This is a genomic window from Janthinobacterium sp. BJB446, assembly GCF_002735655.1.
GTDB classification, from domain to species: domain Bacteria; phylum Pseudomonadota; class Gammaproteobacteria; order Burkholderiales; family Burkholderiaceae_D; genus Janthinobacterium; species Janthinobacterium lividum.
The window spans coordinates 1-57104 of sequence record NZ_PDZK01000001.1 but is presented as its reverse complement, the minus strand read 5'-3'; the positions used below and the strand labels follow the sequence as shown (position 1 = coordinate 57104).

At 63.8% G+C, this 57104-nt stretch carries 51 protein-coding genes and 1 rRNA gene (1 of these 52 running past the window's edge); 38 read left to right on the top strand and 14 right to left on the bottom strand.

What is annotated here, in order from left to right; translation table 11 throughout:
- Positions 1–90, top strand: the final stretch of a protein-coding gene (locus CSQ92_RS00260; protein WP_083299500.1) for an SAM hydrolase/SAM-dependent halogenase family protein. The gene continues 834 nt to the left of window position 1, outside the view; only the last 90 of its 924 coding nucleotides appear in the window; the start codon falls outside the window, past its left edge; its stop codon occupies positions 88–90.
- 246 nt (positions 91–336) lie between these two features.
- Positions 337–672 (top strand): hypothetical protein, encoded by a 336-nt coding sequence (locus CSQ92_RS00255; RefSeq protein WP_099392918.1) that lies wholly within the window; start codon positions 337–339, stop codon positions 670–672.
- Between the two features lie 92 nt (positions 673–764).
- Here the strand turns inward: CSQ92_RS00255 and CSQ92_RS00250 are convergent, their stop codons facing one another.
- The 3 genes from CSQ92_RS00250 to CSQ92_RS00240 form a co-directional block, all read right to left on the bottom strand.
- Positions 765–3986: an efflux RND transporter permease subunit gene (locus tag CSQ92_RS00250; RefSeq protein WP_070259737.1), complete on the bottom strand. Its 3222-nt coding sequence runs from the start codon at positions 3984–3986 to the stop codon at positions 765–767.
- 3 nt (positions 3987–3989) lie between these two features.
- Positions 3990–5162 carry an efflux RND transporter periplasmic adaptor subunit gene (locus CSQ92_RS00245; RefSeq protein WP_099392917.1) on the bottom strand — a complete coding sequence of 391 codons (1173 nt, stop codon included), beginning with the start codon at positions 5160–5162 and terminating at the stop codon, positions 3990–3992.
- Between the two features lie 240 nt (positions 5163–5402).
- Entirely contained in the window at positions 5403–5828 is a 426-nt protein-coding gene (locus tag CSQ92_RS00240; protein WP_099392916.1) for a divergent PAP2 family protein, read from the bottom strand.
- A gap of 250 nt (positions 5829–6078) precedes the next feature.
- Between CSQ92_RS00240 and CSQ92_RS00235 the strand changes: the two genes are divergently transcribed.
- The 11 genes from CSQ92_RS00235 (at position 6079) to CSQ92_RS00185 (ending at position 16740) form a co-directional block, all read left to right on the top strand.
- The gene (locus CSQ92_RS00235; protein ID WP_034785106.1) at positions 6079–7161 is read left to right on the top strand and encodes a DUF475 domain-containing protein; all 1083 of its coding nucleotides are present in this window, start codon (positions 6079–6081) and stop codon (positions 7159–7161) included.
- 100 nt (positions 7162–7261) lie between these two features.
- Positions 7262–7837, top strand: coding sequence for a TerD family protein (locus CSQ92_RS00230; protein ID WP_034785104.1), 576 nt, complete (start codon positions 7262–7264; stop codon positions 7835–7837).
- Between the two features lie 106 nt (positions 7838–7943).
- Positions 7944–8660, top strand: coding sequence for a TIGR00266 family protein (locus CSQ92_RS00225; protein WP_035826041.1), 717 nt, complete (start codon positions 7944–7946; stop codon positions 8658–8660).
- Between the two features lie 212 nt (positions 8661–8872).
- Positions 8873–9910: an ATP-grasp domain-containing protein gene (locus CSQ92_RS00220; protein ID WP_099392915.1), complete on the top strand. Its 1038-nt coding sequence runs from the start codon at positions 8873–8875 to the stop codon at positions 9908–9910.
- On the top strand, positions 9907–11064 hold the full coding sequence (locus tag CSQ92_RS00215) for a phosphoribosyltransferase domain-containing protein (RefSeq protein ID WP_070259731.1): 1158 nt from the start codon (positions 9907–9909) through the stop codon (positions 11062–11064). The genes CSQ92_RS00220 and CSQ92_RS00215 overlap by 4 nt, the downstream gene beginning before the upstream one ends.
- Positions 11042–11794, top strand: a complete 753-nt coding sequence (locus tag CSQ92_RS00210; RefSeq protein WP_099392914.1) for an HAD family hydrolase — start codon at positions 11042–11044, stop codon at positions 11792–11794. Before CSQ92_RS00215 ends, CSQ92_RS00210 begins: the two co-directional genes overlap by 23 nt.
- Positions 11791–12897 carry a cysteine protease StiP family protein gene (locus CSQ92_RS00205; protein WP_099392913.1) on the top strand — a complete coding sequence of 369 codons (1107 nt, stop codon included), beginning with the start codon at positions 11791–11793 and terminating at the stop codon, positions 12895–12897. Before CSQ92_RS00210 ends, CSQ92_RS00205 begins: the two co-directional genes overlap by 4 nt.
- Positions 12890–13885 carry an HpcH/HpaI aldolase/citrate lyase family protein gene (locus CSQ92_RS00200; RefSeq protein WP_034785095.1) on the top strand — a complete coding sequence of 332 codons (996 nt, stop codon included), beginning with the start codon at positions 12890–12892 and terminating at the stop codon, positions 13883–13885. The genes CSQ92_RS00205 and CSQ92_RS00200 overlap by 8 nt, the downstream gene beginning before the upstream one ends.
- Complete coding sequence (locus CSQ92_RS00195; protein WP_099392912.1) at positions 13882–15126, top strand: TerD family protein; 1245 nt, start codon at positions 13882–13884, stop codon at positions 15124–15126. The genes CSQ92_RS00200 and CSQ92_RS00195 overlap by 4 nt, the downstream gene beginning before the upstream one ends.
- A gap of 24 nt (positions 15127–15150) precedes the next feature.
- On the top strand, positions 15151–15525 hold the full coding sequence (locus CSQ92_RS00190; RefSeq protein WP_034785089.1) for a hypothetical protein: 375 nt from the start codon (positions 15151–15153) through the stop codon (positions 15523–15525).
- A 261-nt stretch (positions 15526–15786) separates the two neighbouring features.
- Positions 15787–16740, top strand: coding sequence for a hypothetical protein (locus tag CSQ92_RS00185; protein ID WP_257219085.1), 954 nt, complete (start codon positions 15787–15789; stop codon positions 16738–16740).
- A 164-nt stretch (positions 16741–16904) separates the two neighbouring features.
- Here CSQ92_RS00185 and CSQ92_RS00180 read toward each other — a convergent pair whose 3' ends face one another.
- Both CSQ92_RS00180 and CSQ92_RS00175 read right to left on the bottom strand, forming a co-directional pair.
- Entirely contained in the window at positions 16905–19358 is a 2454-nt protein-coding gene (locus CSQ92_RS00180) for a hypothetical protein (protein WP_099392911.1), read from the bottom strand.
- 125 nt (positions 19359–19483) lie between these two features.
- Complete coding sequence (locus CSQ92_RS00175; protein WP_099392910.1) at positions 19484–20497, bottom strand: serine/threonine protein kinase; 1014 nt, start codon at positions 20495–20497, stop codon at positions 19484–19486.
- Between the two features lie 102 nt (positions 20498–20599).
- On the opposite strand from CSQ92_RS00175, the gene CSQ92_RS00170 reads away from it, so the two are divergent.
- The 6 genes from CSQ92_RS00170 (at position 20600) to CSQ92_RS00145 (ending at position 26902) form a co-directional block, all read left to right on the top strand.
- Complete coding sequence (locus tag CSQ92_RS00170; RefSeq protein ID WP_034785080.1) at positions 20600–21298, top strand: UPF0149 family protein; 699 nt, start codon at positions 20600–20602, stop codon at positions 21296–21298.
- A 78-nt stretch (positions 21299–21376) separates the two neighbouring features.
- Positions 21377–22297 carry a LysR family transcriptional regulator gene (locus tag CSQ92_RS00165; RefSeq protein ID WP_099392909.1) on the top strand — a complete coding sequence of 307 codons (921 nt, stop codon included), beginning with the start codon at positions 21377–21379 and terminating at the stop codon, positions 22295–22297.
- Between the two features lie 116 nt (positions 22298–22413).
- The gene (locus CSQ92_RS00160; RefSeq protein WP_099392908.1) at positions 22414–23937 is read left to right on the top strand and encodes an MFS transporter; all 1524 of its coding nucleotides are present in this window, start codon (positions 22414–22416) and stop codon (positions 23935–23937) included.
- A 27-nt stretch (positions 23938–23964) separates the two neighbouring features.
- Positions 23965–25035, top strand: coding sequence for an HlyD family secretion protein (locus CSQ92_RS00155; RefSeq protein WP_034785075.1), 1071 nt, complete (start codon positions 23965–23967; stop codon positions 25033–25035).
- Entirely contained in the window at positions 25032–26471 is a 1440-nt protein-coding gene (locus CSQ92_RS00150) for an efflux transporter outer membrane subunit (protein WP_099392907.1), read from the top strand. The genes CSQ92_RS00155 and CSQ92_RS00150 overlap by 4 nt, the downstream gene beginning before the upstream one ends.
- Entirely contained in the window at positions 26468–26902 is a 435-nt protein-coding gene (locus CSQ92_RS00145; RefSeq protein ID WP_176374955.1) for a hypothetical protein, read from the top strand. Before CSQ92_RS00150 ends, CSQ92_RS00145 begins: the two co-directional genes overlap by 4 nt.
- Positions 26903–26911: 9 nt before the next feature.
- Here CSQ92_RS00145 and CSQ92_RS00140 read toward each other — a convergent pair whose 3' ends face one another.
- The 5 genes from CSQ92_RS00140 to CSQ92_RS00120 all read right to left on the bottom strand — a co-directional run bounded on the left by CSQ92_RS00140 (position 26912) and on the right by CSQ92_RS00120 (position 31860).
- On the bottom strand, positions 26912–27700 hold the full coding sequence (locus CSQ92_RS00140) for an ATP-binding cassette domain-containing protein (protein ID WP_099394528.1): 789 nt from the start codon (positions 27698–27700) through the stop codon (positions 26912–26914).
- An 8-nt stretch (positions 27701–27708) separates the two neighbouring features.
- A complete protein-coding gene (locus tag CSQ92_RS00135; RefSeq protein WP_099392906.1) occupies positions 27709–28761 on the bottom strand; it encodes a FecCD family ABC transporter permease in 1053 nt (350 codons plus the stop codon).
- The gene (locus CSQ92_RS00130; protein WP_099392905.1) at positions 28758–29684 is read right to left on the bottom strand and encodes a heme/hemin ABC transporter substrate-binding protein; all 927 of its coding nucleotides are present in this window, start codon (positions 29682–29684) and stop codon (positions 28758–28760) included. Before CSQ92_RS00130 ends, CSQ92_RS00135 begins: the two co-directional genes overlap by 4 nt.
- Positions 29672–30757, bottom strand: coding sequence for a hemin-degrading factor (locus CSQ92_RS00125; RefSeq protein ID WP_099392904.1), 1086 nt, complete (start codon positions 30755–30757; stop codon positions 29672–29674). Before CSQ92_RS00125 ends, CSQ92_RS00130 begins: the two co-directional genes overlap by 13 nt.
- Before the next feature lie 203 nt (positions 30758–30960).
- The gene (locus tag CSQ92_RS00120; RefSeq protein WP_034785067.1) at positions 30961–31860 is read right to left on the bottom strand and encodes a DMT family transporter; all 900 of its coding nucleotides are present in this window, start codon (positions 31858–31860) and stop codon (positions 30961–30963) included.
- A 231-nt stretch (positions 31861–32091) separates the two neighbouring features.
- Here CSQ92_RS00120 and gcvA point away from each other — a divergent pair, with 231 nt between their 5' ends.
- Positions 32092–33036: a transcriptional regulator GcvA gene (gene gcvA / locus CSQ92_RS00115; RefSeq protein WP_034759349.1), complete on the top strand. Its 945-nt coding sequence runs from the start codon at positions 32092–32094 to the stop codon at positions 33034–33036.
- Positions 33033–33377, top strand: coding sequence for a hypothetical protein (locus CSQ92_RS00110; RefSeq protein WP_099392903.1), 345 nt, complete (start codon positions 33033–33035; stop codon positions 33375–33377). The genes gcvA and CSQ92_RS00110 overlap by 4 nt, the downstream gene beginning before the upstream one ends.
- A gap of 138 nt (positions 33378–33515) precedes the next feature.
- Here CSQ92_RS00110 and orn read toward each other — a convergent pair whose 3' ends face one another.
- The gene (gene orn / locus CSQ92_RS00105) at positions 33516–34112 is read right to left on the bottom strand and encodes an oligoribonuclease (protein ID WP_180276900.1); all 597 of its coding nucleotides are present in this window, start codon (positions 34110–34112) and stop codon (positions 33516–33518) included.
- 56 nt (positions 34113–34168) lie between these two features.
- Between orn and CSQ92_RS00100 the strand changes: the two genes are divergently transcribed.
- The 15 genes from CSQ92_RS00100 to ppnP all read left to right on the top strand — a co-directional run bounded on the left by CSQ92_RS00100 (position 34169) and on the right by ppnP (position 52147).
- A complete protein-coding gene (locus CSQ92_RS00100) occupies positions 34169–35449 on the top strand; it encodes a M48 family metallopeptidase (protein WP_034785061.1) in 1281 nt (426 codons plus the stop codon).
- Positions 35446–35811, top strand: a complete 366-nt coding sequence (locus CSQ92_RS00095; RefSeq protein WP_052140377.1) for a 4a-hydroxytetrahydrobiopterin dehydratase — start codon at positions 35446–35448, stop codon at positions 35809–35811. Before CSQ92_RS00100 ends, CSQ92_RS00095 begins: the two co-directional genes overlap by 4 nt.
- On the top strand, positions 35808–36713 hold the full coding sequence (rsgA, locus tag CSQ92_RS00090) for a ribosome small subunit-dependent GTPase A (RefSeq protein WP_058051032.1): 906 nt from the start codon (positions 35808–35810) through the stop codon (positions 36711–36713). The genes CSQ92_RS00095 and rsgA overlap by 4 nt, the downstream gene beginning before the upstream one ends.
- 281 nt (positions 36714–36994) lie before the next feature.
- The gene (locus CSQ92_RS00085; RefSeq protein WP_070259691.1) at positions 36995–37411 is read left to right on the top strand and encodes a hypothetical protein; all 417 of its coding nucleotides are present in this window, start codon (positions 36995–36997) and stop codon (positions 37409–37411) included.
- 244 nt (positions 37412–37655) lie between these two features.
- A complete protein-coding gene (locus CSQ92_RS00080; RefSeq protein WP_099392902.1) occupies positions 37656–40511 on the top strand; it encodes an ATP-binding protein in 2856 nt (951 codons plus the stop codon).
- A gap of 285 nt (positions 40512–40796) precedes the next feature.
- Positions 40797–41717: an ornithine carbamoyltransferase gene (gene argF / locus CSQ92_RS00075; RefSeq protein ID WP_070290636.1), complete on the top strand. Its 921-nt coding sequence runs from the start codon at positions 40797–40799 to the stop codon at positions 41715–41717.
- 69 nt (positions 41718–41786) lie between these two features.
- On the top strand, positions 41787–43022 hold the full coding sequence (locus CSQ92_RS00070; protein WP_034759383.1) for an argininosuccinate synthase: 1236 nt from the start codon (positions 41787–41789) through the stop codon (positions 43020–43022).
- Between the two features lie 186 nt (positions 43023–43208).
- On the top strand, positions 43209–45020 hold the full coding sequence (locus CSQ92_RS00065) for a methyl-accepting chemotaxis protein (protein ID WP_099392901.1): 1812 nt from the start codon (positions 43209–43211) through the stop codon (positions 45018–45020).
- Positions 45021–45024: 4 nt separating this feature from the next.
- A complete protein-coding gene (locus CSQ92_RS00060; protein WP_099392900.1) occupies positions 45025–45480 on the top strand; it encodes a chemotaxis protein CheW in 456 nt (151 codons plus the stop codon).
- Positions 45477–46727 carry a CheR family methyltransferase gene (locus CSQ92_RS00055; protein WP_099392899.1) on the top strand — a complete coding sequence of 417 codons (1251 nt, stop codon included), beginning with the start codon at positions 45477–45479 and terminating at the stop codon, positions 46725–46727. The genes CSQ92_RS00060 and CSQ92_RS00055 overlap by 4 nt, the downstream gene beginning before the upstream one ends.
- A 9-nt stretch (positions 46728–46736) precedes the next feature.
- Positions 46737–47423, top strand: coding sequence for a chemotaxis protein CheW (locus CSQ92_RS00050; protein WP_099392898.1), 687 nt, complete (start codon positions 46737–46739; stop codon positions 47421–47423).
- A complete protein-coding gene (locus tag CSQ92_RS00045) occupies positions 47420–49708 on the top strand; it encodes a hybrid sensor histidine kinase/response regulator (RefSeq protein WP_070277943.1) in 2289 nt (762 codons plus the stop codon). Before CSQ92_RS00050 ends, CSQ92_RS00045 begins: the two co-directional genes overlap by 4 nt.
- A 10-nt stretch (positions 49709–49718) precedes the next feature.
- A complete protein-coding gene (gene cheB, locus CSQ92_RS00040; protein ID WP_099394527.1) occupies positions 49719–50771 on the top strand; it encodes a chemotaxis-specific protein-glutamate methyltransferase CheB in 1053 nt (350 codons plus the stop codon).
- 10 nt (positions 50772–50781) lie between these two features.
- A complete protein-coding gene (locus CSQ92_RS00035; RefSeq protein ID WP_070277941.1) occupies positions 50782–51807 on the top strand; it encodes a diguanylate cyclase in 1026 nt (341 codons plus the stop codon).
- A 25-nt stretch (positions 51808–51832) separates the two neighbouring features.
- Positions 51833–52147, top strand: a complete 315-nt coding sequence (ppnP, locus tag CSQ92_RS00030; protein WP_099392897.1) for a pyrimidine/purine nucleoside phosphorylase — start codon at positions 51833–51835, stop codon at positions 52145–52147.
- Between the two features lie 75 nt (positions 52148–52222).
- Here the strand turns inward: ppnP and murB are convergent, their stop codons facing one another.
- Entirely contained in the window at positions 52223–53251 is a 1029-nt protein-coding gene (gene murB, locus CSQ92_RS00025; protein WP_092612114.1) for a UDP-N-acetylmuramate dehydrogenase, read from the bottom strand.
- Between the two features lie 185 nt (positions 53252–53436).
- On the opposite strand from murB, the gene CSQ92_RS00020 reads away from it, so the two are divergent.
- Both CSQ92_RS00020 and CSQ92_RS00015 read left to right on the top strand, forming a co-directional pair.
- On the top strand, positions 53437–53922 hold the full coding sequence (locus tag CSQ92_RS00020) for a YajQ family cyclic di-GMP-binding protein (RefSeq protein WP_034759416.1): 486 nt from the start codon (positions 53437–53439) through the stop codon (positions 53920–53922).
- Between the two features lie 183 nt (positions 53923–54105).
- A complete protein-coding gene (locus CSQ92_RS00015) occupies positions 54106–55371 on the top strand; it encodes a nitronate monooxygenase (protein WP_099392896.1) in 1266 nt (421 codons plus the stop codon).
- Positions 55372–55425: 54 nt separating this feature from the next.
- Here the strand turns inward: CSQ92_RS00015 and CSQ92_RS00010 are convergent, their stop codons facing one another.
- Both CSQ92_RS00010 and rrf read right to left on the bottom strand, forming a co-directional pair.
- On the bottom strand, positions 55426–56724 hold the full coding sequence (locus tag CSQ92_RS00010; protein WP_099392895.1) for a leucine-rich repeat-containing protein kinase family protein: 1299 nt from the start codon (positions 56722–56724) through the stop codon (positions 55426–55428).
- 110 nt (positions 56725–56834) lie between these two features.
- Positions 56835–56947, bottom strand: a 5S ribosomal RNA gene (gene rrf / locus CSQ92_RS00005).
- Positions 56948–57104 lie beyond the last annotated feature (157 nt).

Sequence of the window (57104 nt, the reverse complement as noted above, 5' to 3'; positions counted from 1 at the left end):
ATCAGCCAGGGTGACTTTGCTGCCAAGCACCACGTCGAATCGGGTGTGGATTGGGAAGTGGAAGTGAGCAAGGCCCCTGCCGCCAAATAAACGCTCCTTACGCGGCCGGGACATCCTGTCCTGGCCCACCTCGTATCCCTTGCGGATTTGCGCTGCGTCAAACGCAGCGCTCTCCCCTGCCCCTGCCAGCACCACGCGTGTGCAAGTCCGGTGAACCTGTACCGGCCCGCCTACTCTAAACCTTGCAAGCGATGCCAGCCTTGTTCCAGATACGCAATCTGGCAAGGCATGCGTTTCCACGACAGTCTGACAGTCTTACACTGAAAAGGAACAATCATGACGGCTCCACTCCTGACCACCAGCAAGCTCGTCCTCGGCAGCGCCATCGTCTGTGCGCTGCTAGGCGGTTGCAACAAGCGCAATGACACCAGCACCACCGCCACGCCCGCCGCCACAGAACCGGCAACGCCGCCCGCCACCAGCGGCACGTCCGGCACCACGGGCACGACCAACCCGGACGCCACCACGCCAGCCACGCCTGGCATGACACCGGGCGCCACCACCAACCCCGATGGCACGACCACGTCGCCATCCACCACGCCGCCCCCCAACGGCACGACACCGGGAACAGGCACGGGCATAGGGACCACGCCGCCGCCACGCAACAGTTAGCACTCTGGCCAGACGGGCGGGCAAAAAAAAGAGCCTTCCGCGGAAGGCTCTTGAAATACCACGGCGCAGCGCAAGCTGGCCTTGGCCCGGTATTACTTTTGCAGGCTGACCGACGTCGCCTTCGGCGTGCGGCGTCCCATCAGGAACAGCACGGCCTTTTTCAGCATGCGGTAGACGAAGCGCACCAGCAGCAAGGTCAGCACGCATTCGAGCAAGGTCAATATCATGGCCACGGCTACGGGCATGCGCGCGGCGCGGCGGTGGAACTTGGCCACGGCGCCATCGCGGGCGATCTCGATGCTGTCATAGAAGGTAGGCACGACCAGCAGGGTCAAAATCGTCGAGGTGATGGTGCCGCCGATGATGGCGATCGCCAATGGACGGTAGAACTCGCCACCCTCGCCCAGGCCCAGCGCCACGGGGAACATGCCCGCGATCAGCGCGAACGTCGTCATCAGGATGGGACGCAGACGCATGCGGCCCGCATACATCAGCGCATCTTCGCGGCCATGCCCCTCTTCCTCGCGCTTGCGCGCCGCGTCCAGCAGCAGGATGGCGTTCTTGGCGACCAGGCCCATCAGCATGATGATGCCGATAAAGCTCATCAAGTTGAGGGTGTTGTTCGTGATCACCAGCGCCACCACCACGCCGATCAGACTCAGCGGCAAGGACATCATCACGGCCACCGGCGCCGTAAATGAACCAAACTGCATCACCAGGATCAAATACATCAGGCCGATACCCATCACCAGCGCGATCAGCATTTCCGTGAACAGCTCTTGCTGATCCTGGCCGGCGCCACCGAGCGCCAGGCCGTAGCCGGGCGGGAAGTCGATGGAGTTGGCCAGTTTCATGGCGTCGCTCGTCACTTCGCCGTTCGAGCGGCCTTGCGCATTGGCCGACACGGTTATCGTGCGCTTGCCATTCTTGTGCTCGATGCCGGACGGGCCCTTGCCCATGGTAATGGTGGCGATCTGGTCGAGCGGCACCATTTGCGACGTGCCCGTCACGCTGATCGGCAGGCGCTCGATGTTTTCCGATGCCACGCGGTCATCGGGATGCAGGCGCACGGCCACGTCGCGCGTTTCGCCCGTCGGATCGACCCAGTCGCCCACTTCCACGCCGGCGAAGGCCACGCGCAACGATTGCGCCGCGTCATTGACGGAAATGCCCATCGAGTTGGCCAGGCCGCGATTGAGCTCGATCTGCAGCTCGTTCTTCGGATCTTGCTCGGACAGGCCCACGTCGACGGCGCCAGGAATGGCGCGCAGCTTGTCCATATAGGCGTTCGTGATCTCCATGAGTTTGCGCGAATCCGGACCCGTGAATTCCACCTGGATCGGCTTTTGCGAACCATTGCTCAAGTCATCCTGCACCACGTATTCGGCGCCCACCAGGCGCGACATCTTCTCGCGCAGCTCGACGGCGATTTCCTTGGCCGAACGCTTTCGGGTGTTGCGCTTGCCGATGTCGACATATACCCGTCCGCCGCCGGCATTGATGGAGCTGTTGGTATCCTTGGTTTCAGGCAAGGTACGCGCCAGCACGGCCGCCGCTTCCAGCTTCAAGCGCGAATACTCGATGCTGCTCGACGATGGCGTGCGCACATTGATCATCAGATTGCCTGAATCGGATGCCGGCAAGAAACTCGTGCCGCCATGCGTGGAGTGCAGGACGATGGCGCCCACCAGGCTGCCGAAGGCGATGACGGCCATCCAGCGGCGGTGATGCAGTGCCCAGGCGATCACGCGACCATAGCGGTCGGCCTGATGGTCGAACCAGTGGTTGAATTTTTCCAGCACGCGGCCGATGCCCTTTTTCGGTGCCGAGTGTTCCTCGACCGGGTCGCCCCAGTAGGCCGACAGCATCGGGTCGAGCGTAAACGAGATGCCCAGGCTGACGAGCACCGAGCACGTCACCGTCAAGGCAAACGGGCGGAACCATTCGCCAGAGATACCGGGCATGAAGGCCACAGGAATGAAGACGGCGATGATGGAAAAGGTCGTGGCAGCCACGGCCATGCCGATCTCGGCCGTGCCTTCCAGCGCGGCCGTGCGGCGGTCCTTGCCCATCTGCATGTGGCGCACGATATTTTCGCGCACGACGATGGCGTCATCGATCAGCACGCCAATGGCCAGCGACAGGCCCAGCAAGGTCATGAAGTTCAGGGTAAAGCCGCACAGCCACACGGCAATGAAGGCGGCAATCACGGACGTCGGCAGGCTCAGCGCCGTGATCAGGGTCGAACGCCACGAATTCAGGAAGGCGTAGACGACGAAAATCGTCAGCACGGCGCCCAGCACCAGCGATTCGATCACGTTGTTCAGGCTATGCTGGGCGTTTTCGCCGCCGTCGCGCGTCACTTGCAGGATCGTGCCTTTCGGCAAGGTCTTGTTGATTTCCGCCACCATGTCGCGGATCTTGTTCGCCACGCTGACGGTGGACGCGTCGCGCACGCGGGTGATCGAAATGCCCACGTTCGGCTTGCCGCTGCGCATGCTCAGGCTGTTGACTTCGGCAAAGCCATCTTCGATGGTGGCCACTTGTGCCAGGCGCACAATTTCCTCGCCGCGGCGCTTGATCACCACTTTTTCGAAGTCGCTTGGCGATTCGATGCGGCCCACCAGACGGATGCTTTTCTCGTCCAGGATGCCGCGCACCTTGCCCACGGGCGCATTCGTGTTCTGGTTACGCAAGGCGGTGACGACATCGCTGACGGACACATTGTATTCACGCAATTTCTCCGCCCGCAGCAGCACGGACAGTTCGCGTTTCAGCGAACCGCCCACATTGACCAGCGCCACGCCATCGACGGTGCGGAAGCGGTCCGACAGCACGTCTTCGGCCAGGCGCGAAATTTCCGCATGGCTTTGCGTATTCGACGACAGCGCCAGTTGCATGATCGGCTCGGCAGCCGGATCGATGCGTTGCAAGATAGGCTCGCGCATTTCCGTCGGCAACTTGTAGCGCACGGCGGCAATCGCATTGCGGATATTGTCGGATGCTTCGATCAGGTTGGTATTGAAGGAAAACTTCAGGAAGATGCTGGCCGAACCTTCATTCGAATCGCTATTGACTTCGGTCACGCCGGAAATACTTTGCAAGGACTTTTCCAGGCGGTTCACCACTTCGCGCTCGACCGTGTCGGGCGATGCGCCAGGGTAAGGGATGCTGACGACGATGAAGGGCACTTCGACGTCCGGGTTCTGGTTGACGCGCAGTTTCTTGAGCGCCAGCAAGCCGACGCACATCATGGCCAGGATCAGGACGATGGTGGCGGTGGGCCGCTTGATACTGAAATCGGAAAGGAACATGGCTTAGTTTCCTTTACCGGCAACGGCGGTGCTGCTGCTGGCCACGGCGGCGGCAGGCACGGCCTTGGCGGCCGTCAATTCCACTTTCTGACCATCCTTGAAGGTCGAGCCCGGCGTGCGCAGCACGGTGTCGCCGCTGGCCAGGCCGCTTTGCACTTCCCACTGGCCCGTGCGCACGTCGCGCGCGCCGATGCGCAAGTTGACTTTATGTAAAGCCTTGTCCTTGACCTTCCACGTGTAGGTCACGTCGCCCGCCTTCACCAGGGCCGAATCGGGGATCATCAGCGCGCTGACGGTTTCCGTCTCGATGCGCCCTTCCGCGTACAGGCCGGCCACGCGCGGTTGTTCCTTGTCATTGAAATCGACCAGCACGGCCACCTGGCGCGTGACTGCATTGGCCGCAGGATCGACGCGGCGCACCTTCCCCGCGAAATCCTGGCCTGGATAACCATTGATGCGGAACAGCACGGGCTGGCCCACCTTGACGACGCCGATCTTGTCGGCCGACACCAGGCCTTCGAGGCGCATGCTGGTTGGATCGATGACCTTGATCAATTCCTTGCCGATTTGCGCCGTATCGCCATTCGAGACCTTGCGCTCGCTCACGATGCCGTCGAACGGCGCGCGCACGAGGGTGCGCTGCAACTGCTGGCGGGCTTGCACGGCGCGGCTTTTCGCGGCGGACAAATCGCTTTGCGCATTGTTGCGGCGGATTTCCGCGTCTTCCAGCGCCTGCGTCGACGTCATGCCCGAGGCGCGCAGGGTTTTCATGCGCTGGAACATGCGTTCGGACTGCTCCAGCACCTGGCTGGCGGCGCGGCTGGCTTCCTCGGCCGAATTGAGGCCGTCGCGAATGGACGTTTCGTCCAGGCGCACCAGCACGTCGCCCCGTTTGACCACTTCGCCATTTTCCTTCATGACCTGGATCACCACGGCCGACACTTCGGCGCGCAAGTCCGCATTGCGCTCAGGCTGCACGGAACCGGTGATGACAGGCCCCGATGCCAGCGCATTGCTCTGGATGGTCAGCAAGTCTTCCGGAGATACCAGCAGATTGACGGCAGCGCCCGCCTGTTCCTTGCCATTCTTGCCGCCCTTGCCGGGATCTTTGGACTCTTTGCCGCAGGCGGCCAGGGCGGAAGCGATTGCCAGAACAAACAGGGTTTTGCGCAACATGGGTAATTCTCCGGATAGATAGCACCACTACCGTTGCTGCGGCCCGGATAGGGCTGCAAGCGATAGCAAGCATAATATTTTTATTAAAACCACAAGCGCCAAAGTATCCATGAGCGTGTCCGGGCATGTCAATCGGCGGCTTCCTGTAATGCTTTAATGAATGGATGAAACGTAGTTTTTACGCCCTGAAACGCAAAACCCCGCCTTCAGGCGGGGTTTTGCGTTTCAGGGGAAGCGAACTTAGCGGGCAAAAACGGTGTTGATCAGGAAACCGATTGCCACGCCCGTGCACAGGCCGCCGGCGATTTCCACCAGGGTATGCCCCATGCGCTCGCGCAACCAGGTGTGCGCCGGGCTGGCCGCTTCCTCGGCCAGGCGGTTGATGGCCGCCGCCTGCTTGCCCACGTGCTGGCGCAGGCTGTTGGCGTCGATGATGACGATGAAGGCCAAGGTCACTGCCACGCCGAAGGCGGGATGGCCTATGCCTTCGCGCAAGGCGATCAGGGTGGCCATGCTGGAAACGACGGCGCTATGGTTGCTGGGAAAGCCGCCATTGCCGACCAGGCCGAACGCCCATTGCCGCGTGCGGACACTGTTGATCAGGAATTTGATCGGTCCGACCAGGATCCAGGTGATCAGGGGCGTGACGAGGTAAGCGATATCCACGGGGTATTCCTTCTTATATATATGTCTGTCAAGTGTGCGAGGGGCTGCGGCAGCCCGACGGGCGCGCCGCAATTATCGCAGATCATCCGCGCCAGCAGAACTGCCTATCGTCAGCCTATAAAACGCCGCCCCCGGCGGCAACTAATATAAAATCATGGCATATACAACAATTGACGTATATCAACACTGAGTGCGGCGCGCACAGCGGCGCGGATAATCAAACGTCTTTCACACTTGCAACGGGGTCCTCATGCGGCATTTCAGAATTTCCTTTTTAGTCACTTTTATCCTGATGGCAGTGTCAGGCTGGTGGGGGTACAGCCATGGCGGCATGTCTGGCATGATCCAGGCGCTGTGGATCACGGGCGTGCTGGGCATCATGGAAGTGTCGCTGTCGTTCGACAATGCCGTGGTGAATGCCTCGGTCTTGCGTCACTGGAATGAGTTCTGGCAAAAACTGTTCTTGACGGTCGGTATCCTCGTGGCCGTCTTCGGCATGCGGCTGCTGTTTCCGTTGGTCATCGTTTCCGTCGCCACGGGCCTGGGCCTGGTCGACGTGTGGACCATGGCCACCACGACGCCGGACGTGTATGCCAAGCACCTGACGGACAACCATGCGCAAGTGGCGGCCTTCGGCGGCGCCTTCCTGCTGCTGGTGTTCCTGAACTTCCTGTTCGACGATGAGAAGGAGTTGCACTGGCTGGGCTGGGCTGAGGAAAAAGTCAATGCGCTGGGCACCGAAAGCCTGGCCGTGCTGATCACCATGGGCGCCGTGGCCGCCTGCGTGGCGATGGGCCCTGTGGATGAAAAATACAGCGTGCTCGCTTCAGGCATCGTCGGCATCGCCGTCTACATCGGCGTGAACTGGATCAGCGGCTTGCTGGAAGAAGGCGAACCGGACTTGCAGGATGACGCAGAAGAAGGCGCCGCGCCAGCCAGGAACGGCAATGGCGACCTGGTAAAAACGGTGGCGCGCGGCAGTATCGGCGGCTTCCTGTACCTGGAAGTGCTGGACGCCTCGTTCAGCTTTGATGGCGTGATCGGCGCGTTCGCCATCACCAACGACGTCGTCATCATCATGCTGGGCCTGGCCATCGGCGCCATGTTCGTGCGCTCGATGACGGTGTACCTGGTGCACAAGGGTACCCTGGACGAATTCGTCTATCTGGAGCACGGCGCCCATTATGCGATCGGCATCCTGGCCTTGATCATGCTGGCGTCCGTCAAGTACCATATTCCGGAGTGGTTCACGGGCCTGTCGGGCGTGGCCTTCATCCTGGTCTCGCTGTGGTCATCCTTGCGCTATCGCAAACGGCACGCGGCACAAGCTTGAAATCGGGGGTTCCGCCCCCAATTGAGGAAGTAATGGCACGAGCGCTTTGCGCTCATCCCATGCAGGTATGTTTAAGTAAATTACTGAAAAGGAGCACCACATGGCAATCAGTTTGCAAAAAGGCGGCAACGTCAACCTGAGCAAGGAAGCACCGAACCTGAAGAAGATCATCGTCGGCCTCGGCTGGGATCCTCGTTCGACGGACGGCGCCACCTTCGACCTTGACGGCAGCGCTTTCCTCCTGAAAAGCGACGGCAAAGTCCGTGGCGACTCTGACTTCATCTTCTACAACAACCTGAAGTCGACCGACGGTTCCGTCGTCCACACGGGCGACAACACCACGGGCGAAGGCGAAGGCGACGATGAGCGCATCGAAATCGACCTGTCGCGCGTGCCGGCCGACATCGACCGCATCAGCATCACCGTCACCATTCACGATGCCGACGCGCGCCGCCAGAACTTCGGCATGGTCTCGAAAGCCTTCATCCGCTGCTTGAACGCGGAAGGCGAAAAAGAAATCGCCCGCTACGACCTGTCCGAAGACAGCTCGACGGAAACGGCGATGATCTTTGGCGAAATCTACCGCTACAACGGCGAATGGAAGTTCAAGGCTATCGGCCAGGGCTTCAACGGCGGCCTGGGCCCACTGGCCCGCTCGTTCGGCGTCAATGCCTAAAATTCACACGCAGAAAGCCTGCCTGGCTTTCTGCGGTGAATTGGACTAGTGTCGTATCATCACTGCCGCCTGCACAGTTCAGGCGGCTTTTTTTTGGAGATTTATCATGCCAGTATTTAGTGTCACGGGCGACGTCGATCCTTTCCTCCACGTCAGCATGAAACAGGGCGAAACCATCTATTGCGAATCCGATGCGATGGTGATGATGGAAACGGCGCTGGACTTGAAGGGCAAGATGACTGGCGGCCTGGGCAGCGCCATCATGCGCCGCTTCGCCAACGGCGAATCGTTCTTCCAGCAGCATATCGAAGCGGTGCGCGGTAGCGGCGACTGCCTGCTCTCGCCCACCCTGCCGGGCGCCATCGAAGTGGTCGACGTGGGCGCGCGCCAGTACCTGCTCAACGACGGCGCCTTTGTCGCCGCCACCTCGGGCACGGAAATGAAGGTGCGCACGCAAAGCATCGGCAACGCCCTGTTCGCGCAGTCGGGTGGCTTCTTCGTCATGGAGACGGCCGGCACGGGGCAAGTGGTGGTATCGGGTTTCGGCTCCATGTTCCAGCTCGACGTCGAGCCGGGCAAGGATGTCGTGATCGACAATTCCCACGTCGTGTGCTGGGACAACAGCCTGAAATACGAGATTTCCGTGACCACGGGCGGCGGTGCCAGCGGCGGCGGCATCGGCGGCTTCCTCGGCAATATCGTCAATAGCGTCACCAGCGGCGAAGGCATCGTGCTACGCTTTTCCGGCTCGGGCAAGGTGTTCATCTGCTCGCGCAACCGCGACGCCTTCCTCAAATGGACAGCCAGCGGCAAGGCTGGCTGATCCTCAAACGCCCGCCAAAACCGTTGCGAGCGGAAGGGGACGTGGCCGAGAAGCGCAGCTGTGCGTATGCACAGTGAGCATCGCAGGCCGCGTCCACGACGCGCAGCAGGTTTGGGCGGGCGTTTTTCTAAGGCCAGGTTAAGTCTGGCTGGCTACACTCCCCGCGCGCGCACCTGCGCGCGGCTTTCCCTTTCTTTACCCGGTCCCCGTACATGCAAAGAGTCTGGTTCAACAAAACATTTTCCTCGGTCGGCACAGCCATGCGCCTGATCCGCGAGGCCGACATGGCCGCGACAAGCGGTGCGCCCCGCTATCACATCGTGTGCAGCAATACGAACGCGCACGCGGCCGCCTTCCTGTCGGCCCACGAATACGCGGTCGAACCGTCGGGCCTGACGGGCCTCAATTATGTCGAGTGGTGCCTGGAATTCTGCCGCGACCGGGGCATCACGATTTTCTGGCCGGGCAAGGAAGCGGGCCTGATCGGCAGCGCCAGCGCGCGCTTCGCCGCCATCGGCACGCGCGTGCTCAGCGTGGCCAGCGAAGACACCCTGAATTTGATGCACGACAAGGCGCGCTTCTGCGACGGACTCGATCTGCCCATGGCGCGCCCGGCCGACTACCGCGCCGTCACCACCATCGCAGAATACGACGCCGCCTACGCCGAACTGCGTCCGCTGCATCGCAAGCTGTGCATCAAGCCGTCCGAATCCGTGTATGCCCTGGGCTTTGCCATTCTCGATGAAGAGCGCACCAGCGCCCAGCTGCTGCTGGCCGGCGCCGCCTACCAGATCAATGCGCAAGAGCTGCGCAGCGGCCTGGCGCAGATGGAAACGTTCAAGACCCTGCTGCTGATGGAATACCTCGATGGCCACGAATACAGCGCCGACTGCGTCGCCGACCAGGGCAAGCTCGTTTGCGCCGTGCCGCGCAAGAAGCTGAACGGGGGCGGCAGCGGCCAGCTGATCGAACTGCGCGACGACTTGCTGGCAGCCTGCGACAAACTGGCGCGCGACTACCGCCTGAATGGCGTCTTCAACATCCAGTTCCGCGAAGGCGCGAATGGCCTGGCGCTGCTGGAAATCAACCCGCGCATGTCGGGCGGCATCGGCATGGCGTGCGCTGCCGGCCCGAACCTGCCCTACCTGGCGCTGGCCGGTTTCGACCAGGGCTTTGACAAGCTCACCGTGCCCGCCATCCGCGAAGGCATGCGCGTGGGCGAAGCCGCCTACGCCGTGGAGCTGCCATGAACATCGTCAAGCAGCAGATGCCCACGGGCGAGCTGACCTTGAAAGTGGACGAGGCGCGCTTTCCGCTGGACTGGCTGATCGGCTTTGCCGCGCGCGCCAACGCCAAGCGGGGCTTCCTCTTCCTGTCCAAGGTGCTGGGCAAGCACTGGCCCGTCACGCCGCGCGCCATGCAAGCCATCCACGACGACCTGGCCGCGCAGATCCCCCCCAGCCTGCCCGGCCCCGTGGTCTTCATCGCCATGGCGGAAACGGCCGTCGGCCTGGGCCAGGGCGTGTTCGAGGCATGGCTGCGCGCCAACCCGCATGGAAAAGCCCTGTTTTTGCACAGCTCGCGCTACCGCGTGGGCACGGTGCCCTTCTTCGAATTCGAGGAGTCGCACAGCCACGCGCCGCGCCAGTTCCTGCATTTATCGGACGCGGCCAGCGCGCTGTTTTCCACGGCCCGCAGCCTGGTGCTGATCGACGATGAAGCGTCGACCGGCAACACCTTCGCCAACCTGGTGCAAGTGTGCCGCGCGCGCTATCCGCAGCTGGAAAAGCTGCACCTGGGTGTGATCACCAATTTCATGGGCCAGGCCGCCAACGCGGGCTTGAGTGAGCGTTTCGGCCTGCCCACCAGCATCGGCGCGGCGCTCTCCGGCCAGTACGCCTTCCAGGCAGGCGATGCGCCTGCTCCGGTAGCGGCCAGCGCGCAGCGCTTCGAGGCGAATGCGGAACGGGGCGCCAGCCCCGCGTTCGGCCGCATCGGCGTGGGACGCGCCCTGGCGCCGCCGCAAGGCCTGGCGGTGCAGCTGGCGCAGGAAATCGGCGCCGGCGACTCCGTACTGGTGCTGGGCACGGGCGAATTCATGCACCCGTCGTTCCTGCTGGCGCGCGAGCTGGAAGCGCTGGGCAAGAACGTGGTGGTGCAATCGACCACGCGCTCGCCCATCCTGTCATGGGGCTCCGTCGGCCACATCGTCAACTGCGACGACAACTACGGCGAAGGCATCGCCAATTACCTGTACAACGTGGCGCCTGGCCAGTACCAGCACGTTTTCATCTGCCATGAAACCCCGGCCAGCCCGGCCCTCATGCAACTCGCCGGCCAGTTGAATGGCCGCCTGTTCCACTTTCAGTCAGAGACCAAAATTGAAGAAATTCCTGTTTGTTGATCTGGACGACACACTGTTCCAGACCCCGAAAAAATGCCCGGGCGAGACCGACCTGCAGCCGGCCGCCTATCTGAAAAATGGCGACGCCTGCTCGTTTACGACGGCGCGCCAGCGCGCCTTCTTTGAATTCGCGCACAGCGGCATGACCCTGATTCCCGCCACGGCGAGAAATGGCGACGCCTTCCGCCGGGTCGACCTGCCGTTTACCAGCTACAGCGTGCTCGATTACGGCGGCATCGTGCTGCAGCCGGGCGGCGCGCTCGACGCGGGCTGGCTGGCCCTGATGCAGGACGACATGCAGACGGCCTTGCCCGGCCTGCGGGAAGCCATGTGCATCATCGACGATTTCCAGGCCAAGACGGGCATGCCTTCGCGCGCGCGCCTGATCGAGGACTACAACACGCCGTTCTACATCGTCGTCAAGGACCACGAAGCGCGCGGCGAACGCCTGGCCGATATCGAAGAGCAGGTGCTGCAGCAGTGGATCGCCACCGAAGGCAGCGACTACTTCATCCACCGCAACGGCAACAACCTGGCCTTGCTGCCGAAAACCCTGAACAAGGCACGCGCCGTCGCTTACCTGCGCGCGGAGCTGGAAGCCGAACATGGCCCCATCGTCAGCTTCGGCATGGGCGACAGCCGTTCGGACGCGCGCTTCATGGCCGCCTGCGACTACGCCATCATCCCCAACGGCACCCAGCTGGCGGCTCTCACGGTAGCGGCGCTATGACCGACGGCACGCAGCATTTCAGCGGCAGCTACCGCCAGGAAGACGTGGAGTTTCTGCTCACGCCGATGGCGCTCGAACCTATCCTCGACCTGGCCGAAAAAGAGCGTTTGATCCAGTCGGGCCAGCGCCATTACAGCGAAATGCTGTCGCCGGAATCCCTGCCCTCGCCCGCCTACCTGGCCCTGTTCCGGAGCGCGTTTGCGGCCAACCGCCTGCAGATGGCGCGCGACTGCCTGCGCCTGGCGGCCCTGATCGCGGCGCGGCGCACGGGTCCCATCACGCTGGTCTCGCTGGCGCGCGCCGGCACGCCCGTGGGCGTCATCCTGGGCCACTTGCTGCGCCAGGTGTTCCAGCGCGAATGCAGCCACTATTCCGTCTCCATCATCCGCGACCGCGGCATCGACACCAATGCCCTGCAGCATATCCTGGCGCAGGGCCACGGTGACGCTTCCATCGTCTTCGTCGACGGCTGGACGGGCAAGGGCGTGATTTCGCGCGAACTGCGCCAGACGGTGAACGACTTCAACGCGGCGCATGGCACGGCCATCGACGGCGGCCTGTTCGTGCTGTCCGACCTGGCCGGCACGGCCGCCTGCGCCGCATCGGCCAGCGACTACCTGATCCCGTCAAGCATTCTGAATGCCACGGTCTCGGGCCTGGTCAGCCGCTCCGTGTTGAATGATGCCATCGGCCCGGACGACTTCCATGGCTGCGTGTACTACGCGCAGTTCGAAGCGCACGACCAGTCGCGCGATTTCGCCGACGGCCTGGTGGCCGACGCCATGGCGATTGCCGCCAGCAGCGGCATCCCGCTGGCCGAAGCGAGCGATGCGCCAGCCATGGCGGCCCGTTCGCAGGCCTACATGGCCGCGGCACAGCAGGAATACGGCATCAGCGACATCAACCTGATCAAGCCAGGCATCGGCGAAGCGACGCGCGTGCTGCTGCGCCGCGTGCCCGAGCGCCTGATCGTGCGCGACACGAATGCGCCGGACGTGGCACATTTGCTGCTTCTGGCACAGGAAAAAGCCATACCCGTCACAGTAGAACCGGCGCTGCCTTACCAGGCGGTCGCCCTTATCAGGAGCGCAGTCGATGGATAACAACTCCCTACACCCGCAAAGCGAGCATAAAGCGGCGCTGGGCGCCTCCATGTATGTGCCGACCACGCACAAGGACTTGCTGGCGATCGCGAATGGCGACAAATTCAGCCATTTGCGTTCGGTCATCCTTTGCACCGAAGACGCCATCGCGGAACGCGATCTCAGTTACGCGATGTTCAACCTGTCGCTGGCGCTGCAAAACATGTGCGACGAATCGGATACCTTGCGCTTCGTGCGCGTGCGCAATCTCGACGTGCTGGCGCGCGTGCTGGCCATGCCCGGCGCCGACAAATTGAGCGGCTTCGTGCTGCCGAAATCCACACGACACAATTTCGCCGCCTACTTCGAGCTGGTGCGCCACACGCACCATCTGCTGATGCCGACCCTGGAAACGGCGGAAGTGTTCGACGACGAGGAAATGAAGCAGTTCCGCATCATCCTGTCGGCGCCGGAAGTGCGGCGCCGCATCCTGGCCCTGCGCATCGGCGGCAACGATCTGTTGGCCCTGCTGGGATTGCGCCGCCCCACCAGCGGTACCATTTATTCAACGCCGCTGGGCCAGGTCATCGGCCGCCTGGTGACCATCTTCAAGCCGCACGGCTTCCAGCTGACGGCGCCCGTCTTCGAGCACCTGTCGCAGGGCAGCTGGCTCGATGCCGAAGTGGCGCAGGACATGGCGCACGGCATGATCGCCAAGACGGCCATCCACCCGGACCAGGTGCCGCAGATCGAACGCCACTACCAGGTGGCGCAGTCGGACATCGAACTGGCGCTGCGCATCATCGATCCGGACAGCCCGGCCGTGTTCCGCATGCAGGAATCGATGTGCGAAGTGGCCACGCACAGCAGCTGGGCACTGCGCATCATCGAGCAGGCGCGCCTGTTCGGCATCCGCCATGCGGCCGATGGCGCCGCGGCGCCCGCCCCCCATTTGCACCACTCCTTGAATACTCAACTCTCCAGCGACGAAGGGACTGCACGACCATGACCAATTTCACACGCGGACAAAAAGGCAAACTGGCTGACCTGGGCTTGAATGGCCCGTTTGCCGTCACGCTCGATATCGTTTCGGGCTCGATGGAAGTGGACGTCAGCTGCTTCGGCGTCGATGCTGCCGGCAAGCTGTCGGACGACCGCTACATGGTGTTCTTCAACCAGAAAAGCACGCCGGACAACGCCATCACGGTGGACTTGAACGGCCCCCGCTCCACCTTCCAGGTCGACCTCTCCCGCCTGCCCGCCTCGATCGACAAGCTGGTATTCACGGCGGCGACGGAACAGGGCAGCATGCGCGCGCTGGGCAATTCCAGCATGGCGCTGGGCCAGGCGGCCACGTTTGCCTTCACGGGCAATGACTTCCAGGACGAGAAGGCCGTCATCATCGGCGAACTGTATCGCCGCGACGGCAGCTGGCGCTTCGGCGCCGTGGGCCAGGGTTTCGCGGGCGGCCTGGCGGCCCTGCTGAAGCACTTTGGCGGCAGCGAGGCGGCGCAATCCTCACCGGCGCCGGCGCCGACTTCCGTGCCCACTCCGGCGGCCCCGCCGCCGGCGAATAAAATCTCGCTGTCGAAAATCCGCCTGGAAAAACGCGGCGACAAGATCTCGCTCGACAAGCGCGACAGCGGCGGCTATGGCCGCATCCGGGTCAACCTGAACTGGAACCAGAACGCGTCGCAAGGCCAGGCGCCCGCGTCGAAGCTGGACACGGGCTTCCTGGGCAAGCTGTTCAACAAGCCGGCCGGCCGTTCGGGCGGCATCGACCTCGATATCGGCTGCCTGTTCGAAATGAGCAATGGCAGCAAAAGCGCCGTGCAGGCGCTGGGCAACAGCTGGGGCGCCTACGACCGTCCGCCGTACATCCACCTGGAAGGCGACGACCGCACGGGCAGCATCAGCAGCGGCGAAAACATCTTCATCAACGGCACCCATTTCGACCAGATCAAGCGCGTGCTCGTGTACGCCTTCATCTACGAAGGCGTGCCGAACTGGGCCGCCACCGATGGCGTCGTGACGATCGAGATTCCCGGCCAGCCGACGGTGGAAGTGCGCCTCGACAGCGACAGCCAGCACGCCATGTGCGCCATCGCCATGCTGGAAAACCACGGCGGCAACCTGCAGGTGACAAAGTTGGTGGAATACTTCGGCGGCCAAGGTAAAATCACGGCGCACCAGGCTATGGACGAGCGCTACAATTTCGGACTGAACTGGAAAGCCGGCCGCAAGGACTGATCCTTTTACCTAAACAACCCTACCATGACCCCTACGACCAAAAAAGTCACCTTCGCCTTCGCCATCTTCCTCGTGGCCGGCTTCCTGCTGCTGGCCGCCTACACGTGGATGGCCCTCAGCTTCTCGTACTCGGAAGGCGAACGGGCGGGCTACCTGCAAAAGTTCTCCAAGCGGGGCTGGATCTGCAAGACATGGGAAGGTGAATTGCTGTTGACGGCACTGCCCGGCACCATCCCGGAAAAATTCCAGTTCAGCGTGCGCGATGAAGACGTGGCCAAGCAGTTGTCGGCCGCGGCCGGCAAGCGCATTCTCGTCACCTACAGCCAGCACAAGGGCGTGCCCACGCAATGCTTCGGCGAGACGGAATATTTTGCCGATAAAGTCGTATTGAGCCAGTAATAAGACAGCAATACGACCGCAAGTCCAGCAGTCCCGCGCCGGCCAGCTCCTTCAGGCCGGCGCCTCCCCGCCCGCCCGCCACCGATGCATTTTCAACAAGAAAATATTGGCACGCATCACGCATTCCCGCTTTCTTATACACTTGTGACAAGTCCTGGCTAAACAGTTTACAAATGTAGTCAGTGTGCAAGATTCTTGCGCAATCGCATGGCATTTCGCCAGCCTATCGTTAGCGTGTATTCACCCATCAATGGAAACGTCATGCGCATACCATTCACCGTCCTGGCCCTGCTGGCCGCCTCGCTCCCCCTGTCCATGCACGCACAGGACTTGGCCGGCATGGCCGGTTCCCTGAAAGTCAACTCGACCAACGAGCGCACCTTTGTCGGCGCCATCAGCTACACGCAGCCGGTGGGCAATTACAACGCGGTGAGCCTGTCGTATATCAACGAGGGGCACCCGGAAGACCATCACCGCGACGGCATGGCGGGCCAGGTGTGGCTGCGCACGAAAAATGTGGAGCAGGGCCTGATGCTGGGCGCCGGCATCGGCCGCTACTTCTTCTTCGACACGGCCAAGACGGACGATGCACCGCACAATTTCGACAATGACCATGGCTGGGGCTCCATCGCCAGCCTGCAGGCGCGCTGGCAATTCGACAACCGCTGGTATGCCTTGGCCCAGGTCAACCGCATCCGCCCCAGCGGCAAGGACACTACCACGCACCTGCTGATCGGCGCCGGCTACCGCTATGACGGCGTGCCGGGCGCCAAGCTGCACTTGCAGAACTGGGCGCACGACGACACCCTGACCTTATCGACAGGCCACACCATCGTCAACAGCTTCCGCTCCGAGTCCTCGCGCCCGTTCACCGTGGAATACCGGCGCGCGGCGGGAAAATACGTGGACTGGAGCGCCACGCTCATCGACGAAGGCAGCACGGCGCTGGCGCGCCGGCGCGGCGCGGCCGCCCAGTTGTGGCTGATCCGCTCGCTCAACGAAAAAGTGGAATTCGGCATGGGCGGCGGCCCCTACGTGGCGTGGGACGGGCGCGACAGCCAGGGCCACAGCACGCGCCTGACAGGCTTGCTGTCGGCCGTGGCCCGCTACCACGTCAACCGCCGCTGGGTGGCGCAAGCGGCGTGGAACCGGGTGGTGACGGATTACCACCGCGATGCGGATGTGTTGCTGGTGGGGGTGGGGAGAAAATTCTGATGGAAAAACGTAAAAAATCCTCTCTTCCACTAAAGTAACGATATCGAACAAAACCGTAACGAGCGGCAGTGATTTGTGGCTGAGAAGCGCAACCGTACTTCCAGTACGGTGAGCATCGCCAGCCGCAAAGCGCGCCGCGCAGTAGGTTTGGTTCGGTATCCTGCCTAGCGTGAGCGCCAGACAGCGCCTGCAGATTCATTCGGCTGCGTCAGGCGCTCGATCACTTCGCGCGTCAAACTGGCCGAGCTGACCTGTTCCGCTTTCGCGCGGGCGGCGGTCAGGGAACTGGAAAACGCGCTTTGCGGCTGCTCCAGGCTGGCGCGCAAGGCGGCCAGTTCGCGCTCTTGCTGCTGCGCGCGCGCCGTTTCCAGGTCCAGCAATTGCTGCTTGGCGATGGCCATCGCGCGTGTCGTCTCGGCCGCCTTGCGCTGCAGGGCGGCATGGGCCAGGGCACTGGCCAGCAAGGCTTGCTGCGCGGCGAGCTTCTCGCTGGCCGCCTGCTGCGCGGCCAGTTCCAGCTGCTCGCGCTGGCGCATGACTTCCAGCGCCTGCTGCTCCATGGCGGCGCGCGCTTCGGCGGCCACCGTCGCCTGCTTTTCCGCTTCCAAGCGGCCGGCAATGGCTTGCGAGGCGCGCTCTTCGGCACTGCTGGTCTGGCGCTGCTGCACCAGCTTCTGCGCGATCAGGGCCAGCGACTCGCGTTCGGCCGCGACGAAATCGCGCTCGGACGCCAGCAGCGCATCGGCCGCTTGCGCCTTGGATTCTTCCACGCGGGCGCGCTCGGCATGCACTTGTCCCAGTTCCACGGCCAGGCGCGCCTGTGCCTGTACGGCTTGCGCGGCAGCGGCTTTCTGTTCGCCTTCGACCAGGGCCTGATCCATCAAAATACGGATGGCGTCCGCTTCTTTTTGCGCCGCTTCCGTCAAGGCCTGTTCGGCCGCCTGCTGGCCGCGCAGCAGTTCCGCTTGCGCGCCTTCGGCGGCGATGCGTTCCTGCGCCGCGTTGAACGCCAGCGCTTCCGCTTCCAGTTTCTCTTTCAAGGCGACGATGGCGGCTTGTTCGGCGGCCAGGCGCTCCTGCTCCGCCTGCAGCAGCTGCTCTGCCTGCTGCGCTTTTTCCTGTGCCAGTTGCGACGCCTGTTCCTGCGCGGCCAATGTCGCCCGGCCGGCATCGACCTCGGCCTGCTCGGCTTCATTCTGGCTGGCGGCCAGTTCCGCGGCCTGGCGCGCCAGTTCGGCCCGTTCGTGCGCCAGGCTGGCGGCGCGCTGCTGCTCTTCCAGTTCGCGGGCTGCCGCCACGGCGGCGGCCTGCTCGGCCGCTTCGCGTGCCTTGGTTTCTTCGAGGGCCGCCGTTTCCGCTTCCAGCTTGGCGTGGCCAGCGATTTCCGCATCCTGTTCGGCGGCGACGCGGGCCAGCGCCACGGCGCGCAGCTGGCGGTCTACCTCGATGCGCGCTTCGGTGGCGGCCAGGATACGCACGTCCGCATCGCGGCGCGCCTGCGCGCTGGCCACGGCGACCATTTCCAGGCGCTCGCGGTGGATGGCCGCGTCGCGCAATTCCTTTTCCGTCTGCAGGCGCAAACGCAGCGATTGCGCCGCATGGCGTTCCGATTCCGCCTGCGCCAGGGCGATGGCTTCGCGTTCCTGTTCCAGGTGCGCCAGCGCGCGCGCTTCTTCCAGGGCGCGCACTTCGGCGGCAGCGCGGTTGAAGGCCGATTCCAGCGCGATCTGGTCGGCGCGCTCGCGCTGCACCGTCAAGTCCAGCGCTTCGCTTTCCGCTTCGGCCAGCATCTGCGCCGTCTGGCGCGCACCGTGCGCATGGCGCTCGCGTTCACGCGCCAGCACGGCGACTCTTGCATCGGCCGAGGCGATGCCCACCATTTCTTCCTTGGCTGCCTGCACGGCGGCGACGCGCTCGACGGCCTGCAGGCGCGCCTGCTCCGTCTGCACCTGCAATTCTTCGGCGGCGCGGGCGGCCTGTTCGGCCAGTTCCGACTGCACGGCCACCTGCTCGCTGGCGCGCAAGCGGCTTTCCTGTTCCGCGCGCGAACGCTGTTCGGCGGCCAGGCGGATTTCATTGTCCGACTCCACGCGGGCGCGCAGTTCCGCCGTCTCCTGCTTGACGGCTTCCAGGCGGGCCACGCTGGCTTGCGCGGCAGCGCGCATGGTGTCGAGACGTTCGCGGTTGGCGGCAATCGCTTCTTCGGCTGCCTGTGCATTTTGCTGTGCGGCCGCGGCGGCGGCGGCGTCGATGGCGGCGCGGTCCTCGGCCAGCGAGCGCACGCGCGCCTCGGCCAGCGCGCGGCTTTCGGCGGCGCAGGTGGCCTTCGCTTCCGCTTCCACGCGGGCAATCGCCTCGTGGATGGCTTTCAATTCCATTTTCTGGCGTTCGGCGGCCGGTGCCTTGCCATCAACTTCGGCTGCCGGCCCGGCTTGCGGCTCGGGCATCGCGGCGACAGGAGCGGCAAGAGCGGCAGGAAGCGGCGCTGGCGCATCGGCCTTGCGCTCCAGGTCCTTGAAATCATGCAGCGAGACCATGCTGTCCTGGTCGAACTCGTCGTCGGCGGAATACGCGACGGTGAGGGAGGCGGCCTGGCGCTGATTTTGCTGTGCTTGCATGATTTCTCGCTTATTCGGGTGAATTCCGTTGCTTATGGGAATTTATTAGCACCATTATCGAGTAAGCACATGCAAATCAGCACTGCAAGAAGAGCGACTTTTACCACGCTTTTCGGGCGTTTAGGTCAAATGGGCCAGAGCGGCGCCTCATCCATCAGGGCAACCTGTTCCCTGAGTTCCAGGATGCGGTCCTGCCAGTAGCGCTGCGTGTTAAACCACGGGAAGGCGACGGGGAAGGCGGGATCGTCCCAGCGGCGCGCCAGCCAGGCCGAATAATGGATCAGGCGCAGGGTGCGCAGCGCTTCGACCAGGTACAGCTGGCGCGGGTCGAAGTCGCAAAAGTCTTCGTAGCCGGCCAGGATGTCGCTCATCTGGCGCACCATGTCGCCCCGCTCGCCCGACAGCATCATCCACAGGTCCTGGATGGCCGGACCCATGCGGCTATCGTCGAAATCGACGAAATGGGGGCCGGCATCCGTCCACAGCACGTTGCCGCCATGGCAATCGCCATGCGTGCGCAGCAGGGCCACGTCGCCCGCGCGGTCATAGCAGCGCTTGACGCCGTCGAGCGCCTGCTGCGCCACGCTGGAATAGGCGGCCAGCAGTTCGGGCGGCAGGAAATTGCCCTCCAGCAAAAATTCGCGCGGCTCGACGCCGAACGTCTGGTGGTCGAGCGCCGGACGTTCCTTGTAGGTGGACAGCGCGCCGACGGCGTGGATGCGGCCGATGAAGCGCCCTATCCATTCCAGCGTCGCCGGGTCGTCCAGCTCGGGCGCGCGGCCGCCGTGGCGGGGGAAGACGGCAAAGCGGAAGCCCTGGTACTGGTGCAGGGTGCTGCCATGGATTTCCAGCGCCGGCACCACCTGGATTTCGCGCTCGACCAGCTCGGACACGAACGCGTGCTCTTCCAGGATGGCCGTATCGCTCCAGCGCTCGGGACGGTAGAACTTGGCCACCAGGGGCGCGCTGTCTTCGATGCCCACCTGGTAGACGCGGTTTTCATAGCTGTTCAGGGCCAGCAGACGGCCATCGCCGCGCAGCCCCACGCTGTCGAGGGCGTCGAGCACGCAATCGGGGCTCAGGGCGGAAAAGGGATGGACGGGCCGGTCGTCCTCGTGCGGCTGGTTTTCATTGTGCATAAGCGACATTGTAAGGCGCGCGCGGGCCGCCGGTGCAAACACTTAGGTGAGGAAGCGCCGCTAGGCGTATACTGTCTGCTTACATTCAATAAAGAGCAAGCCATGCAACTCGAACAGCCATTATCAGAAAAAGAATTCGACGAATTAGACCAATTCCTGTTGTCGGAGCGCTGCTCCGAAGACGCGATGACCATGGATATGCTGCACGGCTATCTGACGGCCGTCGCCATCGGCCCGGAACCGATCATGCCGGCCGAATGGTTGCCGCGCGTGTGGGGCGAAGATGCCGAAGATGCGCCGAAATTCAAGAACAGCAAGGAAGAAGAGCGCATCGTCAACCTGATCATGCGCTTCATGAACGAAGTGCTGGTGACGTTTGAAGTGGCGCCGAAGGAATTCGAAGCCCTGTTCGTCGAGCATGACTACGAAGGCCAGACCCTGATCGACGCCGAAGCCTGGTGCTGGGGCTTCTGGGACGGCATGGAGCTGCGTCCTGGCTCGTGGAATGAAATCTGGGATTCCGAAGTGGCCGAGCTGATGCAGCCGATCTACCTGCTGGGCGCCGACGAAATCAAGGAAGAAGAGCTGAAACTGGTGGAAGACCCGGTCAAGGCGCACAAGCTGGCGCAGGAACTGGAAGCGAACCTGCCGGCCATCCACCGTTTCTGGGTCCCGCGCCGCAAGGCTCCCGTGCAGACCATGAAGCGCGAAGAGCCGAAAGTGGGCCGCAACGACGACTGCCCTTGCGGCAGCGGCAAGAAGTTCAAGAAATGCTGCGGCGCCGAGCCGGCAGCCGAGTAATCCCGCAGTAGCATCACTGTCTGCGCCGGCGTCCTGCCGGCGCAGCGCTGGCGCTGGCCCCCGGGCTATAATCGCCGCATGAAACTCCCTGACCTGAACCTGCTCGTCGCCCTCGACATCCTGCTCGAGGAAGGCAGCGCCGTTGCCGCCGCGCGGCGCATGCATTTGAGCGCACCGGCCATGAGCCGCACCCTGGCGCGCATCCGCGACGCCATCGGCGACCCCGTCTTCGTGCGCTCCGGGCGCGGCCTGGCGCCCACCCCGCGCGCGCTGGAATTGCGCGAGCAGGTGCGCGGCGTGGTGGAGCAGGCGCACGCCATCTTCACGTCGGGCCGCGAAGTGGACTTGCGCACGCTGGAACGCACCTTCAGCCTGTGCGCCAATGACGTGTTTGTCGGTTCCTACGGCGGCAAGCTGCGCGACCTGCTGGCCCGCCATGCGCCGCACACGGTGCTGCGCTTCGTGCCAGAGGGCGACGGCGCCACGGAAAACGACGCCCTGCACGCTGGCCGCATCGACCTGTACATCAGCGCGCGGCGCGCCTTCGCGCCCGACATCAAGCTGCAGCAGCTGTTTACCACCGGCTTTGTCGGCATCGCCCGCAGCGACCACCCGATCTTCGACGGCCCCATCAACCTCGACAGCTTTACCGAATACGAACATATCAGCGTCTCGCGGCGCGGCCTGGCGCGCGGTCCCTTCGACACCATCCTGGCCGAGCGGGGCTACACGCGCCGGGTCTCGCTGATCAGCCCCAACTTCCAGTCCGCCATCTTCGCCGTGGCCGATTCGCGCCTGCTGCTGCCGCTGATGCCCACGCCCCTGCTGGCCATCGTCGAGCGCCTGGGCTTGAAGCTGCGCACCTTCCAGCTGCCCATCCCCGTCGACAGCGTGGATGTCTTCCAGGCCTGGCACCCGCGCCTCGACCACGACCATGCGCACCGCTGGCTGCGCCGCATGATCAAGGAGCTGTGCGACGGCACGCCGCCAGACGCTTAGGGTCTGAGCCCACAATCATTGCGCCAGACGCAATTCAGAATTCATTAATTATCAATTTTCACAAGATTGACGGCTACCTATACTGCGTGGACTGATCCTCATCCACGGAGTTCCCTGTGTCTGCTGTACCCCTTCCTGGCGCCGCCCCCGCGGCCGCGCCGCCCGCGCCTCCCATCTTCGGACTGCGCCTGGCCACGGGCCTGGCTGGCGTGCTGCTGGCCGTGCTGGTATCCGGCCTGAATGAAAACATCACCAAGGTCGCGCTGGCCGACATCCGCGGCGCCATGGGCATCGCGCGCGACGACGCCAGCTGGCTCGTCGCCCTGTATGCGGCCGCCTCGGTCTCGGCCATGGCGTTCGCGCCGTGGTGCTCCGTCACCTTTTCGCTGCGCCGGCTGACGGCCACCGCCATCATCGTCTGCATGGCCGCCGGCGTGCTGTGCCCGTTCGCGCCGAACCTGTTCGTGCTGATGGTCCTGCGCGTGGTGCAGGGCGCGGCCGGCGGCGCCCTGCCGCCCATGCTGATGACGGTGGCGCTGCGCTTCCTGCCGCCGAACATCAAGCTATATGGCCTGGGCGGCTATGCGCTGAGCGCCACCTTCGGTCCCAGCCTGGGCACGCCGCTGGCCGCCTTCTGGACCGAGTACCTGGGCTGGCAATGGGCCTTCTGGCAAGTCGTCCCGGGCAGCATCGTCGCCCTGCTGATGGTGTCCTGGGGCTTGCCGCAAGACCCGCTGCGCCTTGAGCGCTTGCGCCAGTTCGACTGGCGCGGCCTGCTGCTTGGCCTGCCCGCCATCAGCATGCTGGTGGTGGGATTGCTGCAGGGCGAACGCCTGGCGTGGTTCGCCTCGCCGCTGATCTGCGTGCTGCTGGGCGGCGGTCTGTCGCTGCTGGTGCTGTTCTTCATCAACGAGTGGTCGCACCCGCTGCCGTTCTTCAAGCTGCAGCTGCTGTCGCGGCGCAATCTCAGCCATGCCCTGCTGACCCTGGGCGGCGTGCTGTTCGTGCTGCTGGCCGTGATCCTGATTCCCTCGTCCTACCTGGCGCAGGTGCACGCCTACCGCCCGCTGCAAACGGCGCCCGTGATGCTGATGGTGGCGCTGCCGCAATTGATCGCCCTGCCGCTGGTGGCCGCCCTGTGCAACATCCGCGCCGTCGACTGCCGCTGGGTGCTGGCCATCGGCCTGGCCCTGCTGGCCCTGTCCTGCGTGCTGGGCGCGCGCATGTCGCCGGACTGGATACGCACGCATTTCTACCTGCTGCAAGCGGTGCAGATCTTCGCGCAACCGATGGCCGTGATTCCCTTGCTGCTGCTGGCCACCACGGGCCTGGCGCCGCAGGATGGCCCGTTCGCCTCGGCCTGGTTCAACACCATCAAGGGCATGTCGGCCGTCGTCGCCACCGGCGTGCTCGATGCGCTGATCACGCGCCGCAACCATTTTCATTCGACGGTGCTCAGCGAACGCCTGGGCAACCTGCCGGCCGGCGTGGACATGGCGGGAATTGCGCAGCGCATGCATGCGCAAGTCGTCACCCTGACCTCGTCCGACCTGTACCTCACCGTGGCCGCCATCGCGCTGGCCATGATTGTGATCATTCCCATCCTGCCGACGCGCGTATTCCCTCCGCGCGCCGCCTGATTTCCATTTTTACGAAAGAGCTTCACCATGCAAACACCCATACTGCGCTCGCGCGCATTTCTTCTCGGCCTGGCCCTGCTGGCCTGCGCCCTCGCCTTTTGCGCCTGGCAACTGCTGTTCGCCCGTGGCGACGAACAAGCCACCGACGACGCCTTTGTCAGCGCCGACTACACCGTGCTTTCCCCCAAGGTGGGCGGCATCGTGCGGGAAGTGCTGGTGGAAGACAACCAGACTGTCAAGGCGGGTCAGCTGCTGGCGCGCATCGACGACCGCGACTACCAGGCCGCCGCCGCCTCGGCCCGTGCCGAGGTAGCCGGCGCCGAAGCGCAACTGGCGAATGCCCGCGCCACCTTGCAGCGCCAGCAATCGGTGATCGAACAAGCCAGCACCCTGGTCGACGCCAACCAGGCGGAAGACAAACTGGCGCAGCAGGAACTGGCCCGCTCGCAGCACCTGGCTGGCCAGGGCGCGGGCAGCGTGCAGAACGCGCAGCAGGCGCAATCGCGCTTCGACGTGAGCCGCGCGCGCCTGGCGCAAAACCGCGCCGCCCTCGTCGCCACCCGCAAGCAGACGGAAATTTTGCAAGCGCAGCAAGGCGCGGCCGAAGCGGCCTTGCTGCGCGCCAGCGCCAGCCTGCAACGGGCCGAACTGGATCTGTCGCATACGCAGCTGCGCGCCCCCATCGACGGCATCGTCGGACGCCGCATCGTGCGCGTCGGCGCCCTGGTGGCTCCCGGCGCCAGCCTGATGGCCGTGGTGCCCCTGAACCGCAGCTTTGTCGTCGCCAATCTGCAGGAAACCCAGCTGACCCACGTGCGCCAGGGCCAGCGCGCCAGCATCGCCGTCGACGCCTATCCGGGCGTGCTCCTGCACGGCACGGTGCACAGTATCGCGCCGGCCACGGGCGTGACCTTCGCCGCCATCGCGCCGGAAAACGCCACCGGCAACTTCACCAAGGTGGTACAGCGTATCCCCGTCAGGATCGCGCTCGATCCGGGCCAGGATGGCGACGCCCGCCTGCGCGTGGGCATGTCGGCCGAAGTGCGCATCGATACGGCCATGCGCCGTCAACATCTGCAACAGGTGAGCGCGCGATGAAAGCATGGATACTCTTCACGGCCTTGGGTCTGGCCGGCTGCGGCAGCGTCGGCAGCGATTTCCAGCGCCCGCACCATGATCTGGGACAGCAATGGCGTCAGGCGCAGGATGCCCGCTTCGCCGCACAGCAGGATGGCGCCATCGAGCAGCGCTGGTGGGACAGCTTTGGCGATACCACCCTGTCGTCACTGCTGCAGCGCGCCGCCGGCGCCAACCTCGACGTGCTGGCGGCCGCCAGCCGGCTGGAGCAAAGCCGCGCCGCGCGCGGAGTCATCGGCGCCGCGCAAGGCCCGTCGCTGGGTGCGAATGGCGGCTACAGCCGCGCGCGCAACAGCGAACAGGGATTGAGCGACCCGTCGCGCAACAATGGCCAGTCCGCCTACAACCTGTGGCAAAGCAACCTTGACGCAGCCTGGGAACTGGACCTGTGGGGCCGCGTGCGGCGCGAAGTGGAAGCGGCCGATGCACGCGTCGACGTGGCAGTGGAAACGCAGCGCGGCGTGCTGCTGGCCGTGCTGGCCGAAACGGCGCGCGACTACATCGAGCTGCGCGGCGCGCAGCAGACGCTGGCCATCACGCAGCAGCTGCTCGATATCGCCCGCCATACCTTGAACCTGACCAGCATCCGCCTGCGCGAAGGTGTGGCGACGCAGCTCGACGAGGCCGAGGCGGCGGCCCATGTCGCCACCATCGAAGCGCGCCTGCCGCCGCTGCAGCAGCGCGAAGCGCGCCTGGGCAATGCCCTCGCCCTCCTGCTGGCGCTGCCGCCGCAAGGCTTGCGGGCGGAACTGGCGGCGGGCAAGGACATTCCCGCCATGACCATGCAGGTGCAGCTGGGCGTGCCGAGCAGCCTGGCCGAACGGCGGCCCGACATCCGCCGCGCCGAAGCGCAGCTGCACGCGGCCACGGCCGCCATCGGCGTGGCGCAGGGCGATTTTTATCCACGCATTACGCTCTCGGGCAGCGTCGGCCTGCAAGCGATGCAGCTGTCCGACATCGGCTGGGACGCCAGGCGCTTCGCCTTCGGCCCCGGCTTCAGCGTGCCCCTGTTCGATGGCGGCCGCCTGCGCGGCAACCTGCAACTGCGCGAGGCGCAGCAGCAGGAAGCGGCCATCGCCTACCGCCAGACGGTGCTGGCCGCCTGGCACGAGGTGGAGGATGCGCTATCTGGCTACCAAGCCAACGCCCGCCGCCAGGCCAGCCTCGATGAAGCCGTCAAGCAGGGACGGCGGGCGCTGGGCAGCGCGGAACTGCAGTACCGCCAGGGCGGCACGGACCTGATCAACGTGCTGCATGTGCAAAACACCTTATTGAACAACGAAGCGGCGCTGGTCGACAGCTGTGCCACCGCGTCGCTGTCGCTGGTCCAGGTCTACAAGGCGCTGGGCGGCGGCTGGCAAGCACTTTCAACCACCTCGCAAGGAAGCACGCCATGAAACCGAATCCCGCACATTTCTCCATCCACGACGTCAGCGACTTTCCCGTCGTGCGCTTTCGCCCTGAAACGGCCGTTACCGGCTATGCCCCGCTGTGGGAAAACGACATGGACGCCCTGCTACGCCATGGCGAACCGTTCGTCATGCTGTTCGAAGAGGAACGCAGCGATGAAGCGCACATCGACCGCAAGCGGCGCGGCCTTTGGCTCAAGCACAACAAGGTAGCGCTGGCCGCCATTTGCCGGGGCCTCGTATCGGTCGAGGCGGACGCGGAACAGCGCGCGCGCCTGCAGGCGATGGCGGCCGGCGCCACGAAAGCCTTCGGTATCCTGCAGGAGGTGGCGGCCACGCGCGAACAGGCCGAGGCCCTGATGGTATGGCTGCTGGGCAGCGGCCAGATGGCGCGGCCGCGCACGGCGGACGTGTGGTGAGTGAATGGCTCAGGCGGCCCTGCGGACGGCGCGTCTGGCAGGGATGACGCACACGTCGCCATCGCTGCTGGTCGCCGTCGTCAGGGCGATGCCGTACAGCGCGGCCAGGGCCGGCACGGCGCCGGCATCGCTGGCGATATCGGCCACCAGCTGGCCCGAACGCACCAGCAGCAATCGCTCGAAGCCCAGCAAGGCGTGATTGATGTCGTGCAGGATGGCGATGACGGCGTGGCCGCGCGCGGCGCAAAACTGCTGCAGGCTGTCGAGCAAATCGAACTGCAGGCCGGGATCGAGCGCCGCCAGCGGTTCGTCGACGAGTATCAAGCCATCCTGTACGTCCCACATCTGCGCGAAGATGCGCGCCAGCTGCACCCTGGCCTGCTCGCCGCCGGACAGGGTATCCAGGCGGCGGCCCAGCAAATGCCCGGCGTGCGCCAGGGTAGCCGCGTCCTGCACGATCCGCCCCAGCTGCGGGTCGACCAGGCGCGCCACCCGTCCCAGGCCGATCACCAGCTCGCACTGCAGTCCGAAGGCCACGTTCGAGCCCTGCGGCAGGACGGCGCGGCGCCGCGCCAGGTCGGCCAGCGGCCACTGCGCCAGCGGCCTGCCCGCGAACGCCACCTGGCCCGCCTGCGGGTGCAGTTCGCGCGCCATCAATTTGAGCAGGGTCGACTTGCCAGCGCCGCTGGGGCCCAGGATGGCGACGCGCTCGCCGGCCGCGATCCGCAGATTGAACGGGCCGAAATACTGCTGGCCCAGTTGTGTGGTGGCGAAGGAGAGTTCCAGCAGGGGCGTCATGTTCACCTCTAGGCTGTGCCGTGGCGGAAGCGCCGCAACAGCATCAGGAAAAATGGCCCGCCCAGCAAAGCCGTGAAAATGCCGACGGGGACTTCCGCGGGAATGGCGACCGTGCGCGCCAGCGTGTCGGCCAACAGCAGCAGCAAGCCCCCCATCAGCATCGCCAGGGGCAGTACCTTGCGCTGGTCGGCGCCCAGCCAGGTGCGCACCAGGTGCGGCGCGATCAGGCCGATGAAGCCGATGCCGCCGCACCAGGCGACGGCAAAGCCCGTCAGCACGGCCACCAGCACGATGACCTGCGTGCGCAGCCTGCCCACATCGATACCCACGTGCAGCGCCTGCGCCTCGCCCAGCGCCAGCGCATTCAATGAGCGCATCAGGAAGCGCGTGGCCCACAGCGCGCCGGCCAGCACCAGCAGCAAAGCCGCCACCTGGCGCCAGCTGCCGGCCGACAGCGAACCGAGGGTCCAGAAAGTCAGGGTGCGCAACTGGTCGTCGCTGGCCAGGTAAATGCACAAGCCCATGACGGCCACCGTGATGGCGTTCAGCGCCACGCCCGTCAGCAGCAAGCCGACGATGGAGCCGGGGGTGGCCCAGCGCGCAACCCTGTCAAGCAGCACGCAGATCAGCATGGCGCCGGCGAACGCGGCGGCCGGCAGCAGCCACACGCGCAGCTCCGGCGCCACGTGCAGGCTGGCCGCGAAGACGATGGTGGCCGCGCCCGCGCAGGCGGCGCCGCTGCTCACGCCCAGCAGTCCCGGATCGGCCAGCGGATTGCGGAACAGCCCTTGCGTCAGGCCGCCGGCCAGCGCCAGCGCGGCGCCGATCAGGATGGCAAACAGGGCGCGCGGCAAACGGATATGCCATAGCACATACGCGCCGCCGGACAGCTTCTCCTCGCCAGATTGAAACGGCGCCAGCCAATCGGCCAGGGTCACCGGCACGGCGCCCGCCTGCACGGCGATGATCAAGCCGACAAACAGCGCCACGGCCAGCAGCCCGCCAGCGCCCCAGCGTGGCCAGCGCCACGGGGCGACAGACGCCAGGGAGGCCACGTTCATGCCGTCATGGCTTTGGCGAAGGCGGCGTCGAGTTCGCCCAGCGCCTGCGGCATGCGCGGGCCAAAGCCCAGCAGCAGCATGGCTTCCAGCGACACGATGCGGTGCTTGCGCCCGGCCGGCGTCTGCGCCAGGCCTGGCAGCTTCAAGATGCCGTCCACGCCGCCCGAGGCCTTCAGCCCCTGATCCGTGACGAGCACGATGTCGGGCCGCGCGGCGATCACGGCTTCCGGCGTGAGCGGCTTGTAGCCGGCAAAACCGGCCGATCCCCCCATCACGTTGACGGCGCCCGCATACGCGAGCATGGCGTCGGCGCCCGTCTCGCGCCCGCCCACCATCACCTGGTTGGGCGCATGGGCGAGGATGAACAGCACGCGCACAGGCGCGTGGCTGCGCAGGCGCACCTTGCCCAGGGCGCCGTCCCACTGCTGCTGCAAGGCTTGCGCCAGGCGCGCGGCGAGGTCGGCGCGTCCCGTGATCTGGCCCACCTGTTTCACCCGTTCGAGCAAGCCTTCGAATTTGTTATTCGCGTTCAGCACCGCCACCGGCACGCCCGCGTCGCGCACCTGGCGCAGCACCGTTTGCGGTCCCGCTTCCTCGGTGGCGATCAGCTGCGTGGGCGCCAGCGACAGCACGCCCTCGGCCGACAAGGTGCGCGCATAGCCCACCTGCGGCAGCTGTTGCGCCACGGCCGGATACAGCGAGGTTGTATCGACGCCCACCAGTTCCCCCTGCGCTTCCAGCGCATAGACGATTTCCGTCAACGCGCCGCCCACGCTGACGATGCGCCGCGCCTTGACCATCGGCTTGGCCGCGTCGCTGACGGCGGCCAGCACCTGCATCGGCGCGGCCAGCGCCAGCGCTCCCGCCCCCATTTTTTTCAGCGCGATGCGGCGCGCCACGCTGGCGGCGATCATGCGGCGCATAGTTCGCCCTCCTGCAGCACCCGCTCGACGACGTTGCGCCATTCGCACAATTCGTGCACGCCCGGCTTGCGTTCGCCGAAGAACATGACGATGGTGTCGCCCTTGGCGTCGAACAGTTCCACCGATGTCACCAGGCCATCGACGGTCGGCTTTTTCACCACCCAGGCGCTGGCGATATGGTCTTCGCGCAAATGCAGGTTGAAGCGCTGGTCCAGGACATTGATCCACGGCCCCATCACGGCGATCTTGTGCACGGGCCCCGAATGGATCTGGATCATGCCGGCATTGCCGACGAAGGCCATGATGGCCACCTTTTCGAGGGCGGCATTATTGAGCAGGTCGAGCACGCAGGATTTGTCGAGCTGCTGCACGAAACGCGCCTCGGCCAGGCGCAGGCCTTGCAGGCGCGAGACCGAGTATTTTTTCAGCACGGTGAAAAATTCATGCGTGTCGCGCAAGTCGGCCCAGGCGGCGCGAAAGCCGGCCACGTCGATCTGCGCGTCGGGCAGTTCCGCCGGCGGCGGCGCCGGCGCCGTCACGGCAATGCCGGCCGCCTGATCCGCATCGGCGAAGCGCGCCACCAGCGCGTCGTAGGCGGCCAGGTCGCTTTGCGGCTTCATGAAAATCTTGTGCACGGCGTGGCCGGCCGCATCGAAAAATTGCAGGCTGCGCTGCACTTCCTTTTCGCCCATCTCGCGAACGGCAAAGCCATGCGCCCATTGGCGGTAAAACACGCGCAGGTCGATATCGCCACCGAGCACCAGGCCCACGTGGTTGTTGTGGCTGGCTTTTCGATACACGCCCGTCTTTTCATGCACGCACGAGGCGTTGCGCGTCAGCGCCATGACTTCGCCCAGCGGTTCCAGGGCGGCGATGATGGCGGGCCAGTCGGCCTGCAGGCGCTCGGCGCCCAGCAAGGCACCATCGGCCAGCGACAGGCCGGCGTGTGCGGCGATCAGCTCGCCTTCGGAAATGGCCAGTTCCTCGGCGATATCGCGGTGGCGGGCTTTCTTTTCGCGACGCAGGCGGGCAAATTCGCCGGCGACCAGCTCGGTATTGCAAATAGGGGGCATGCTCGTCACGGTGTCTCCTTTCAAGGCGAACACTGGCTGGCATGGGCTGGCTGGTGGTGGGGGAATCTTGAAATCAATTATAAATGAGAATCATTCGCAATCAAGTGTTATTTGTGCGCGGCCAAAAAAAAGCGCCGCGGCAGGAAACCCGTCGCGGCGCAAAGGAGACCGATCGGTATTGCCGATCAGTTCAGGAAAAAAGTTCAGGCGCTGGCTTGCACGCCAGGCATGGAGACCGGCTTGGCACTGGGCCGCTGTGCCAGCAAGACCACGGCGGCCAGCACCATGGCACCGCCCAGCAATTGCGTGCCGCTGACGGATTCCTTCAGCAAGGTCACGCCGAACGCCATCGTGATGACGGGTTCAAACGTGGAAATGATGGATGCCTTGGCCGCGCCGATCTGCGCCACGCCGGCAAAGAAGGCGGCAATCGCGATGGCCGTCGAGAACAGGGCGATGGCGCTGACGGCCAGCCAGCCCGTCGCCGTGCCCGGCAAGGACACGCCTTGCCACAAAGCAATCGCGCTGTTCGACAGGCCAGCCGTGCCCAGGATCACCACACAGGCGGCCAATGGGTGAATATTCTCGCGGCTTTTCGACAGGCTGTTGCCAAACAGGATGTACACGGCGTACACGCCGGCGGCCATCAATGCCAGCGCGATGCCGATGGGCTGGCCCTGCAGCTTGCCGCCCAGGGTGATGGCCATGCCGGCAATGGCCAGCGCCATCAGCACCAGCATGCGCCGGTCCAGCTTTTCCCAGCCCAGCGCCAGCGCGAGGATGGTGACCAGCACGGGATACACGTACAGCAGCATGCCGCACAGGCCGCTGCTGGCATACATGAGCGCATTGAAATAGCCTTGCGACTGGGCCGTGTACATCAGGCCCATCAGCATGTAGCCGGCCAGCAGGCGGCCGCGCGGCAAGCGCCAGCCACCGAGCCACACGAGCGGCAGCAACAGCATGGCGGCGATGACGAAACGCAAGGCCAGCATGGTCGACGGGTTGACCCCGGACGCATATGCCGCCTTGGCAAACACTGCGGAACTGCCGAATCCGGCGGCCGACAGCAACACCAGCGCAACAGCGCGGCGATCAGACATGACTAAACCTCTTTGAGTACACCCGGGCAAACCTGCTGCGCATCGCGACGGTTTTCCCAGGCGTTGTAAATATAAATGCCAAGCAAGGCTGGTAGATGATTCATGCGTGAATCCTATTGCGGGTCACTTCACGCATAGCCGGCATCATATTCGCTTGCGCAAAATGAAACAAACCAATATTCTTCACGGATAGACCAAATAATACTGAGGCTCAATTCTCTTGAGAATGCCATGTCACGTCCCCTGCCCCCACTTGCCGCCCTACACGCCTTCGAGGCGGCCGCCCGCCACGAAGGCTTCCAGCGCGCGGGCGAAGAATTGCACGTCTCGGCCGGCGCCATCGGCCATCACGTGAAACAGCTGGAAGCGTGGCTGGGCATCGTGCTGTTCCAGCGCCTGCCGCGCGGCGTGGTGCTCACCAGCGCCGGCCAGCGCTATGCGGCCTCGCTGGGGCCGATACTCAACCAGCTGGCCGACGTCTCCGAGCAGGCGCGGCGCCAGGGCGATGACAAGGTGGTGACGGTGACGGCCACCAGCTCGCTCGTCTCGCGCTGGCTGATGCCGCGCCTGGGACGCTTGCGCGACCGCTATCCGCAGATCGAACTGCGCGTGCTGGCCTCGATGCACCCGGTCGACCTGGCGCGCGATGGCGTGGACGTGGCTATCCGCCTGGGACCGGGCCGTTATCCGGGCCTGAAAGTGGATTTATTGATGGAAGAATGGTTTTCCGCCGTCTGCAGCCCCGATTTCCGCGCCAACGCGGCCAGCCTGCGCCAGCCCGCCGACCTGCTGCGCTACCCGCTGCTGCACGACGAGCCGGAAGTGCACCTGCCCGGCGAAATCGACTGGACGCGCTGGCTGCACAGCTGCGGTGTGCATTACAGCGGCAATAGCGGCAACAGCGGCGCGCGCTTTTCGCACACGTATCTGTGCCTGGACGCGGCCGCCAGCGGCCAGGGCGTGGCCATCGCCGCCAGCCCCCTGATCGGCGACGATCTGCGCTCGGGCCGCCTGGTGCGCGTGTTCGAACACGCCGTGCGCGGCCCCCACTGCTATTATCTGCTGCGTTCGCCCCAGGCGGAAACGCGCCCCCTCGTGCACGCCTTCTGCGAATGGCTGATCGCCGAGGCGCGCGCCGACCAGGAAACCGTCTGGCCCACCGTGGAGACAGCATGACGAGCAGGGAACTGGCGCACAGCGCCCAATATATTGTCCAGCATGAATATGAACATGCCAAGGTGACGGCGGCCGATGGCCGGCAAGCCAGCCTGGACGAGTTCTATGGCGACCCGGCCGTGGCCTTGATCGATGTCCATGAGCAATGGTGCGCCGTGGCGGGCGAGGGATTGGTGCTGTGCCGGCTGGAGCAGCCGTTCGGGCAGTGCGTGGCGTATTTTCGCGAACCTGGCGAGACAGTGTGGATCACGGGCTTGCGGCAAACGGGACCGTTTGCGCTGGAGTGGCAGGATGAAGACGGCGTTTGGCACACCCTCGATTTTGACTTTGATACGATGTAACAGAACCTTCGCGACGCCTCACAAAACCGTAGCGAGCGGAAGGGAGAGGTGGCTAAGAAGCGCAACCGTACTCTGGTACGGTGAGCATCGCAGGCCGCCTATACCGACGCGCAGTAGGTTTTGTGAGGCGTTTTCAACTTACAATTTGATGAAGTGTTCGCGGTAGTACTTCAGCTCTTCGATCGACTCGAGGATATCAGCCAGCGCCGTGTGCTTCTGGTGCTTCTTGAAACCGGTGGCGATTTCCGGCTTCCAGCGCTTGCACAGCTCTTTCAGTGTCGACACGTCAACATTGCGGTAGTGGAAGAATGCTTCCAGCTTCGGCATGCCGCGTACCATGAAGCGGCGGTCCTGGCCGATGGTGTTGCCGCACATGGGCGACTTGCCTGCCGGTACGTATTTCTTCAGGAAGGCGATCAGCTCCGCTTCCGCCTGGGCTTCCGTCACGGTCGACGCCTTGACCTTGTCGATCAGGCCCGAGCGGCCGTGCGTGCCCTTGTTCCAGGCATCCATCTTGTTCAGGGTTTCATCCGACTGGTGAATCACGAACACGGGGCCTTCGGCCAGCAGGTTCAAGTGCATGTCCGTCACCACTACCGCCACCTCGATGATGCGGTCGGTATCGGGCTCCAGACCCGTCATTTCCATGTCGACCCAGACCAGGTTCATCTCATTTGGACGTACGGGCACCGCGGGTGCGGGGGTGGATGCAGTTAAGTCGGTCGCTTGTGACATAATTCTCTCTTGGCCTAATCAAACTAAATAATCAGCCATTTTCTCACAGGCACAGAATGTATTCACTCGCGTTTTCGATTTTGTTTGTATCCGTCCTCGTTTTGACCCTCGCCGTGCGCTTCTGGCTCGCTTCGCGGCAGATTCGCCACGTGCTGGCGCACCGCGCCGTTGTCCCGCCCGAATTCGCGGAAAAAATCCCGCTGGCCGCGCACCAGAAGGCGGCCGACTACACGGTGGCCAAGACCAAGTTCGGCTTGCTGACCCTGCTGATCAACTATGCCGTGCTGATCGGTTTTACCTTGCTGGGCGGCCTGCAATGGCTGGCGCTGCACCTGAATGAATGGATGGGTCCCGGCTCGCCCATGTTGTATCAGATCGGCCTGATCGCCGCCTTTGCCGCCATTTCCGGCCTGATCGACCTGCCCTTCGACTATTACCGCCAGTTCGTGCTGGAGCAGCGCTTCGGCTTCAACACCATGGCGCGCAAGCTGTTTTTCACGGACATGCTCAAGGGCGTGGGCCTGGGCGCCGTCATCGGCTTGCCGCTGATCTGGGTCGTGCTGACCCTGATGGCCAAGTCGGGCGACCTGTGGTGGCTGTACGCGTGGTTCGTCTGGAGCGGCTTCCAGCTGCTGATGATGGTGCTGTTCCCAACCGTCATTGCCCCCCTGTTCAACAAATTCACGCCGCTGGCCGACGAAGCGCTGAAAAGCCGCATCGAAGGCTTGATGCAGCGCGTCGGCTTCGCTTCGAAAGGCTTGTTCGTCATGGATGGCTCGAAGCGCAGCGCCCACGGCAATGCGTATTTCTCGGGCTTTGGCGCCAACAAGCGCATCGTCTTCTTCGACACCCTGCTGTCGCGCCTGGCGCCGCAAGAAATCGAAGCCGTGCTGGCGCATGAACTGGGCCACTTCAAGCTCAAGCACATCGTCAAGCGCATCGCCATGATGTTCGTCATCTCGCTGGGTTTCCTCGCGCTGCTGGGCTTCCTGAAGACGCAGCCGTGGTTTTACGCGGGCCTGGGCGTCGACCCGGTCGCGCTGGCGCTGACGGGCCAGCCGACGGACGCGCTGGCGCTGCTGCTGTTCATGCTGGCCTTGCCCGTCTTCACTTTCCTGCTGGGGCCGTTGACGTCGCTCAGCTCGCGCAAGCACGAATTCGAAGCCGACGCCTTTGCCGCCACGCACACGCAGGCGGACGACCTGGTGTCGGCGCTCGTCAAAATGTATGAAGACAATGCGTCGACCCTGACGCCCGACCCGCTGCACTCGGCCTTCTATGACTCGCATCCGCCGGCCAGCGTGCGCATCCGCCACCTGAAAGGGGCTTCCGCATGAATACGCCATCGACTTCGCAAGACCTGGCCCAACTGAGCTGCACGCCGCGCCAGCAGGCGCTGGGCGACACGGATATCGCCACCCTGCACGCCCTGCTGCCCCTGTGGACGGTGCAAAACGGCAAGCTGTGCCGCGACTTCGGCTTCAAGAATTACTACCAGACCCTGGCGTTCGTGAACGCCCTGGCCTATATGACCCATACGCAAGACCACCATCCGGAGCTCATCATTACTTACAAAACCTGCGCCGTGCGCTACGACACGCACTCGGTCAACCAGGGTGCCGGCGGCCTGTCCGAAAACGACTTCATCTGCGCCGCCAAGGCAGACCTTATCTACCAGAGCAGCCAGGTGGCCCCATGAGCGAAGGCAAGTTGACGGGCGTCATCATCGCCGCCCACGGCCGCCATTACCTGGCCGACGTGGACGGCGCCAAGCTGCAATGCGTAACGCGCGGCAAGAAAACCAATGTGGCCGTGGGCGACATCGTGCACCTGACGCGCACTTCCAACGACCAGGCCGTCATCGACCGCATCGAGGAACGCAAGACCTTGCTGTACCGCTCGGACCAGTACAAGTCGAAATTGCTGGCCGCCAACCTGACGCAGCTGTTCATCGTCGTGGCGACAGAACCGGGCTTTGCCGACGACCTGATCTCGCGCTCGCTGGTGGCGGCCGACGCGGCCGGCATCGAAGCGCGCATCATCCTCAACAAGACGGATGTAACCGCTTCGCTGGAACGTGCCCGGGAACGCCTGCTGCCGTATTCCTCGATGGGCTATCCCGTCGATGAGGTGTCGGCGCGCGCCGAACCGGAGCACGCCGTGGCCACCCTGGCGCCCCTGCTGGCGGGCCAGTCGTCGATCCTCATCGGCCAGTCGGGCATGGGCAAGTCGTCCCTGATCAACCTGCTGGTGCCGGACGCGGACATCGCCGTGCGCGAAATCTCGGCCGCGCTCGACACGGGCAAGCACACGACCACCTTTACGCGCCTGTACAAGCTCGACGAACTGGGCGCGAACAGCTCCATCATCGATTCGCCCGGCTTCCAGGAATTCGGCCTGTACCACTTATCCGAGGGCATGCTGGAACGGGCCTTCCGTGAATTCCAGCCCTACCTGGGCGGCTGCAAGTTCTATAACTGCCGCCACCTGATCGAGCCGCAGTGCGCCATCCTGCAAGCCTTGTCCGAAGGAAAAATCTCCAAGATGCGCCATACCCTGTACGGCCAGCTGCTGCACGAATCGGCGCAAACGCTGTATTAACGCGCCTGGCGCCCGCCATCGGAGCGGGCGCCAAACCGACAAAAACATTATCAACGCGAATTAAACAGAATTAAATTCTGCCGCTCAGCCCGCTTTCCTGCATTCATTCCAAAACCATCCATCGTCCGATTTCGCGTTTCAGCGCCGAATTCCTGCGTTTCATCGCTTTGCGCTGGCATCGCGCAGGCCCGATTGCTACCTTGGCATTGTCCCCGCCAGCGAACCTGCTGGAGACAACATTGGTCTAACTCCAACCAGCATTTTGATCACAAGGTGAAATCATGAAAGCATCGTTCTCGCGTACCCTCGCCCTCGGTAGCGCCGCCCTCGTCCTCGGCCTTTCTTGCCTCAGCGCCAGCGCGCTGGAAATCGGCGACCAGGACAAGGTCCAGATCTCCGGCAAGGTCTATAAACTGGCCCCGCAGGAATTCAGCCAGTACGGCAATCGCTACCAGCTCGACACGGGCGATACCTTGCTGCTGCGCCAGCAAGTCAACCGCTACTTCACGCAAATCAAGGGACAGCCCGAAATAGAGCTGTTCGGCCGCGCGCCCGGCGTCTTTGAAACGGCCAGCGGCACCCGCATGGAATTTCGCAACGATGGCGACGTCATCGCCATTACCGGACTGAACAATATTCCGGGCGCCATCGCCAAGGCTGGCGAAACAGCCAGCACCGTGCACTTCGCCGGCCGCTAGAACAAGCAGTACGGCACAAGCAGTACGGCACAAGCGGCACGGCCATCGCCAGGCTGTCCACGGGGCGTGCATCAGCCGGCAGGGGCTGATGCACGCCCCGCCTGCTTTGCGCCGCCTGAAATGGCGCGCGCAAAAAAATACTGTCGAGTCGGCCAAACAACTGCATCCGAATGCAGCTTACAATGCGATCCAATAAGGTGTCACTGGCCGCGGGCCAACACCATCGCCTTGCGGGAGATTTCGGATGGAAATGTTCGCCCTCGAACATGACATTGCACAATGGGAAGACACACTGCGGCCATTGCGCGCCCTGGAGCGCTTGCCCTTGCTGATGTTGCTGGCATGGCATTTGCGCCAGCGTAACTGCGCACAGGCGCTGCACCATGCAGACGAAGCGGCAACCTTGTTACCCCAGGCCCAGCTGCCGGCCCACGCCCTGGCCATCGCGCAGGCGCGCCTGCAACTGGTACAGGCGGAAGTGGCCTGGCTGCAAGGTGCGCTCGATGCGGCCGAAAGCCTGGCCATGGCGGCGCACGCCATCCTGTGCGCGCATGGCGACGGCGCCGCTTGCGCCGATGCGCACTGGCTGCTGTCCTCGATTGCCGTCGACCGGGGCGACCATGCCCGCTGCGATGCCGAACTGCTGGCCGCTGCCGAACAGGCGCGCAGCGCCGGCGATGCGATGCGCGCCAGCCTGGCCGACGCGGCCACGGCGCGCTGGGCCGTGCTGCGCGATGCGCCGGCCGCCCAAGCGCGCTGGGGCAGCCACTTCCAGGCCGACGGCGCCAGCGGCAAGCTGCCCGCGCCGCTGGCTGCCTGGGTGCATGATTTCCGCGGCTTGCTGGCGCACACTTCGCGCGACCTGGGCACGGCCGCCGGCCACTACATGCAAAGCTACGAAGCGGCGCTGGAAAGCGGCCAGCTGCGCGGCGCCATCACGGCCGCCATCAATATCGGCGACTGCTTCGCCAGTCTCAACGACAACGAATCGGCCCTCGAATGGATGCAGTGCGCGCTGGACCTGGCGCGCCCCACCGGCTGGCCCCGCAGCATCGGCGCCTGCCAGACGCATACGGCCGAAACCATGCGCAAGCTGGGGCGGCTGGCCGCGGCCGAAGACTTGCTGCGCCAGGCGCTGCTCATCCTGGCCCCCGTGGCAGGCGCGCGCACCTATGCCAACGCCCTATTCCACCTGGGTGAACTGAGCCTGGACAAGGGCGACTACGACACGGCGCTCGACGCTTTCAGCCGGCTGGCGCAGCGCGCCGAAGCGCTGGGCCAGGCCGATTTCCGCAGCATGGCGCAGCGCGGCAGCGCCCACGCGCTGTCCTACCTGGACCGCCCCGATGAAGCGCTGCAGGCGGCCGAACGGGCTTGCCAGCTGGCCACCGCGCAAGGCGACGCCATGCACCAGGTGGCGGCGCTGCGCGTCTTGTCCATGCTGCATGCCCGCCACGAGCTGCCGCCGCCCGCAGGCATGCTGGAACGCAATCCCGCCCTGCATTTCCTGCACCAGGCGCTGCAGGTGGCCGCCTCCATCGAAGGCTATTCCCCGCCCGGCGAACTGCTCGATGCGCTGGCGCGCGAATACGCGCATGCGGGCGACTATGCGCGCGCCTACGATATCGCCCTCGATGCGGGCATGGCGCGTGAAAAAAGCCACACCCAGCAGGCGAGCAACCGCGCCACCGCCATGCAGGTCTACCACCAGACGGAACATGCGCGTTCGGAAGGCTATCACCACCGCGAACTGGCCGCCTCCGAAGCGCGCCGCGCCGAAGTGCTGCAACAGACCAGCGACACCCTGGAACGGCTGTCGGCCATCGGCCAGGAAATCACCACCCACCTGGACGCCAGCGCCGTATTCCAGGTGCTGGACCGCCATGTGCATGCCTTGCTGCCAGTCAACACCTTCGCCGTCTACATGCTCGATCCGGCTGGCACGGCGCTGCGCCGCGCGCACGGCATGGAAGCGGGCCGTCCCCTGCCCGACAACGCCATTCCACTGAGCAATCCACGCGCCTACTCCGTGCGCTGCCTGCTGGGCCGGCGCGAAGTGTATATCGACCAGGTACCGCCGCGCCGCCATGCCTACACGGTGCCCGGCACCCTGCATAACCAGAGCGTGCTGTACGTGCCGCTGATGGTGGGCGAACGCGTGCTGGGCGTGATGACGGTGCAAGCTTGCCATGCCAACGCGTATGGCGAACGCGAGCGGCTGATCTTCCGTACCCTGTGCGCGTATGGCGCCATCGCGCTCGACAACGCCAGCGCCTACCGGCAGTTGCAAGATGCCCAGGCGCAACTGGTATCGCAGGAAAAACTGGCTGCCCTCGGTTCGCTGATGGCCGGCGTGGCGCATGAACTGAATACCCCGATCGGCAACAGTTTATTAATCGCCAGTACCATGCAGCAAAAGACGGAAGACGTGGAACGCCTGATGAACGGCCCCGGCCTGCGCCGCTCGGACCTGGCCGCCTTCATCGACGATGCGAACAAGGCGTCGGCGCTGGTGATGCGCGGCCTGCGCAGCGCGGCCGACCTGGTCAACAGTTTCAAGCAGGTGGCCGTCGACCGCACCACCGAGCAACGGCGCCGATTTGACTTGCAACAAGTAAGCAATGAAATCATCGCCACCGTCATGAACCGCATCCGCAGTTCGGGCCACCGCATCGAAGTGGAGATAGCCTTCGGCATCGCCATGGACAGCTATCCTGGCCCGTTCGGCCAGGTGATCACCAACCTGATCAACAATGCCCTGCTGCACGCCTTCCCCCCCGCGCCCAACGATGGCGGCGCCGGCACGGGCCGCATGCGTTTGTCCGCCACGATGGAGGCGGCGCGCGTGCAGATCGTCTTCGAGGACAATGGCGGCGGCATCGCCGAACAGCATTTGTCGCGCATCTTCGACCCCTTCTTTACCACCAAGCTGGGCCAGGGTGGCAGCGGCCTGGGTTTGTCGATCAGCTACAACATCGTCACGGCCCTGCTGGGCGGCACCATCCAGGTGACCAGCAGCCCTGCCGGCACCCGCTTCACCCTGGACTTGCCCCTGGTGGCGCCCCAGCTGGACGGCGCTGCGCCCGCCAGCATCTATTAATCCACCGCCCCGTTGCCCGGGCGCAGGCTTGCCTATACAAGTACGCGCCCGGCCAGTCTTTCCAATCTAAAAGCAAAACCCTTATAATTGAACGGCTGAAGTACTTGCCATTGCATTATTTTCAACTTGGCAAACCGCATCGTACCGCGCGACAGGCGTCGCGCTGGCACCGATCAACACAGCAGCGCGCCGGGCGAGGCAGTCATCAGACGAGATGTTTTACGCTGATGCAACCCGGCGGGAAAGGCACGCCGCCGGCGGCCTGCGCATCTTCAAGTGGTCATTATGTCGACAAAAAAACCGATCAAGCACTACCTCCAGTTCTCCGATTTCACGTTGGAAGAGTACGAATATGTGATCGAACGCGCCCATCTGATCAAGCGCAAGTTCAAGAACTACGAAATCTACCATCCCCTGATCGACCGCACCCTGGTGATGGTCTTTGAAAAGAACTCGACCCGCACGCGATTGTCGTTCGAAGCCGGCATGCACCAGCTGGGCGGCGCCGCCATCTACCTGAACACGCGCGACTCCCAATTGGGCCGCGGCGAGCCGGTGGAAGACGCGGGCCAGGTCATGTCGCGCATGTGCGACATCATCATGGTGCGCACCTTCGGCCAGGAAATCATCGAGCGTTTCGCCGCCAATTCGCGCGTGCCGGTGATCAATGGCTTGACCAATGAACACCACCCGTGCCAGGTCTTTGCCGACATCTTCACCTACATCGAACACCGCGGCTCGATCGCCGGCAAGGTCGTCGCCTGGATCGGCGACGCCAACAACATGCTGTACTCGTGGCTGCAGGCGGCCGAAGTGTTCGGCTTCCACGTCAACGTGTCGACGCCGAAGGGCTACGACATCGACCTGTCGCAAGTCAAGACCGAGCGCTACACCTTCTTCGCCAACCCGTCCGACGCCTGCGAAGGCGCGCACCTGGTCAACACGGACGTGTGGACCAGCATGGGCTACGAAGCGGAAAACGCGGCCCGCATCGCCGCCTTCGACGGCTGGATCGTCGATGGCGCGAAGATGGCCCGCGCGGCGCCCGACGCGCTGTTCATGCACTGCCTGCCCGCCCACCGCGGCGAGGAAGTAGCCGCCGAAGTGATCGACGGCCCGCAATCGGTAGTGTGGGACGAAGCGGAAAACCGTTTGCACGTGCAAAAAGCGCTGATTGAATACCTGTTACTGGGTAAAATCCAATAATTCGCCTGGAACTGCAGAACTCCCGGCAGCATCGCAACACATATATCGACAACGACAACTGGAAGCAATATGAGCGACATTAAAAAAGTAGTCCTGGCCTATTCCGGCGGACTCGACACCTCCGTCATCCTGAAATGGCTGCAAGATAACTACCAGTGCGAAATCGTCACCTTCACGGCCGACCTGGGCCAGGGCGAAGAGCTGGAACCGGCGCGCGCCAAGGCCATCAAGTTCGGCATCAAGCCGGAAAACATCCATATCGAAGATGTACGCGAAGAATTCGTGCGCGATTTCGTCTTCCCGATGTTCCGCGCCAATACCGTGTACGAAGGCGAATACCTGCTGGGCACCTCGATCGCCCGTCCTTTGATCGCCAAGCGCCTGATCGAAATCGCCAACGCCACCGGCGCCGACGCCATCTCGCACGGCGCGACCGGCAAGGGCAACGACCAGGTGCGTTTCGAACTGGGCGCCTACGCGCTGAAGCCAGGCGTGAAAATCATCGCTCCATGGCGCGAGTGGGATCTGCTGTCGCGCGAAAAACTGCTGAAGTATGCGGAAGACGCCGGCATCGAAATCGACATGAAGCACAAGAACGGCGGCGCGCCGTACTCGATGGACGCCAACTTGCTGCACATCAGCTTTGAAGGCCGCCACCTGGAAAACCCGAGCGCCGAAGCGGAAGAAACCATGTGGCGCTGGACCGTCAGCCCTGAAAAGGCCCCGGACGAAGCGGAATACCTGGACATCGAATACGAAAAAGGCGACATCGTCGCCATCAACGGCGTGCGCATGTCGCCTGCCACCGTGCTGGCCGAACTGAACAAGGTTGGTGGCAAGCATGGCGTGGGTCGCCTGGACCTGGTGGAAAACCGCTACGTCGGCATGAAATCGCGCGGCTGCTATGAAACCCCGGGCGGCACTATCATGCTGAAAGCCCACCGCGCCATCGAATCGATCACCCTGGACCGCGAAGTGGCCCACCTGAAAGATGACCTGATGCCGCGCTACGCATCGATGATCTACAACGGCTACTGGTGGGCGCCTGAGCGCGTTGCCCTGCAAACCCTGATCGACCACACGCAGGAAACCGTGAACGGCTGGGTACGCATCAAGCTGTACAAGGGCAATGTCATCGTCGTCTCGCGCGATTCGAAGACGGATTCGCTGTTCGACATGAACATCGCCACCTTCGACGAAGACGGCGGCGCCTACAACCAGGCCGATGCAGGCGGCTTCATCAAGCTGAACGCCTTGCGCATGCGCATCGCCGCCATCGCCCGCGAAAAGCGCGGCCAGAAGTAATTAGTTGCCGGGAGGCACTGCCTCCCGCAGCTGCCTGAGCCGCCCACGGGCGGCTTTTTTGCGTCTGGAGCGCACTCTGCCGCAAATTACGCCCCGCCACGTCCCGAGATCGCCCCCATTTTGCTGTCCGCATGGCAAAATGCTACAGTGCAATTGTGCTGACCTTCCCGCTTCCGGAGCCCTCCCATGTTCAAAGACCTGAGTATCAAGAATAAACTGTACCTGGGCTTCGGCTCCATCGTGGCCATCATCCTGATCCTGCTGGGCGTGGCCTACAACAGCTTTTCGCGCCTGTCGGAAGCCAATGCATGGGACCGCCACACGATGGAAGTACTGGTCGAGATCGACAGGATTCACAATTCCATCCTGCAAATCCAGGTGGAAGCACGCGGTTTCATCCTGACAGGCAACGAAGCCTCGCTGAACCCTGGAACGGACGAGATGGCGGTGCTGAGCCAGCACACGCAAAAAGCCATCGCCATGACGGTCGACAACAAGGTACAGTCGGAACGCTTCCGCAAGATCGACCAGCTGACCACCACCTGGGTGAAGGAGTGGATCAATCCCCTGATCGAGAAGCGCCGCGCGCTGGGCAACGCGCCGGGCGCCACGGAAGCGGTGGCGCGCACCATGCCGCCGACCGGCTACCCGGCCGTCGCGCAAGCGAACAAGCTGCTTGACGAAGTCGCCGCCGAAGAATCCCGCTTGCTGGTCGAACGCACGGCCACCACGACAAAATTGCAGGAAACCATGATGCTGACCCTGGCGCTGGGCGGCCTGCTGTGCGTGGTGCTGGCGCTGGGCATTTCCTACCTGCTGGGCCGTTCCATCCTCGGCCCGCTGAACAGCCTGACGGACGCCGTCGGACGCATCGCCGGCGGCGAGCAGGGCGCGCGCGCCGCCATCATCTCGCGCGACGAGCTGGGCAAGGTGACGGAAGAATTCAACCGCATGGCGCAAACCATCCAGGATAACCAGGCCAACGAACTGGCCGCGACGAATAGCTTGCGGGCCAAGGTCGATTCCCTGCTGGAAGTGGTGTCGAAGGCGGCCTCGGGCGACCTGACGGGCAAGGTCAGCATCACGGGCAATGACGCCATCGGCCAGCTGGGCAACGGCCTGGCGAAGATGTTCGAAAACCTGCGCAGCCTGCTCAACAATGTACAAAAGGCCGGCATCCAGGTGACGACCTCGGCCACGGAAATCGCCGCCTCGGCACGCCAGCAGGAAGCCACGGGCATCGAACAGGCGCAAACCAGCGTGGAAATTCTCAGCACCACCAAGGAAATCTCGGCCAACACGAGCCAGTTGCTGAAAACCATGGAAGACGCCACCGCCGTGGCCGACTACACGACGAATGCCACGGCCGAAGCACAAAACAACCTCAAGCGCATGGACTCGACCATGCAGCACATGGTCTCGGCCACCGACTCCATCAACGCCAAGCTGGCCGCCCTGTCGGAAAAAGCCAGCAATATCAATAGCGTGCTGATCACCATCACCAAGGTGGCCGACCAGACCAACATCCTGTCGCTGAACGCCGCCATCGAGGCGGAAAAAGCGGGCGAGGCGGGCCGCGGCTTCTCCGTGGTGGCGACGGAAATCCGCCGCCTGGCCGACCAGACGTCCGTCTCCACGTGGGATATCGAGCAAATGCTCAAGGAAATGCAGTCGGCCGTTTCGGCCAGCGTGATGGGCATGGATAAATTCTCGGAAGAAATTCGCCGCAGCGTGGGCGAGGTGCGCCAAGTGGCGGAACAATTGTCGTCCGTGATGGACCAGGTGCAGAAACTCACGCCGCAATTCGATGCCGTTCTGCAAGGCATGCAATCGCAGGCCATCGGCGCGTCGCAAATTTCCGACACCATGATGCAGCTCAACGATGCCACGCAGCAGACGGTGGAATCGCTGAAAGCCACCAGCGAAGCGGTACACCAGCTGCAATATGCGGCGGGCGACCTGCAGTCGAGCGTGTCGACCTTCGCCGTCACCATCTGATCCCATGAAAGTACTGCTCTTTCACATCGGACGCGACCGCTATGGCCTGCCCCTGGCAGGCATCGTGCGCGTCTTGCCGCTGCTGGAGCTGAAACAGTTGCCGCTCACGCCAGACTACGTGGCCGGCCTGATGGACTTGCACGGCACGCCCGTGCCCGTGATCGACCTGTCGCGCCTGGCCGGGCTGCCTGCCGCCGCCGCGCAGTTCGACACGCGCATCGTCATCGTCGACTACCGCGCGCCTGGGGGCGCCACGCATGCGCTGGGCTTGCTGGCCTCGCAGGTGCGCGGCATCGCCGACATTGATGCGGAAAAGCTCGACGACAGCGGCGTGGCGACGGCGCCCTTCCTGGGCCAGGTGGCCAGCGACGCCGACGGCATCGTGCAACTGGTGGAACTGGAGCACCTGCTGCCGCCCGACGTGCGCGCGCTGCTGTTTCAAGACGCGGGCGCGGCATGACGGCACAAGCCCTGCTGCGCCGCGCGACCGGCCTGTCCGTCTCCAAAGCCGTGGCCGAACGGGCCGTCGGCCAGCGCATGGAGCAAACGGGCTTCAGCGATAGCGAGGCCTACCTGCAGGCGCTCACGCCGACCGAAATGACGCAATTGATCGAGCTGGTGGTGGTGCCGGAATCGTGGCTGTTCCGCGACCCGCAGGCGTTCTACGCCACCGTCGAACTGGTGCAGGAACGCTGGGCACGGGGGCGCGCCACGCGCATCCTGTCGATCCCGTGCGCGGGCGGCGAGGAACCATATTCCATGGCCATGGCGCTGCGCGACGGCGGCGTACCGAAACAGGCGTTCAGCATCGACGCGTATGACCTGAGTCCAGGCTGCATCGAGCGGGCGCAGGCGGGCGTGTATGGCCGCAATGCCTTCCGCGCGCAGGACGTGGCCTTCCGCGACCGCTATTTCACGCACGTGGCCGACGACGCCTACCGCATCATCGACTCCCTGCGCGAACAGGTGACCTTCAAACAGGGCAATCTGCTGCAGTTCGATACCGCCACCTACAGCCGCCATTACGACGTCATCTTCTGCCGCAACCTCTTGATTTACTTCGACAAGCCGACCACGCGCGCGGCCATCCACAACCTGTCCGCCCTGCTGGCCGACGACGGCATGCTGCTGGCCGGCTATGCGGAAGTGCCGTCGTTCTGCCAGAACGGCTTTGCGCCGCTGCAGTTCCGCCAGGCCTTCGCCCTGAAGAAGGAGACGACGGCGCCGGCCAGCCCCGTGCAAGTGGCGCCGCTGCCGGCCGCGCGCCCCCTGCGCAGCGTGCCGCTCGCGCCAAGGCGCGCCGCCGCAGCCGCCCCTGCCGCCGCGACAGCGCCGCGCACGCGCCCCGTGTCCGTGCCGTCGCCGGCGCCGGCCGCGCCAACCGCGCAAGCCGATTTGCTGGCCGAGGCGCGCCTGCTGGCCGACCGTGGCCAGTTGCGCGAGGCCGGCGAAAAATGCCATGCCCACCTGGCCAGAGTGCCCGAGGCGGCGGAAGCGTATTTCATGCTGGGCATCATCAATGAACTGGCCGGCAAGATGGACCTGGCCGACGATTACTGGCGCCGCTGCATCTACCTGCAGCCCGACCATTACGAGGCGCTGTGCCACCTGTCGCTGCTGGCCGAACGCAATGGCAACCACACAGCCGCCGCCACCCTGAAGGCGCGCGCGGCGCGCATCTACCAGCGCCGCCAGGCGTCCAACTAAGGGGTATGCATGACCAACCTCATCGCCACCGAGTCTCCCGCCGCCATCGACGACTGCTGGAACCATATCGGCGTGGTCGGCGACCAGAGCTGCCCCAAGCTGCCGGCCAATGTGCATTGCCGCAACTGCGACGTGTATGCGGGCGCCGCGCAGCGCAACCTGCAGCGGCCCGTGGATGAACACTACCAGCGCGACTGGGCCAGCCACTTCCGCCAGCTGGACGCGGGCGGCGAAGTGCGCGACAGCTCGGTGCTGGTGTTTCGCATCGGCCGCGAATGGCTGGCGCTGCCCACGCGCGTGTTCGACTCCGTGGCGCCGCAGGCCAAGCCGCACGTGCTGCCGCACCGCGGCGGGCGCGGCCTGGCGGGCATCGTCAATATCGGCGGCAAGCTGTATCCATGCATGTCGCTGGCCAGTTTGCTGGGCATCGACGAACAGGGTGCGCCGCCGGCCAAGGGCCGCCACACGTTCGCGCGCCTGCTGCTGATGCGCTGGGAAGAGCAGGCATACGCCCTGCCCGTGGCCGACCTGCACGGCATCGTGCGCTATGCATCAAGCACCGTGCAGGCGCCGGCGGCCACCATCAACAAGGGCCTGTCGCGCTATCTGTCCGGTGTCATCACCGAGGGCGACATGCGCATCGGCTGCCTCGACACGGCGCTGATCGGCTTTCAACTTGCGAGGCTATTACGATGAGCCAGGACCAGCACGGCGACCTGAGTGCCTTTTCCATGCTGGACCTGTTCCGCATGGAGGCGGACAGCCAGACCCAGATCCTCACCGACGGCTTGCTGGCGATGGAGCGCCATGCGGGCGACGCGGCCGCCGTCGAAGCGATGATGCGCGCGGCGCACTCGATCAAGGGCGCGGCCGCCATCGTCGGCCTGCAGGTGGTGGTGCAGCTGGCGCACGGGATGGAGGACAGCTTTGTCGCCGCCCAGCATGGCCGACTGAAACTCACGCCGGAGCGGGTCGACGTGCTGCTGTCGGGCGTCGACCTGATCGTGCAGCTGTCGCGCCTGGACGACGCGGGCGCCGAAGCATGGCTGGCCGCGAATGCGGCGCAGATCGACCAGACCCTGAACGCCATCGCCGGCATCGCCGAGCTGCCCGAATTGCCGGCCCTGCCCTCGGCGCCTGCGCCCATGCCGGCGCCGGCAGCGGCCACACCACAGGCTCCCGTGGCCAGCGGCCTGGCGATAGAGGAGCCGGAAGCGGCCGCGCCTGCGCCGCGCACGGGAGCCGCACCAGCCAAGGCGCCGGCGCAAAACTTCGACAAATTGCTGTCGCTGGCCAGCGAATCGCGCATCAACGCGCACCAGATGCACCCGTTCATCGGCGCGCTGCAGCGCTTCAAACGCAACCAGAGCAGCCTGTTTTCCGCCATCGAGCACCTGCACGAAGCCATTGCCCGCGCGGGCGACGCGGGCCTGATGGAAAAGTCGCTGCTGGCGCTGCAAAAGACGCAGCCCCTGAAGCAGTTCATGCTCGAGCACATCGCCGACATCGAAACCTATGAACGGCGCCTGCTGGCCGTCTCGCAAGGCATGGTCGACGAAGTGCTGGCCCTGCGCATGCGCCCCTTCCGCGACGGCATCCATGCATTTCCCCGCATGGTGCGCGACCTGGCGCGTAGCCTGGGCAAGGAAGTGCAGCTGGAGATCGAGGGCGAAGACACCCTGGTCGACCGCGATATCCTGGCAAAGATCGAAAGCCCGCTGAACCACATGCTGAGGAATGCCATCGACCATGGCATGGAAGGCCCGTACGAGCGCATCGACGCGGGCAAGGAAGCGCTGGGCACGATACGCATGGAGGCGCGCCACCGCGCCGGCATGCTGAGCATCGAAATCAGCGACGACGGCCGTGGCGTCGACCTGGAAAAAATCCGCCAATCCGTCATCGAGCGCAAGATGGCCAGCCCCGTCATGGCCGCCGCGCTGTCGCCGGGCGAGCTGCTGGAATTCTTGTTCCTGCCCGCCTTCAGCCTGAAGGAAAAGGCGAACCAATTGTCCGGACGCGGCGTGGGCCTGGACATCGTGCACGAGACGATACGCCAGCAAAACGGCACGGTGCGCCTGGAATCGGAACCGGGTCGGGGCTTTCGTGCCCTGATCACCCTGCCGCTGACGCAATCGATCGTACGCGCGCTGGTGATCGACATCCAGGGCGAAGCCTACGCCATCCCCATCGTCAAGGTGGAAAGCGTGGTGCGCGTGCCGCAGGCGGCCATCCATACCCTGGAAAACAAGCAATTCTTCGAACTCAAAGGCGAGCATCTGGGCCTGGTCTCCGCGGCGCAGGTGCTGGAACTGGGCGAAGCGGCCAACCAGGCAGAGGACTTGCCGGTGGTGGTGATCGGGCGCGGCAAGCAAAGCTATGCGCTGGTGGTCGACGCCATCCGCGGCGAGCAAAGCCTGGCGGTGCAAGCCATCGACCCCATTTTCGGCAAGATGCGCGACATTTCCGCCGCCGCCCTGCTCGACGACGGCGAACCGGTGCTGATCCTCGACGTGCCCGATTTGCTGCTGTCGATCGACAAGCTGCTGCACGAAGGCGGCCTGCACCAGCTGGCGCAGGCGGGCCACGCGCAGCAGCGCCGCGCCAAGCGTATCCTCGTCGTCGACGATTCGCTGACGGTGCGCGAGATGGAGCGCAAGCTGCTGCTGGCGCGCGGCTTCGAAGTCGACGTGGCCATCGACGGCATCGACGGCTGGAACGTGGTGCGCAGCGGCGAGTACGACCTGGTGATCACCGACGTCGACATGCCGCGCATGGATGGCATCGAACTAGTTTCGCTGATCAAGAAGGACTTGCACCTGCACAAGCTGCCGGTGATGATCGTCTCGTACAAGGACCGCCCGGAAGACCGCGCGCGCGGCCTGTCCGCCGGCGCCGACTATTATCTGACCAAAGGCAGCTTCCACGACGAGACCTTGCTCGACGCGGTGGCCGACCTGATAGGAGATGCCCGCTTATGAGTTGTACTTCATGAAAATTGCCATTGCCAACGATGTCGCCATGGCCGCCGAGGCCCTGCGCCGCGTGGTGGCCAGCACGCAGGAACACCAGGTGCTGTGGATTGCCCGCACCGGACTCGAAGCCGTGCGCATGTGCGAAGGCAACCGCCCCGACCTGATCCTGATGGACCTGAACATGCCGGAGATGGATGGCGTCGAGGCGACGCGCCTGATCATGGAGCAAAGCCCGTGCGCCATCCTGGTGGTCACGGGCCGCCCGCAAGACAATGTCAACCAGGTCTTCCGCGCGCTGGGCGCAGGCGCGCTCGACGTCACGGCCACCCCCGTGCTCCAGGGACAAGTGGGCGGCGACAGCGAGCTGCTGGCCAAGATCAAGACCATCGGCAAGCTGATACGCCACAGCGCCGAAACGCCGCCGCCGCGCCAGGCGAACGGCAATGGCGGCGAACGGGCCGACGGGCAAGTCACGACGCTGGTGGCCATCGGCGCCTCGACGGGCGGCCCTTCGGCCGTGGCCAGGGTGCTGTCCGGCTGGACGGCGCCGCCCGGCTGCGCCATCGTGGTGGTGCAGCACATCGATGAAACCTTTGCCTCGCACTTCGCCAAATGGCTCGATGACCAGCTCAGCATGCCTGTGCGCGTGATTGCCGAAGGCGACGAACTGGTGTCCGGCACGGTACTGATCGCCAAGACCAATGATCACCTGCTGCTAGATCAAAATTATCGTTTGGGTTACGATGCAGCACCACGCGAGTATGTTTACCGTCCTTCCGTCGATGTATTCTTCAACTGCGTGGCGGAGCACTGGCGCGGCGACGCCATCGGTGTATTGCTCACAGGCATGGGGCGCGACGGCGGCGATGGCTTGCTGGCCATGCGTCGCGCCGGCAAGACGACCATCGCGCAAGACCAGGCCAGCAGCGCCGTGTACGGCATGCCGCGCGCGGCGGCCGAACTCGATGCGGCGCAGCACATCCTGCCATTGGATAGAATTGGCGCCAGCCTGCGCAGCCGCCTGGGCGCCAAACTCAACAATGGGTGGGAGCCCTCCCCTAACATCTGAAAAGAATGCAATGCCAGAATTTTCCTCCAGCTTCATCCAGCAAGAACCCGCATTGACCGAATTCAAGGTCAGCGTCCTGCTGGTGGACGACCAGTTGATTATTGCTGAGGCAATCCGGCGCATGCTGAGCGATCAGCAGGATATCGAGTTTCACTATATGACCGACGCCACCCAGGCGCTGGACACGGCGCTGCGTTTGCAACCGACCGTCATCCTGCAGGATCTGGTGATGCCGGGCATCGACGGCTTCGCCTTGATCAAGCTGTACCGCGAAAACGAGGCGCTGGCGCATGTGCCGGTGATCGTGATGTCGGCCAAGGATGACCCGAAACTGAAGGCGCACAGCTTTGCCGTCGGCGCCAACGATTACGTGGTGAAACTGCCAGACCGACTGGAGTTGCTGGCGCGCATACGCTATCACTCGGCGGCCCACATCAGCCGCTTGCAGCGCGACCAGGCTTTTCGTTTCCTACGAGAAAGTCAAAAAAACCTGGCCGACGCGAATATCGAGCTGCAGAAACTGGCCGCCCTCGATGGCTTGACGGGCATCGCCAACCGCCGCCGCTTCGATGAAACCCTGCAATTCGAATGGCAGCGTGGCCAGCGCGACAAAACACCGCTGAGCTTGCTGTTCTGCGATATCGACCATTTTAAAAGCTATAACGATCACTTTGGCCACCTGGCGGGCGACCTGGGCCTGAAAAAAGTCGCCGCCGTGCTGACGGAACATTTGAAACGCCCGGCCGACCTGGCCGCCCGTTACGGCGGCGAAGAATTCGCCTTGATCCTGCCGGAAACGAATCCGGCCGGCGCGCTGCTGATCGCCGAAGCGTGCCGGCGCCACCTGGAAGGCTTGCAGATCGAGAATCCGGCGGCAAGCACGGGCATCGTCACCATCTCGATCGGCGTGGCCACCATCGTGCCGTCACCGGACTCGACGGTGGAGCAACTGATCAACCGCGCCGACCAGGCCCTGTACGCGGCCAAGCGCGGCGGACGCAACAGCGTGCTGAGCGCCGATGACGTCCAGGACTGATTTTTAACAGCAAGGAAAGTGAAGCATGAGCACACAACTGGACAATGTCAGCGTCGTCAAGAAGTCGAATATCTACTTTGACGGCAAATGCGTCTCGCATAACGTCATCCTGGCCGATGGCACGAAGAAAAGCGTGGGCGTGATTTTCGCGTCATCGCTGCGCTTCAATACGGGCGCGCCGGAAATCATGGAAATCGTCAGCGGCCTGTGCAAGGTGCGCCTGGCCGACGCGACAGAATGGAACAGCTATGCCGCGGGCACGCAATTCAAGGTGCCGGGCAATAGCTATTTTGATATTGAAACGCTCGAGACCGTCGACTACGTCTGCCACTTCGGCTAATCCACGCAGAAAAAACGTCCATGGCTGCGTTGCACTGCCTTGCCCTGAGCATTTTTTCAAGCGCGGATTGACTATTTAGACAAACACAGGCTCGGGCGACAGGCGCACGCCATATTTCGCCTCTACATCATCCTGTATTGCTGCCGCCAGCCGGGTAATGTCCGCGCCACGAGCGCCGCCATTATTCACCAGAACCAGTGCCTGCTTGGGATACACTCCCGCGGGCCCCAGGTTTTTCCCCTTCCAGCCGCACTGATCGATCAGCCAGCCGGCCGCCAGCTTTTCCGTGCCATCGGGCTGCGCATGGTGCACGAGGGTCGGGAAACGTTCCAGCAAGGCAAGACATTGCTCGCGCGACACCACGGGATTCTTGAAGAAGCTGCCCGCATTGCCGATCACGGCCGGGTCGGGCAATTTTCTCCGGCGGATCGCCATCACCGTCTCGGCTACCTGTTGTGCTGTCGGCTCGGCAAGATTGCGCTCGGCCACGGCCTGCGCCAGTTCCGCATAGCGCAAGTTCGGCTGCCACTCGGCCGGCAAGGCAAACGTGACTTCCAGCACGATCAGCTCGCGCCCGTCCGCCTGCTTGAAGATACTGTCGCGGTAAGCGAAGCGGCAAGCATCGCGGTCCATGTCGAAGACGATGCCGCTGGCGCTGTGCATGACGCTCACGCTATGCAGATAATCCTTGATTTCAACGCCATACGCGCCAATATTCTGGATAGGCGCCGCGCCTACCGTGCCGGGAATCAGGGACAGGTTTTCCAGCCCGCCCACGCCTTGCGCCAGGGTCCACTGCACGAAATCGTGCCAGTTTTCGCCGGCCGCGGCCGTGACGAGTACCGTCTCAAAATCCGCCTGTGCCAGGCGCATGCCGCGCGTGGCCATGTGCAGCACGGCGCCGGGAAAGTCGCCCGTCAGCACGATGTTGCTGCCGCCGCCCAGTATCAGGCGCGGCATGGCGGACAGGGCGGGATCTTGCAGCGCGGCGTGCAATTCGGCCTGCGAGGTGATGCGTACGTAGGCGGCCGCGTTGGCCGTGATGCCGAAGGTATTCAGGCGCTGGAGGGGGTAATTGTGTTCGATGGTGAGCTCTGCAGACATGGGATAGGGAAATTTTGCTCGATTATAGAGCGAAAGCGACAAAAAACCACCTCAGGACAAGGGCGACTTGCCCGTTGTCCGTTAAAATGTCGCATCTTTAACAGGGCCGTCCCATGGCGCAGAATCAGCCGCCAAGGCCCAGCGCGCCGAGCGTGCGCTCGCTTTAACAAGAAAAGGAACAGACCATGCCGTCATTTGATGTAGTCTCCGAAGCCGATATGATCGAAGTCAAGAATGCAGTCGAGCAATCCAACAAGGAAATCACGACCCGCTTCGACTTCAAGGGCAGCGACGCCCGCGTCGAGCACAAGGAAAACGAATTGACCGCGTTTGCGGACTCGGAATTCCAGCTCAGCCAGGTGCGCGACGTGCTGACCAACAAATTGACCAAACGCAAGGTCGATGTGCGCTTCCTCGACGAAGGTGACATCAAGAAGATCGGCGGCGACAAGGTCAAGCAGATCATCAAGATCAAGAATGGCATCGAATCGGATGATGCGAAGAAAATCGTGCGTGTCATCAAGGACAGCAAGATGAAGGTGCAAGCGAGCATCCAGGGTGAAGCCGTGCGCGTCACGGGCGCCAAGCGCGACGACCTGCAGGCGGCCATGGCCATGCTGCGCAAGGACGTGCCCGACATGCCGCTGGAATTTAACAATTTCCGCGATTAATTTCGATGATGCGCACGCTCCGGCCTGCGCTTGCACCGGCATGGCGGAAAGCTGCCTCGGAGCGCCTGCCCGCTTGGGGTAGAATTGAAGCTGCGCGCAGCTACATGCGCCCGCGCGCCTGACCGGCGGCGGGCTTGACCGTACATCTGGCTCAGTGATAACCACGGTAGTCTAAGGATAGCAATGAAACGTGTTGATGATTTCCGCCTGCGATTTGGCAAAAAAGAATATGTGCCCATCATGATAGGCGGAATGGGTGTGGATATTTCCACGTCGGAGCTGGCCCTGGAAGCGGCCCGGCTGAACGGTATCGGGCATATCTCCGATGCTATGGTGGAAGACGTGTCGGATCGCCGTTTCGACACCACCTTCGTCAAAGACAAGACGAAACTGTACAAGTTCAACATCAATAACAGCGACAAGGCCGTGGTGCAATTCGACCTGGGCCGTCTGGCGGAAGCGCAGCGGCTGCATATCGGCCGCACCATGGAAGCAAAAAAAGGCGATGGTTTGATCTTCGTCAATTGCATGGAAAAGCTGACCATGAATGGCCCGCGTGAAACCTTGCGCGTGCGTCTGAATGCGGCGCTGGACGCTGGCATCGACGGCATCACCCTGTCCGCCGGTTTGCACTTCGGCTCGTTCGCCCTGATGGCCGACCATCCGCGTTTCCGTGATGCAAAGCTGGGCATCATCGTCTCGTCCGTACGCGCCTTGCAGATTTTCCTGCGCAAGAACGCCAAGCTCGACCGTTTGCCCGACTTCATCATCGTCGAGGGGCCATTGGCCGGCGGCCACCTGGGTTTCGGCATGGACTGGGCCAATTACGACCTGCACACGATCACGGCGGAACTGCTGGCCTACCTGAAGGCCGAACAGCTGGACATCCCGCTGATCGCCGCTGGCGGCATCTTCACGGGCAGCGACGCCGTCTCCTTCCTGGAAGCGGGCGCGGCTGGCGTGCAAGTGGCGACGCGCTTTACCGTCACCAAGGAATGCGGCTTGCCAAACAAGGTCAAGCAGGAATACTACAAGGCCTCGGAAGAAGACATCATCGTCAATGGCGTCTCGCCGACGGGCTACCCGATGCGCATGCTGAAGAACACGCCCGCCATCGGCGCCGGCATCCGCCCAGGCTGCGAATCGTATGGCTACCTGCTCGATGCAACGGGCAACTGCGCGTACATCAACTCGTACAACCGCGAAGTGGCGGCCCATCCGGAACAAAAAACCGTCGTCGTGATGGACAAGACGTGCCTGTGTACCCACATGCGCAACTTCAACTGCTGGACCTGCGGTCATTACACGTATCGCCTGAAGGACACGACGCACAAGCTGGAGAATGGCGAATACCAGATCCTGACGGCCGAACACGTCTTCAAGGACTACCAGTTCAGCGTCGACAACCAGATCGCCCTGCCGGAAAAAGAAATTCTGGCAGCAAGCTGAGTTTTGCCAGCCTGAAATGAAAATGGCGCAGCCTGCGAAGGCTGCGCCATTTTTTTATGCGGGGAGCATGTCCCGCAATGCCAGTTCGATCGCATCGAACCTTGGCCGCCGCAATATTTCTTCCTGCAAGCAAGTTTCTTGCAAGGCATGCAAGGCGGACAAAGGCGTCGCACAATGCTCGATCAGCTCGCCCAGCAGCACGCCAAAGGCACGCGCCTCTATGCCCTGCAGCAAGTCCCCGCGCGGCGAGCCCGGCACAAACATGGACGCCGCGCCAAAGTCGCCCAGCAGGGAGGTACCGGCGTCCGCATGCAGGATATTGTGTGCATACAAGTCGCCATGCACGATGCCGCGCGCGTGCAGCTGGCACACGGCCGAGGCGATGCCATGGGCAATGGCCAGCGCTTGCGGAATATCAAAGCGCACACCATCTGCATACACGTCGCGCGTGCACGATTCCAGGCTCGGTGGTCCCGCCAGGTTGCGAAAAGCCGCGTCGATGAGCGGCATGACGAGTCCGAGCGCCCCTTGCGGATGCGCATCGAGCGTCCCGAGGATGGGAATCAGGCCCGGGTGCGCACCGGCGCCGACACAGGCGGCCATTTCACTGCGCGGCAAGCCATCGCTGGTCATGGCTCCCTTGAACACTTTGACGGCGACATCATCCACGCCATCCAGACAGGCACGGTAAATCACCCCCGATGCGCCCTCGCCCAACTGCTGCGCCAGTTCCAGGCGCTGCCATGCCACGCCTGCCGCAGCCGTACCGGCCAAGGCCGCCAGTTCCCGCGCTTCCGTGCAGGGATTGCCCGCATACGCGAGCCAGCTCAGGCGTGGCAGGGACAGCAGGCAGTCGGGCAGCGCCGTAAAACGGTTGGCGGCGATACGTACCAGTTCCAGACGGCGGCAGTTCGTCAACGAAGCGGGCAAACTGTCCAGGCAATTTCCCGCCAACATGAGTTTCTGCAGCTCACTGCACTTGCCCAGTTCGTCCGGCAAGGCCTCGATGGCATTGTCGGTCAGGGTCAGCCAGCGCAGCCTGGCTGGCAAGGCGGCAGCAGGCACGTGGCGGATCCGGTTCGCCTTGAAACCGATCATACTCAGTTCTTCGCAGCTCCCCAGCACGACAGGCAAGGTGGTGAACAGGTTGTCCGAGCAAAAAATGATGCGCAGCTTGTGCAAGCGCGGCAGATCGTCGGGTAAAGTGGACAGCGCGTTGCCCGAGAGGTCGAGGATTTCCAGGCTGTCAGCCAGGTCGAAGATTTCGCGGGGGAAGTCCGTCAAGCCGCAGGATAGCTTCAGGCGGCGCAGGCCGGCCAGTTGGCCAGCCCGTAATTGCTCCAGTGTATGCACAGCAGACAAGACATCCCTTTCAAAAACCCGGCAATCGCTGGTGCAGTTAAAACCAGCGGACGTAAAAAAACCCCAACCGGATCACCGGAAGGGGTTTTTTCGAATAACAAGCCTGACGATAACCTACTTTCACACTGGTTGCAGCACTATCATCGGCGCAAAGTTGTTTCACGGTCCTGTTCGGGATGGGAAGGGGTGGGACCAACTTGCTATGGTCATCAGGCATAACTTGTACTGGCGTTTGTCTCCTGTGGGACGACAAGGCCATGAATCTGGAAGAAGCAAAGATTGGGGTAATGACTGGTAGTATCAACACACACGCAACGTTGTACCGTCTTATCCTCTGTACCTGCTAAGGTTATAGGGACAAGCCGTACGGG

What these genes read in the sequence shown, in the direction of transcription:
- CSQ92_RS00255 (WP_099392918.1), top strand. Translation starts at nt 337, where the DNA reads ATGACGGCTCCACTCCTGACCACCAGCAAGCTCGTCCTCGGCAGCGCC.
- CSQ92_RS00250 (WP_070259737.1), bottom strand. Translation starts at nt 3,986, where the DNA reads ATGTTCCTTTCCGATTTCAGTATCAAGCGGCCCACCGCCACCATCGTC.
- CSQ92_RS00245 (WP_099392917.1), bottom strand. Translation starts at nt 5,162, where the DNA reads ATGTTGCGCAAAACCCTGTTTGTTCTGGCAATCGCTTCCGCCCTGGCC.
- CSQ92_RS00235 (WP_034785106.1), top strand. Translation starts at nt 6,079, where the DNA reads ATGCGGCATTTCAGAATTTCCTTTTTAGTCACTTTTATCCTGATGGCA.
- CSQ92_RS00230 (WP_034785104.1), top strand. Translation starts at nt 7,262, where the DNA reads ATGGCAATCAGTTTGCAAAAAGGCGGCAACGTCAACCTGAGCAAGGAA.
- CSQ92_RS00225 (WP_035826041.1), top strand. Translation starts at nt 7,944, where the DNA reads ATGCCAGTATTTAGTGTCACGGGCGACGTCGATCCTTTCCTCCACGTC.
- CSQ92_RS00220 (WP_099392915.1), top strand. Translation starts at nt 8,873, where the DNA reads ATGCAAAGAGTCTGGTTCAACAAAACATTTTCCTCGGTCGGCACAGCC.
- CSQ92_RS00215 (WP_070259731.1), top strand. Translation starts at nt 9,907, where the DNA reads ATGAACATCGTCAAGCAGCAGATGCCCACGGGCGAGCTGACCTTGAAA.
- CSQ92_RS00205 (WP_099392913.1), top strand. Translation starts at nt 11,791, where the DNA reads ATGACCGACGGCACGCAGCATTTCAGCGGCAGCTACCGCCAGGAAGAC.
- CSQ92_RS00200 (WP_034785095.1), top strand. Translation starts at nt 12,890, where the DNA reads ATGGATAACAACTCCCTACACCCGCAAAGCGAGCATAAAGCGGCGCTG.
- CSQ92_RS00195 (WP_099392912.1), top strand. Translation starts at nt 13,882, where the DNA reads ATGACCAATTTCACACGCGGACAAAAAGGCAAACTGGCTGACCTGGGC.
- CSQ92_RS00190 (WP_034785089.1), top strand. Translation starts at nt 15,151, where the DNA reads ATGACCCCTACGACCAAAAAAGTCACCTTCGCCTTCGCCATCTTCCTC.
- CSQ92_RS00185 (WP_257219085.1), top strand. Translation starts at nt 15,787, where the DNA reads ATGCGCATACCATTCACCGTCCTGGCCCTGCTGGCCGCCTCGCTCCCC.
- CSQ92_RS00180 (WP_099392911.1), bottom strand. Translation starts at nt 19,358, where the DNA reads ATGCAAGCACAGCAAAATCAGCGCCAGGCCGCCTCCCTCACCGTCGCG.
- CSQ92_RS00175 (WP_099392910.1), bottom strand. Translation starts at nt 20,497, where the DNA reads ATGCACAATGAAAACCAGCCGCACGAGGACGACCGGCCCGTCCATCCC.
- CSQ92_RS00170 (WP_034785080.1), top strand. Translation starts at nt 20,600, where the DNA reads ATGCAACTCGAACAGCCATTATCAGAAAAAGAATTCGACGAATTAGAC.
- CSQ92_RS00165 (WP_099392909.1), top strand. Translation starts at nt 21,377, where the DNA reads ATGAAACTCCCTGACCTGAACCTGCTCGTCGCCCTCGACATCCTGCTC.
- CSQ92_RS00155 (WP_034785075.1), top strand. Translation starts at nt 23,965, where the DNA reads ATGCAAACACCCATACTGCGCTCGCGCGCATTTCTTCTCGGCCTGGCC.
- CSQ92_RS00150 (WP_099392907.1), top strand. Translation starts at nt 25,032, where the DNA reads ATGAAAGCATGGATACTCTTCACGGCCTTGGGTCTGGCCGGCTGCGGC.
- CSQ92_RS00145 (WP_176374955.1), top strand. Translation starts at nt 26,468, where the DNA reads ATGAAACCGAATCCCGCACATTTCTCCATCCACGACGTCAGCGACTTT.
- CSQ92_RS00140 (WP_099394528.1), bottom strand. Translation starts at nt 27,700, where the DNA reads ATGACGCCCCTGCTGGAACTCTCCTTCGCCACCACACAACTGGGCCAG.
- CSQ92_RS00135 (WP_099392906.1), bottom strand. Translation starts at nt 28,761, where the DNA reads ATGAACGTGGCCTCCCTGGCGTCTGTCGCCCCGTGGCGCTGGCCACGC.
- CSQ92_RS00130 (WP_099392905.1), bottom strand. Translation starts at nt 29,684, where the DNA reads ATGCGCCGCATGATCGCCGCCAGCGTGGCGCGCCGCATCGCGCTGAAA.
- CSQ92_RS00125 (WP_099392904.1), bottom strand. Translation starts at nt 30,757, where the DNA reads ATGCCCCCTATTTGCAATACCGAGCTGGTCGCCGGCGAATTTGCCCGC.
- CSQ92_RS00120 (WP_034785067.1), bottom strand. Translation starts at nt 31,860, where the DNA reads ATGTCTGATCGCCGCGCTGTTGCGCTGGTGTTGCTGTCGGCCGCCGGA.
- gcvA (WP_034759349.1), top strand. Translation starts at nt 32,092, where the DNA reads ATGTCACGTCCCCTGCCCCCACTTGCCGCCCTACACGCCTTCGAGGCG.
- CSQ92_RS00110 (WP_099392903.1), top strand. Translation starts at nt 33,033, where the DNA reads ATGACGAGCAGGGAACTGGCGCACAGCGCCCAATATATTGTCCAGCAT.
- orn (WP_180276900.1), bottom strand. Translation starts at nt 34,112, where the DNA reads ATGTCACAAGCGACCGACTTAACTGCATCCACCCCCGCACCCGCGGTG.
- CSQ92_RS00100 (WP_034785061.1), top strand. Translation starts at nt 34,169, where the DNA reads ATGTATTCACTCGCGTTTTCGATTTTGTTTGTATCCGTCCTCGTTTTG.
- CSQ92_RS00095 (WP_052140377.1), top strand. Translation starts at nt 35,446, where the DNA reads ATGAATACGCCATCGACTTCGCAAGACCTGGCCCAACTGAGCTGCACG.
- rsgA (WP_058051032.1), top strand. Translation starts at nt 35,808, where the DNA reads ATGAGCGAAGGCAAGTTGACGGGCGTCATCATCGCCGCCCACGGCCGC.
- CSQ92_RS00085 (WP_070259691.1), top strand. Translation starts at nt 36,995, where the DNA reads ATGAAAGCATCGTTCTCGCGTACCCTCGCCCTCGGTAGCGCCGCCCTC.
- CSQ92_RS00080 (WP_099392902.1), top strand. Translation starts at nt 37,656, where the DNA reads ATGGAAATGTTCGCCCTCGAACATGACATTGCACAATGGGAAGACACA.
- argF (WP_070290636.1), top strand. Translation starts at nt 40,797, where the DNA reads ATGTCGACAAAAAAACCGATCAAGCACTACCTCCAGTTCTCCGATTTC.
- CSQ92_RS00070 (WP_034759383.1), top strand. Translation starts at nt 41,787, where the DNA reads ATGAGCGACATTAAAAAAGTAGTCCTGGCCTATTCCGGCGGACTCGAC.
- CSQ92_RS00065 (WP_099392901.1), top strand. Translation starts at nt 43,209, where the DNA reads ATGTTCAAAGACCTGAGTATCAAGAATAAACTGTACCTGGGCTTCGGC.
- CSQ92_RS00060 (WP_099392900.1), top strand. Translation starts at nt 45,025, where the DNA reads ATGAAAGTACTGCTCTTTCACATCGGACGCGACCGCTATGGCCTGCCC.
- CSQ92_RS00055 (WP_099392899.1), top strand. Translation starts at nt 45,477, where the DNA reads ATGACGGCACAAGCCCTGCTGCGCCGCGCGACCGGCCTGTCCGTCTCC.
- CSQ92_RS00050 (WP_099392898.1), top strand. Translation starts at nt 46,737, where the DNA reads ATGACCAACCTCATCGCCACCGAGTCTCCCGCCGCCATCGACGACTGC.
- CSQ92_RS00045 (WP_070277943.1), top strand. Translation starts at nt 47,420, where the DNA reads ATGAGCCAGGACCAGCACGGCGACCTGAGTGCCTTTTCCATGCTGGAC.
- cheB (WP_099394527.1), top strand. Translation starts at nt 49,719, where the DNA reads ATGAAAATTGCCATTGCCAACGATGTCGCCATGGCCGCCGAGGCCCTG.
- CSQ92_RS00035 (WP_070277941.1), top strand. Translation starts at nt 50,782, where the DNA reads ATGCCAGAATTTTCCTCCAGCTTCATCCAGCAAGAACCCGCATTGACC.
- ppnP (WP_099392897.1), top strand. Translation starts at nt 51,833, where the DNA reads ATGAGCACACAACTGGACAATGTCAGCGTCGTCAAGAAGTCGAATATC.
- murB (WP_092612114.1), bottom strand. Translation starts at nt 53,251, where the DNA reads ATGTCTGCAGAGCTCACCATCGAACACAATTACCCCCTCCAGCGCCTG.
- CSQ92_RS00020 (WP_034759416.1), top strand. Translation starts at nt 53,437, where the DNA reads ATGCCGTCATTTGATGTAGTCTCCGAAGCCGATATGATCGAAGTCAAG.
- CSQ92_RS00015 (WP_099392896.1), top strand. Translation starts at nt 54,106, where the DNA reads ATGAAACGTGTTGATGATTTCCGCCTGCGATTTGGCAAAAAAGAATAT.